The sequence below is a fragment of the Rhizobium sp. 862_C5_N1_2 genome (genome assembly GCF_051811205.1).
GTDB classification, from domain to species: domain Bacteria; phylum Pseudomonadota; class Alphaproteobacteria; order Rhizobiales; family Rhizobiaceae; genus Rhizobium; species Rhizobium leguminosarum.
Map to the genome: position 1 here is coordinate 576149 of NZ_JBPWPT010000002.1, position 54090 is coordinate 630238.

63 protein-coding genes, 3 pseudogenes and 1 riboswitch (2 of these 67 only partly in view) are annotated in these 54090 nt (G+C 58.8%); of the genes and pseudogenes, 30 read left to right on the forward strand and 36 right to left on the reverse strand.

Features of this window, described 5'->3' with window-relative positions; translation table 11 throughout:
* Nucleotides 1-608, forward strand: partial view of a calcium-binding protein gene (locus tag ACD590_RS26910; protein WP_439020992.1) — the 3' end only. 3568 nt of this gene lie to the left of the window's left edge; 608 of the gene's 4176 nt are visible here — the last part of the coding sequence; its start codon lies off the left edge, out of view; the stop codon is at nucleotides 606-608.
* 386 nt (nucleotides 609-994) lie between these two features.
* Here ACD590_RS26910 and ACD590_RS26915 read toward each other — a convergent pair whose 3' ends face one another.
* The gene (locus ACD590_RS26915) at nucleotides 995-1705 is read right to left on the reverse strand and encodes an IS6 family transposase (RefSeq protein WP_439004057.1); all 711 of its coding nucleotides are present in this window, start codon (nucleotides 1703-1705) and stop codon (nucleotides 995-997) included.
* 558 nt (nucleotides 1706-2263) lie between these two features.
* Between ACD590_RS26915 and ACD590_RS26920 the strand changes: the two genes are divergently transcribed.
* The 5 genes and pseudogenes from ACD590_RS26920 (at nucleotide 2264) to ACD590_RS26940 (ending at nucleotide 4631) form a co-directional block, all read left to right on the forward strand.
* The gene (locus tag ACD590_RS26920) at nucleotides 2264-2947 is read left to right on the forward strand and encodes an IS6 family transposase (RefSeq protein WP_439004058.1); all 684 of its coding nucleotides are present in this window, start codon (nucleotides 2264-2266) and stop codon (nucleotides 2945-2947) included.
* A gap of 577 nt (nucleotides 2948-3524) precedes the next feature.
* Entirely contained in the window at nucleotides 3525-3725 is a 201-nt protein-coding gene (locus tag ACD590_RS26925; RefSeq protein WP_018444696.1) for a hypothetical protein, read from the forward strand.
* A gap of 78 nt (nucleotides 3726-3803) precedes the next feature.
* Nucleotides 3804-3902, forward strand: a pseudogene (locus ACD590_RS26930) (IS5/IS1182 family transposase); the annotation flags it as partial.
* Nucleotides 3903-4098: 196 nt separating this feature from the next.
* Complete coding sequence (locus tag ACD590_RS26935) at nucleotides 4099-4341, forward strand: type II toxin-antitoxin system ParD family antitoxin (protein WP_439003808.1); 243 nt, start codon at nucleotides 4099-4101, stop codon at nucleotides 4339-4341.
* Nucleotides 4338-4631 carry a type II toxin-antitoxin system RelE/ParE family toxin gene (locus ACD590_RS26940; RefSeq protein ID WP_439003809.1) on the forward strand — a complete coding sequence of 98 codons (294 nt, stop codon included), beginning with the start codon at nucleotides 4338-4340 and terminating at the stop codon, nucleotides 4629-4631. The genes ACD590_RS26935 and ACD590_RS26940 overlap by 4 nt, the downstream gene beginning before the upstream one ends.
* 101 nt (nucleotides 4632-4732) lie before the next feature.
* On the opposite strand, the gene ACD590_RS26945 is transcribed toward ACD590_RS26940, so the two are convergent.
* Nucleotides 4733-5566, reverse strand: coding sequence for a helix-turn-helix domain-containing protein (locus tag ACD590_RS26945; RefSeq protein WP_439004059.1), 834 nt, complete (start codon nucleotides 5564-5566; stop codon nucleotides 4733-4735).
* A gap of 302 nt (nucleotides 5567-5868) precedes the next feature.
* On the opposite strand from ACD590_RS26945, the gene ACD590_RS26950 reads away from it, so the two are divergent.
* Nucleotides 5869-6762, forward strand: coding sequence for a helix-turn-helix transcriptional regulator (locus tag ACD590_RS26950; RefSeq protein ID WP_439004060.1), 894 nt, complete (start codon nucleotides 5869-5871; stop codon nucleotides 6760-6762).
* A 132-nt stretch (nucleotides 6763-6894) separates the two neighbouring features.
* On the opposite strand, the gene ACD590_RS26955 is transcribed toward ACD590_RS26950, so the two are convergent.
* On the reverse strand, nucleotides 6895-7731 hold the full coding sequence (locus ACD590_RS26955; RefSeq protein ID WP_439003810.1) for an alpha/beta fold hydrolase: 837 nt from the start codon (nucleotides 7729-7731) through the stop codon (nucleotides 6895-6897).
* 37 nt (nucleotides 7732-7768) lie between these two features.
* On the opposite strand from ACD590_RS26955, the gene ACD590_RS26960 reads away from it, so the two are divergent.
* Nucleotides 7769-7918, forward strand: a complete 150-nt coding sequence (locus ACD590_RS26960) for a hypothetical protein (RefSeq protein ID WP_245368968.1) — start codon at nucleotides 7769-7771, stop codon at nucleotides 7916-7918.
* Nucleotides 7919-7942: 24 nt separating this feature from the next.
* On the opposite strand, the gene ACD590_RS26965 is transcribed toward ACD590_RS26960, so the two are convergent.
* From ACD590_RS26965 to ACD590_RS26990, 6 genes are all read right to left on the reverse strand, one after another.
* Entirely contained in the window at nucleotides 7943-9541 is a 1599-nt protein-coding gene (locus tag ACD590_RS26965; RefSeq protein WP_439003812.1) for an MFS transporter, read from the reverse strand.
* On the reverse strand, nucleotides 9538-9981 hold the full coding sequence (locus ACD590_RS26970; RefSeq protein WP_439004061.1) for a DoxX family protein: 444 nt from the start codon (nucleotides 9979-9981) through the stop codon (nucleotides 9538-9540). Before ACD590_RS26970 ends, ACD590_RS26965 begins: the two co-directional genes overlap by 4 nt.
* A gap of 199 nt (nucleotides 9982-10180) precedes the next feature.
* Nucleotides 10181-12163: an amidohydrolase gene (locus ACD590_RS26975; RefSeq protein WP_439003813.1), complete on the reverse strand. Its 1983-nt coding sequence runs from the start codon at nucleotides 12161-12163 to the stop codon at nucleotides 10181-10183.
* A complete protein-coding gene (locus ACD590_RS26980) occupies nucleotides 12163-12453 on the reverse strand; it encodes a XapX domain-containing protein (protein ID WP_112908192.1) in 291 nt (96 codons plus the stop codon). The genes ACD590_RS26975 and ACD590_RS26980 overlap by 1 nt, the downstream gene beginning before the upstream one ends.
* 67 nt (nucleotides 12454-12520) lie before the next feature.
* Nucleotides 12521-13210, reverse strand: a complete 690-nt coding sequence (locus tag ACD590_RS26985; RefSeq protein WP_439003814.1) for a hydrolase — start codon at nucleotides 13208-13210, stop codon at nucleotides 12521-12523.
* A gap of 95 nt (nucleotides 13211-13305) precedes the next feature.
* A complete protein-coding gene (locus tag ACD590_RS26990; protein WP_130729850.1) occupies nucleotides 13306-14238 on the reverse strand; it encodes a VOC family protein in 933 nt (310 codons plus the stop codon).
* Nucleotides 14239-14357: 119 nt separating this feature from the next.
* Here ACD590_RS26990 and ACD590_RS26995 point away from each other — a divergent pair, with 119 nt between their 5' ends.
* The 4 genes and pseudogenes from ACD590_RS26995 to ACD590_RS27010 all read left to right on the forward strand — a co-directional run bounded on the left by ACD590_RS26995 (nucleotide 14358) and on the right by ACD590_RS27010 (nucleotide 17230).
* A complete protein-coding gene (locus ACD590_RS26995; RefSeq protein ID WP_210068915.1) occupies nucleotides 14358-15257 on the forward strand; it encodes a LysR family transcriptional regulator in 900 nt (299 codons plus the stop codon).
* Nucleotides 15258-15384: 127 nt separating this feature from the next.
* Nucleotides 15385-15747 (forward strand): annotated as a pseudogene (locus ACD590_RS27000) (IS6 family transposase); the annotation flags it as partial.
* 83 nt (nucleotides 15748-15830) lie between these two features.
* Complete coding sequence (locus ACD590_RS27005) at nucleotides 15831-16886, forward strand: Fic family protein (protein ID WP_439003815.1); 1056 nt, start codon at nucleotides 15831-15833, stop codon at nucleotides 16884-16886.
* A 113-nt stretch (nucleotides 16887-16999) separates the two neighbouring features.
* Nucleotides 17000-17230 carry a hypothetical protein gene (locus ACD590_RS27010; protein WP_439020996.1) on the forward strand — a complete coding sequence of 77 codons (231 nt, stop codon included), beginning with the start codon at nucleotides 17000-17002 and terminating at the stop codon, nucleotides 17228-17230.
* Between the two features lie 68 nt (nucleotides 17231-17298).
* Here the strand turns inward: ACD590_RS27010 and ACD590_RS27015 are convergent, their stop codons facing one another.
* Nucleotides 17299-17841 (reverse strand): IS5 family transposase, encoded by a 543-nt coding sequence (locus ACD590_RS27015; protein WP_439020998.1) that lies wholly within the window; start codon nucleotides 17839-17841, stop codon nucleotides 17299-17301.
* A 194-nt stretch (nucleotides 17842-18035) separates the two neighbouring features.
* Here ACD590_RS27015 and ACD590_RS27020 point away from each other — a divergent pair, with 194 nt between their 5' ends.
* Complete coding sequence (locus ACD590_RS27020) at nucleotides 18036-18404, forward strand: FCD domain-containing protein (RefSeq protein ID WP_439004062.1); 369 nt, start codon at nucleotides 18036-18038, stop codon at nucleotides 18402-18404.
* Nucleotides 18405-18580: 176 nt separating this feature from the next.
* Here the strand turns inward: ACD590_RS27020 and ACD590_RS27025 are convergent, their stop codons facing one another.
* On the reverse strand, nucleotides 18581-19480 hold the full coding sequence (locus ACD590_RS27025) for an AraC family transcriptional regulator (RefSeq protein WP_210068911.1): 900 nt from the start codon (nucleotides 19478-19480) through the stop codon (nucleotides 18581-18583).
* 172 nt (nucleotides 19481-19652) lie between these two features.
* Here ACD590_RS27025 and ACD590_RS27030 point away from each other — a divergent pair, with 172 nt between their 5' ends.
* From ACD590_RS27030 to ACD590_RS27045, 4 genes are all read left to right on the forward strand, one after another.
* On the forward strand, nucleotides 19653-20411 hold the full coding sequence (locus tag ACD590_RS27030; RefSeq protein WP_439003816.1) for an SDR family NAD(P)-dependent oxidoreductase: 759 nt from the start codon (nucleotides 19653-19655) through the stop codon (nucleotides 20409-20411).
* A gap of 29 nt (nucleotides 20412-20440) precedes the next feature.
* Nucleotides 20441-21115 (forward strand): glutathione S-transferase family protein, encoded by a 675-nt coding sequence (locus tag ACD590_RS27035; protein WP_439003817.1) that lies wholly within the window; start codon nucleotides 20441-20443, stop codon nucleotides 21113-21115.
* A 26-nt stretch (nucleotides 21116-21141) separates the two neighbouring features.
* On the forward strand, nucleotides 21142-21738 hold the full coding sequence (locus ACD590_RS27040; protein ID WP_439003818.1) for an isochorismatase family cysteine hydrolase: 597 nt from the start codon (nucleotides 21142-21144) through the stop codon (nucleotides 21736-21738).
* A gap of 63 nt (nucleotides 21739-21801) precedes the next feature.
* A complete protein-coding gene (locus tag ACD590_RS27045) occupies nucleotides 21802-22101 on the forward strand; it encodes a putative quinol monooxygenase (RefSeq protein WP_439003819.1) in 300 nt (99 codons plus the stop codon).
* 237 nt (nucleotides 22102-22338) lie between these two features.
* On the opposite strand, the gene ACD590_RS27050 is transcribed toward ACD590_RS27045, so the two are convergent.
* The 8 genes from ACD590_RS27050 to ACD590_RS27085 form a co-directional block, all read right to left on the reverse strand.
* Nucleotides 22339-22632: a type II toxin-antitoxin system RelE/ParE family toxin gene (locus tag ACD590_RS27050; RefSeq protein WP_027686897.1), complete on the reverse strand. Its 294-nt coding sequence runs from the start codon at nucleotides 22630-22632 to the stop codon at nucleotides 22339-22341.
* A 2-nt stretch (nucleotides 22633-22634) separates the two neighbouring features.
* The gene (locus ACD590_RS27055; RefSeq protein WP_018517194.1) at nucleotides 22635-22913 is read right to left on the reverse strand and encodes a type II toxin-antitoxin system ParD family antitoxin; all 279 of its coding nucleotides are present in this window, start codon (nucleotides 22911-22913) and stop codon (nucleotides 22635-22637) included.
* A gap of 248 nt (nucleotides 22914-23161) precedes the next feature.
* Entirely contained in the window at nucleotides 23162-23737 is a 576-nt protein-coding gene (locus tag ACD590_RS27060; RefSeq protein WP_439021000.1) for a dihydrofolate reductase family protein, read from the reverse strand.
* A 589-nt stretch (nucleotides 23738-24326) separates the two neighbouring features.
* Nucleotides 24327-24623, reverse strand: a complete 297-nt coding sequence (locus ACD590_RS27065) for a type II toxin-antitoxin system RelE/ParE family toxin (protein WP_018245370.1) — start codon at nucleotides 24621-24623, stop codon at nucleotides 24327-24329.
* A complete protein-coding gene (locus tag ACD590_RS27070; RefSeq protein ID WP_439003821.1) occupies nucleotides 24620-24886 on the reverse strand; it encodes a type II toxin-antitoxin system ParD family antitoxin in 267 nt (88 codons plus the stop codon). Before ACD590_RS27070 ends, ACD590_RS27065 begins: the two co-directional genes overlap by 4 nt.
* Before the next feature lie 201 nt (nucleotides 24887-25087).
* Nucleotides 25088-25852 (reverse strand): slipin family protein, encoded by a 765-nt coding sequence (locus tag ACD590_RS27075; RefSeq protein ID WP_018245368.1) that lies wholly within the window; start codon nucleotides 25850-25852, stop codon nucleotides 25088-25090.
* Between the two features lie 28 nt (nucleotides 25853-25880).
* Complete coding sequence (locus ACD590_RS27080) at nucleotides 25881-27230, reverse strand: NfeD family protein (RefSeq protein ID WP_439003822.1); 1350 nt, start codon at nucleotides 27228-27230, stop codon at nucleotides 25881-25883.
* Nucleotides 27231-27643: 413 nt separating this feature from the next.
* Nucleotides 27644-28558: a LysR family transcriptional regulator gene (locus tag ACD590_RS27085; RefSeq protein WP_439003823.1), complete on the reverse strand. Its 915-nt coding sequence runs from the start codon at nucleotides 28556-28558 to the stop codon at nucleotides 27644-27646.
* A gap of 112 nt (nucleotides 28559-28670) precedes the next feature.
* On the opposite strand from ACD590_RS27085, the gene ACD590_RS27090 reads away from it, so the two are divergent.
* Nucleotides 28671-29063: a limonene-1,2-epoxide hydrolase family protein gene (locus ACD590_RS27090; protein WP_018517424.1), complete on the forward strand. Its 393-nt coding sequence runs from the start codon at nucleotides 28671-28673 to the stop codon at nucleotides 29061-29063.
* 145 nt (nucleotides 29064-29208) lie between these two features.
* On the opposite strand, the gene rpsU is transcribed toward ACD590_RS27090, so the two are convergent.
* From rpsU to ACD590_RS27140, 10 genes are all read right to left on the reverse strand, one after another.
* Nucleotides 29209-29448: a 30S ribosomal protein S21 gene (gene rpsU, locus ACD590_RS27095; RefSeq protein WP_018444470.1), complete on the reverse strand. Its 240-nt coding sequence runs from the start codon at nucleotides 29446-29448 to the stop codon at nucleotides 29209-29211.
* Nucleotides 29449-29782: 334 nt separating this feature from the next.
* Nucleotides 29783-30808, reverse strand: coding sequence for a GlxA family transcriptional regulator (locus tag ACD590_RS27100; protein ID WP_439003824.1), 1026 nt, complete (start codon nucleotides 30806-30808; stop codon nucleotides 29783-29785).
* A 71-nt stretch (nucleotides 30809-30879) separates the two neighbouring features.
* Complete coding sequence (locus ACD590_RS27105) at nucleotides 30880-31143, reverse strand: hypothetical protein (protein ID WP_439003825.1); 264 nt, start codon at nucleotides 31141-31143, stop codon at nucleotides 30880-30882.
* A 1-nt stretch (nucleotide 31144) separates the two neighbouring features.
* A complete protein-coding gene (locus tag ACD590_RS27110; RefSeq protein ID WP_168320200.1) occupies nucleotides 31145-31870 on the reverse strand; it encodes a CbtA family protein in 726 nt (241 codons plus the stop codon).
* A 13-nt stretch (nucleotides 31871-31883) separates the two neighbouring features.
* Nucleotides 31884-32072, reverse strand: a complete 189-nt coding sequence (locus tag ACD590_RS27115; protein WP_027686794.1) for a CbtB domain-containing protein — start codon at nucleotides 32070-32072, stop codon at nucleotides 31884-31886.
* Between the two features lie 165 nt (nucleotides 32073-32237).
* A complete protein-coding gene (locus ACD590_RS27120) occupies nucleotides 32238-32564 on the reverse strand; it encodes a nitrile hydratase accessory protein (protein WP_018245357.1) in 327 nt (108 codons plus the stop codon).
* Between the two features lie 9 nt (nucleotides 32565-32573).
* Complete coding sequence (gene nthA, locus ACD590_RS27125) at nucleotides 32574-33191, reverse strand: nitrile hydratase subunit alpha (protein ID WP_018245356.1); 618 nt, start codon at nucleotides 33189-33191, stop codon at nucleotides 32574-32576.
* 43 nt (nucleotides 33192-33234) lie between these two features.
* A complete protein-coding gene (gene nthB / locus ACD590_RS27130; protein ID WP_018517432.1) occupies nucleotides 33235-33978 on the reverse strand; it encodes a nitrile hydratase subunit beta in 744 nt (247 codons plus the stop codon).
* Nucleotides 33979-34015: 37 nt separating this feature from the next.
* Nucleotides 34016-34516 carry a DUF1097 domain-containing protein gene (locus ACD590_RS27135; protein ID WP_018245354.1) on the reverse strand — a complete coding sequence of 167 codons (501 nt, stop codon included), beginning with the start codon at nucleotides 34514-34516 and terminating at the stop codon, nucleotides 34016-34018.
* Nucleotides 34517-34554: 38 nt separating this feature from the next.
* Entirely contained in the window at nucleotides 34555-35529 is a 975-nt protein-coding gene (locus tag ACD590_RS27140) for a CobW family GTP-binding protein (protein WP_439003826.1), read from the reverse strand.
* A gap of 617 nt (nucleotides 35530-36146) precedes the next feature.
* Nucleotides 36147-36279, forward strand: a riboswitch (TPP riboswitch).
* A 99-nt stretch (nucleotides 36280-36378) separates the two neighbouring features.
* Between ACD590_RS27140 and thiC the strand changes: the two genes are divergently transcribed.
* Genes thiC through ACD590_RS27165 form a run of 5 tightly spaced genes read left to right on the forward strand, consistent with a single transcriptional unit; the run spans nucleotide 36379 to nucleotide 40763 of the window.
* Complete coding sequence (gene thiC, locus ACD590_RS27145) at nucleotides 36379-38202, forward strand: phosphomethylpyrimidine synthase ThiC (protein ID WP_439021003.1); 1824 nt, start codon at nucleotides 36379-36381, stop codon at nucleotides 38200-38202.
* On the forward strand, nucleotides 38202-39179 hold the full coding sequence (locus ACD590_RS27150; RefSeq protein WP_439003828.1) for an FAD-dependent oxidoreductase: 978 nt from the start codon (nucleotides 38202-38204) through the stop codon (nucleotides 39177-39179). The genes thiC and ACD590_RS27150 overlap by 1 nt, the downstream gene beginning before the upstream one ends.
* Nucleotides 39180-39183: 4 nt before the next feature.
* Nucleotides 39184-39381 (forward strand): sulfur carrier protein ThiS, encoded by a 198-nt coding sequence (gene thiS, locus ACD590_RS27155; RefSeq protein WP_439003829.1) that lies wholly within the window; start codon nucleotides 39184-39186, stop codon nucleotides 39379-39381.
* A 3-nt stretch (nucleotides 39382-39384) separates the two neighbouring features.
* Nucleotides 39385-40158 (forward strand): thiazole synthase, encoded by a 774-nt coding sequence (locus ACD590_RS27160; RefSeq protein ID WP_018517438.1) that lies wholly within the window; start codon nucleotides 39385-39387, stop codon nucleotides 40156-40158.
* Nucleotides 40155-40763, forward strand: coding sequence for a thiamine phosphate synthase (locus ACD590_RS27165; RefSeq protein ID WP_018245347.1), 609 nt, complete (start codon nucleotides 40155-40157; stop codon nucleotides 40761-40763). Before ACD590_RS27160 ends, ACD590_RS27165 begins: the two co-directional genes overlap by 4 nt.
* A gap of 227 nt (nucleotides 40764-40990) precedes the next feature.
* Here the strand turns inward: ACD590_RS27165 and ACD590_RS27170 are convergent, their stop codons facing one another.
* A complete protein-coding gene (locus ACD590_RS27170) occupies nucleotides 40991-41137 on the reverse strand; it encodes a hypothetical protein (RefSeq protein ID WP_155256962.1) in 147 nt (48 codons plus the stop codon).
* Nucleotides 41138-41531: 394 nt separating this feature from the next.
* On the opposite strand from ACD590_RS27170, the gene ACD590_RS27175 reads away from it, so the two are divergent.
* From ACD590_RS27175 to ACD590_RS27190, 4 genes are all read left to right on the forward strand, one after another.
* Nucleotides 41532-41951 (forward strand): GNAT family N-acetyltransferase, encoded by a 420-nt coding sequence (locus tag ACD590_RS27175; protein ID WP_439003830.1) that lies wholly within the window; start codon nucleotides 41532-41534, stop codon nucleotides 41949-41951.
* Nucleotides 41952-42274: 323 nt separating this feature from the next.
* The gene (locus tag ACD590_RS27180) at nucleotides 42275-43012 is read left to right on the forward strand and encodes a GGDEF domain-containing protein (RefSeq protein ID WP_131591534.1); all 738 of its coding nucleotides are present in this window, start codon (nucleotides 42275-42277) and stop codon (nucleotides 43010-43012) included.
* A gap of 270 nt (nucleotides 43013-43282) precedes the next feature.
* The gene (locus tag ACD590_RS27185; RefSeq protein WP_018517443.1) at nucleotides 43283-43558 is read left to right on the forward strand and encodes a type II toxin-antitoxin system ParD family antitoxin; all 276 of its coding nucleotides are present in this window, start codon (nucleotides 43283-43285) and stop codon (nucleotides 43556-43558) included.
* Entirely contained in the window at nucleotides 43539-43889 is a 351-nt protein-coding gene (locus tag ACD590_RS27190) for a type II toxin-antitoxin system RelE/ParE family toxin (protein ID WP_020572920.1), read from the forward strand. Before ACD590_RS27185 ends, ACD590_RS27190 begins: the two co-directional genes overlap by 20 nt.
* 93 nt (nucleotides 43890-43982) lie before the next feature.
* Here ACD590_RS27190 and ACD590_RS27195 read toward each other — a convergent pair.
* The 4 genes and pseudogenes from ACD590_RS27195 to ACD590_RS27210 all read right to left on the reverse strand — a co-directional run.
* A pseudogene (locus tag ACD590_RS27195) lies at nucleotides 43983-44136 on the reverse strand (integrase); the annotation flags it as partial.
* Nucleotides 44137-44629: 493 nt separating this feature from the next.
* Nucleotides 44630-45127, reverse strand: coding sequence for a hypothetical protein (locus tag ACD590_RS27200; protein WP_439003831.1), 498 nt, complete (start codon nucleotides 45125-45127; stop codon nucleotides 44630-44632).
* Complete coding sequence (locus tag ACD590_RS27205; RefSeq protein ID WP_439003832.1) at nucleotides 45117-46001, reverse strand: PGN_0703 family putative restriction endonuclease; 885 nt, start codon at nucleotides 45999-46001, stop codon at nucleotides 45117-45119. The genes ACD590_RS27200 and ACD590_RS27205 overlap by 11 nt, the downstream gene beginning before the upstream one ends.
* A gap of 90 nt (nucleotides 46002-46091) precedes the next feature.
* On the reverse strand, nucleotides 46092-46817 hold the full coding sequence (locus ACD590_RS27210; protein WP_439003833.1) for a DUF2726 domain-containing protein: 726 nt from the start codon (nucleotides 46815-46817) through the stop codon (nucleotides 46092-46094).
* A 506-nt stretch (nucleotides 46818-47323) separates the two neighbouring features.
* Here ACD590_RS27210 and ACD590_RS27215 point away from each other — a divergent pair.
* The gene (locus ACD590_RS27215) at nucleotides 47324-49285 is read left to right on the forward strand and encodes an elongation factor G (RefSeq protein WP_439003834.1); all 1962 of its coding nucleotides are present in this window, start codon (nucleotides 47324-47326) and stop codon (nucleotides 49283-49285) included.
* A gap of 39 nt (nucleotides 49286-49324) precedes the next feature.
* Here the strand turns inward: ACD590_RS27215 and ACD590_RS27220 are convergent, their stop codons facing one another.
* Nucleotides 49325-50818 carry a xylulokinase gene (locus ACD590_RS27220; RefSeq protein ID WP_439003835.1) on the reverse strand — a complete coding sequence of 498 codons (1494 nt, stop codon included), beginning with the start codon at nucleotides 50816-50818 and terminating at the stop codon, nucleotides 49325-49327.
* Nucleotides 50819-50934: 116 nt separating this feature from the next.
* Nucleotides 50935-51891, reverse strand: a complete 957-nt coding sequence (locus tag ACD590_RS27225) for a sugar-binding transcriptional regulator (protein WP_018444532.1) — start codon at nucleotides 51889-51891, stop codon at nucleotides 50935-50937.
* 139 nt (nucleotides 51892-52030) lie between these two features.
* Between ACD590_RS27225 and ACD590_RS27230 the strand changes: the two genes are divergently transcribed.
* Both ACD590_RS27230 and ACD590_RS27235 read left to right on the forward strand, forming a co-directional pair.
* Nucleotides 52031-53386 carry a sn-glycerol-1-phosphate dehydrogenase gene (locus ACD590_RS27230; RefSeq protein WP_018517450.1) on the forward strand — a complete coding sequence of 452 codons (1356 nt, stop codon included), beginning with the start codon at nucleotides 52031-52033 and terminating at the stop codon, nucleotides 53384-53386.
* Nucleotides 53387-53390: 4 nt separating this feature from the next.
* Nucleotides 53391-54090 carry the 5' portion of an HAD-IIB family hydrolase gene (locus ACD590_RS27235; protein WP_018245336.1) on the forward strand. 113 nt of this gene lie beyond the right edge of the window, so 700 of the gene's 813 nt are visible here — the first part of the coding sequence; its start codon is at nucleotides 53391-53393; the stop codon falls past the right edge of the window.

A 54090-nucleotide genomic window follows, 5' to 3' on the forward strand; every position in this document is an offset into this window, starting at 1 on the left:
CCGACGTCCTGGCACTCAAGGACCTCAACGCTGCCGACCTCGCCTTTATCCGATATGGCAACGACCTTGCCATCAACGTTGCAGCAACAGGTGAAACCATCACTGTCGATGACCAGTTCTATTCGGAAACCGAATATTGGGGACTCGAACGCATTGATTTTGCCGACGGAAGTTCCTGGGATCGCAGCCAAATTCAAGCGGCCGCTCAGCCTGATTATCTAGTCACTGTGGCTGGCACAGCAGCGGCAGAGACGCTGGAAGGGACTTTCGGCGATGACGTTATTCGCGGCTTTGCAGGCGACGACCTTCTGCTCGGTAGTGCCGGCAGCGATATCTATGTGTATGCGGCAGGCGATGGCAGCGACACGATCGACGACGAAGCAGGCTTCACAGATAATACCGATATCCTGGTCCTGAAGAATTTGAACGCTTCAGATTTGACATTCGCCCGATCCGGAAACGATCTGGTGATCGGTTTCAACGGTTCGGTGGATTCGATAACGATCGATGAAGAGTTCTACTCAGAAAGTGAATTCTGGGGCATCGAACAAATCAACTTCGCGGACGGATCCTCTTGGAACAGAACACAAATCTGGGACACGGTGTAGGCTGCACTGACGACCCATCAGGACGCAAATTTGCTGCGTCCTGATGCATCTTGAACGACTGGGCCATTGGCTGCAACGAAAACGTGCACACTGCAGCGCATGGGCGATGTCCATCCACGAAATACGAAGCTTATCGTGTTGCCGCTTCCGGTGGGGATCAAGTTCGATTTGCATTCGACAATCCGGGCGAGGACGGCTGATAGCTGCGCTTCAACTGGTATGATCTTATATTTCCGGACTAGGCGAACAGACCATGATACCGGCCGACCGAATAGGCAGCTTCAACGAACTTCTTCGCCATGTCGCGATCCATGATAACGGTGTCACCATTTACAGGGTATCGCCAAGTTGTTTGAAGCAAGTTGCGCGCGAGCAACTGGGCGAGCTCAGGCGGTCATTTCTGCGGTGTAATGATGCCAGAGGGCAAACGCATCCGCCCTGGCGTGACGGCAAGACGCGGCGTTAATTTTGTGGCGGCGGGGCCGGAAGATCAGATTGATCTGGTCGTGGGCAGCGAGAAACCTCTGTGCTTGCCGTGGTGACTTGAACCGGCCGAATATCTTCTCCTGCTTTCGTGTCGGCCTGTGCGAGACTTCGACCGCGTTATTGAGCCCTTTGTGCGCCCGATGCTCGGCGCCTGCCGCGAGGCTTCGGAGCGGCTTGATGTAGCTGCGGAGTTTGTCCGTAACGACAACCATTGGCATGCCGAACCGAGCAACCAGGCCGCGCAGGAAACGCCTTGCGGCCTTCGCATTTCGACGTGGCTGAACCAGAATGTCGAGCACATGGCCGTCCGCGTCGATGGCCCGCCATAGCCAATGCTTTTTGCCACGGATCGTGATTACGACCTCGTCGATGTGCCATTTATCGCGAGGCGCAGGTCGATCTCGCCGGACACAAACTGCAAAATGCCGCCCGAAGCGATTGACCCAAAGCCGGATTGCTTCCCGGCTGACAATGACACCGCGTTCGGCGAGCAGGTCTTCCACGTCGCCGGTGCTGAGCGCGAAGCGATGATAAGCCCATACCGCATAGGAGATGATTTCACGGGCAAAGCGAAAGCCTTTCAGGCGCGGCATTTGGCACGGGATATTCATCCGGCTCGAATAGCCCACGCAGACAAGTCCAACAACTTGGCAATACCAGAGCAACGCCTAATGATGAGGGCCCGGTAACCCATTTCGGATCCCTGGAGACGCCAAGGTTCGTGCCCCAACCGTGGCGTCTGTGAACACGTAGGGAAAGTCGAAGAATGGAAATCGTGTTTATCTGCGCGGCCTTCCTGGCTCTCCTTTTGCTACGCGTCGGAGATGCCGCTTTGTTGGGCCACCGACGCCGAAACTGGCACCGCGTTCAGGGGAGGGTTCTAACCATGCGATATGTTGCATACGGTGAAAACGTCTATCCGACTGCAGTCGTTTGTTGCTTGTCAGACAGCGGTCATACGGTTCAAAAGAACGTGGGGCTCCCCGGTGTCGATTTCGACGGGGTCGAAGCAGGAAGCGTTCTCAAGCTCCTTTTGAATCCTCGGGACCCCGGGTGCTGTTTTGTGGACCGGTGATGGTTCTGTCGCAAAACTTTTCACCGGGTTTGCAACCAGTATTGTAGGCGTAGATCCGGGGTTAAGATGAGCAGGCAGATTGAGTTTCCCGATCATGGTCGATTTCAAAGGCAGTCACTACCCGAAAGACGTGCTTTTATACGCGGTATTTTTCTACGTGAGATATGCGGTCTCCTATCGTGATCTGGAAGAGATTATGGCCGAGCGCGGCGTTACCGTTGACCACCTGACGCTGAACAGATGGGTCGTGAAATATTCGCCCCTGATTGCCTGCCAGGCCCAGCGGCGCAAATCCGCAACCAGCAGCTCCTGGCGGATGGACGAGACCTATATCCAGGTCAAAGGCAAGTGGACCTATTTCTATCGGGCTGTCGACAAATTCGGCAAAACCCTTGATTTCATGCTGTCTGAGCACCGCGATGAGGCCGCGGCCAGCGCGTTCTTCGCCCGCACGATTAAGAACAATGGCTGGCCCGAAAAGGTCGTCATCGACAAGAGCGGCGCGAACCTGGCAGGATTGCAAAACATCAACTGGCGGCTGCTGTTGTATGGATGGTTCTGGCTGATCGAGATCCGGCAGGTCAAATACCCCAACAACACGATTGAGCAGGACCACCGGTTTATCAAGAAGCTGACCCGCCCCATGAAGGGGTTCAAATCCTTTCAGTCTGCGTCAGCAACACTGGATGGTATCGAGGTGGCTCACATGATCCGCAAGTGCCAATTTTCAACCAGTTGCCAATCGGCATTTCAGCAATTCGCCGCACTCGCTGCATAACTGTGTCCAGCGATGGCCGCTTCTGCGGCCTTTTAAAAAGTTTGCGACAAAACCGCTACCTATCATATTCCCTGGCGAGCATAAATGGACGGACTGATAAGTTTCAGGATGCGGCGATAACGACAATTGCGTCCTGTTCATATATCTAAATGAGTAGTGGTTAATTCCGAAGGAAGTTCGAAACTTCCAAAATACGCAGCTGCCGGTGCAATGTGGTTTCGAGGCGCCGGCAACTTACAACGATACTTGTTCAAAACAAAACAAGCAAAAATAGGAGGATAGGTCGTGAACCATCGGAGGATTGTTCTTGCGCGCTTTGCGCAAGCGTTGGCTTGCAACAGGACTCATTCCGCGTGCATCCCTCAGGCGCCGGGAAGAATTCCACCACCTATTGTGCAGATTCATGCGAGACGCTCCTGATGCCGGACATCGGCAAATAATGGCGCGCGAGGGGTTGCGCGCAGCCGAGGCAATCTGTGTCGATGTGTAATGGCTCGGCTTGCATGCAACCCCTACCATATCCACCCATTGTCGAAATTGTTAACGCTGCCTTTCATATGGCAGAGCGGAGGCTACGATGACCACGGCATGTGATGAGAAACATATCGAATTGAAGCCGATTTCGAGCTGCAGACGAGAAGTCGAAGTCGCGATGGTGGAAATGCTCGTCAGTTTGCAGAAACGTGGATGGTCGGCTGCGGAATTGGCACTGGCGCTCGCAGATGCCTCCGAAGATCTCGTCATGATGATTGCGACCAAAAGGCTTCGACCGAATTAGGTCGTGGTGACGATTTAACGATTTGGGATTCCGCCGGAGGCGCAAATCAGATTCAAGGCTGACTTTTGGAGATCGGCCGTGGATTGTGATGCGCTTCGGGATGGCCAGTGGGAACGGATCAAGGATTGTTTGCCGGGCGGCACGAAGGGCAAACGCGGCCCGCGCACGAACAACCGCTGGTCGGAACAAGAGCGGTGCGAAATCGTACGATAGGGCGAACGGACCAAACGCCCATGTTGCACTTGGTGTAGATTCTCCAAGTCATTGAAGTTGATGCTATCGAGATGAACTGGTCCGCATCTCATTGGAGGCATTCGAGCTTTTGACAAACTTTGCCAAAATCGGCTAAGTTGCCTTCAAATGGAGGTTATCAATGGCCACGATGAACGTATCTCTTCCAGGCCCGATGAAGGATTGGGTGGAGGCCCAGGCCAGGACAGGGCGATATTCGAATGCTAGCGACTACGTGCGCGACCTGATCCGACGCGACCAGACGCGAAACGACAAGATCGCCGCCATGCAAAGCTTCGTCGAGGCCGGGCTCCAAAGTGGTGTCGGCATCCGATCAAAGGATGAACTCTTTGCTGAAGCGATGGCTCGTGCCAGCAAGTTATGAGTTTTAAGCTTTCTGCCGAAGCGGAAGAGGACATTATTGCGATCGCCGAGCAAGGTGTCCGTGTGTTCGGGGCAGGCCAGGCAAAGCGATACCACAATGAACTTTTCGCATTATTTGATCTGATAGCTGTCAATCCACGCATCGCGCGCGAACGGGATGAGATTGATCCGCCCGTTAGGATACATCCCTTCAAAGCGCATCTAATCGTTTGTTGGATCGAAGATGATGAGACAATTTTTGTAATACGAATTCGCCACGCGAATGAAGATTGGGCAAGTGAATCAATTTAGCGCACCTCGGATGGAGCTGCTGTGGGATTTGGTGTATCTCAGGTTCGAATCGGGTCAAGAGCTTCCGGTTCGAACGAATCTTCCAAGAGGATTCGTCTGGATCAGGTGTTGCGCCGCCAATTGCCAGGCGTGGTGCCGACGATACCTGCAAAGACGCGCGTGAAATGGCTTTGGTCGGCGAAGCCGCAGGCGATGGCCACTTCGGCGAGCGGAGTATTTGAGGTCCGCAAGAGGTCGCGGGCACGGTCTATTCGCTCACGAAGGACCCATTGATAGGGCGTCATACCGGTCGTCTCTCGAAAAGCGCGAATGAAATAGCCGCGCGACAGGTTGCACATCTGCGCGACTTCGGAAATCGACACGTTGCCGTCGAGGTTCTCAAGAAGCAGACTTTTCGCCAGATCCTCATGCGTCCGCGAGAGGCTGCCCGACCTATCGGAGGCTACCGTTGGCCGGCCGCCGTAGCGCTGGACCAGGTAGGTGCCGATGGCTGTCGTCATTTGCTCGACGAACAGCGCGTTGGCTTCGTCCGGCTTTTCGAGTGCCGGGATCAGCGCCCGAGCGAGATTAGCAAGCACAATATCTTTTGACGCGGTTTCAACTACCAGCGACGTCACGCCGGGCATCTCAGCATCATCGGCAATTTTGCCGAGGGACGCTGGCGAAATCTCAAACAACACGAAATCGAAAGGACCCCCGAGATCCGCCTTGTAGGCGTCCGAGAGATCGCGAATATAGATAGAGTTCTCGGTAAAGTCGTGGGTTGTCGCACGATGTTCGTGGAAGATGCGCCGTGTGTGGCCACCAAGCGAGGAAACCCCCACGACGAAACCTCGATCGCTTGCCGGTGTCATAACCTGATCGATTTTAGTGTTGACTGTCGCCTTCCGAAAGATATCGATGTCTGAACCAGGTAGGCTTTGGTTGATCGACAACTGCTTCAACGAGCACCCGAACCCGTCGGTCGAGTTTCCAGTGGAAGATTGGTGGCGGAGGGGGAGAACTTGGACCACGACGCACTTCTTTCATTTTTAGACACTCGAACACGGGACATGCCGGCTTGGTAGCTTTCCCACGCTAAGTTGCCACACGACAATTTGTTAAATCGGCCCCGCGAGGATCCTTTTGTTCAATATTGCCGTTTGAAACCTGTGTAGGAAACTTTGAAGCGCAGCATCTCGTCGGGACGGCTATACAGTCCCCAGCCAGGATGATCGAGACACATGTGAGTGAAGCGTTGACGGTCAGTGAGAGAATTGCGGCGTGTTTTGGGATTAGTGCTGCAAGGGCGCTGGCAATCAGGCCTCTTTACGAGGCAAAGCTCGCTGTCGTCCATCTCGAGCACTCCTATGACAATGGCGAACATACAATCATCCTGCCGGCTGATGACGCCTTTCTGGTCATGCTTTATCTCGTCGACGTTGATCATTGTGACATCCGCCCGGACGGTGGACGGACACCTCTGAAGGCCTATTCCAGAGGTTCTATGTGTCTTATCAGTCTGAGGAACGGCGCCGCAATTTCTGTTCGTGGCCGCTTCGAAGCACTCGCGTTTCATATCCCAAGCGCGCTTTTTATCGAGCTCGCTGAGGAAGCAGGCGAGCCGCGTATTGATGACCTCATAACCTGCCGCGGGATTGACGATCAGGTGGTCCGCAATATCGGCGCTGCACTGATACCGATGTTCGACATGCCGGACGAAGTCAGGGACACACTGCTTCCTCATATCGGATTAGCGCTAAGCGCCCATCTTACGCATCGTTATGGGCGGTCCCCCATCCAGCACCTTTCGGGCACCGGTCAACTGTCTCCGCTGCAGGAAAAGCGCATCAAGGCGTACATAGCTGCGAACCTATCAGGCGGCACACCGGTCGATAAGATCGCCGAAGCGTGCGGGTTTTCAGTCGATGAGCTCTGTTCCGGATTTTTGAGCACGACCGGGCAGTCAGTTTCGGAATGGATCGCGTCATATCGAATGAGCAGAGCCCAATCGCAACTGAGCAGAACCGGTGAAACTATTGCCCGGATCGCTGCAGAGTGCGGCTTTCCGGACGAAAATGAATTCGTCGCAACCTTCACGAGGGCCGAGGGAGTGCCTCCTGCGGCTTGGCGCTTGCGCAACCGACACTGACGGAAACACAATCGCGCATCACTGCTCTTGAGCTAAGCTTCAGAACAGAAAACTCACGGCGATGGCCATATTGGTCGAGCTTGTGTGGCCGGATCCGGGTGCGGCCGAAACGGCCTCACCCGGACAGTCCAATTAAGCCTGGACAAATGCCAAGAGGTCGGCGTTCAGGACATCGGCATGGGTTGTCAGCATGCCATGCGGATAACCCTGATAGACCTTCAGGGTGCCGTTCTGCACCAGCTTGACGGAAAGCTTGCCGGCGTTGTCGATCGGCACGACCTGGTCGTCGTCGCCGTGCATAACGAGCGTCGGAACAGTGATTGCCTTGAGGTCTTCCGTTTGATCCGTCTCGGAGAAGGCCTTGATGCCGTCGTAATGGGCCTTGGCACTGCCCATCATGCCCTGCCGCCACCAATTCTGGATAACGCCCGGATAGACCTTGGCGTCAGGGCGGTTGAAACCATAGAACGGACCAGTGGGAAAATCGACGAAGAGCTGCGCGCGGTTCTCAGCTACGCCCTGGCGGATGCCATCGAACACTTCCATTGGCAAGCCGCCCGGATTTGTCTCGGTCTTGAGCATCAGCGGCGGGACGGCGGAAACCAGAACGGCCTTGGCAACGCGGCCAGCGGGCTGGCCATATTTTGCAACGTAGCGGGCAACTTCTCCGCCGCCGGTCGAATGGCCGATATGAACGGCATTCTTCAGATCGAGCGCTTCGACGACAGCAAAGGCGTCGGCAGCGTAGTGGTCCATATCGTGTCCGTCGGAAACCTGTGCCGAACGACCGTGACCACGACGGTCGTGGGCGACAACGCGGTAACCCTTCGACAGAAAGAACAGCATCTGTGCGTCCCAATCGTCCGACGAGAGCGGCCAGCCATGGTGAAAGACGATCGGCTGGGCATCCTTCGGACCCCAATCCTTGTAGAAGATTTCGACGCCGTCCTTGGTGGTGATGTAGCCCATTCTATTGTCTCCTTTGATTGAGGTGGGGGTGGAAGAAATGTTGGCAGCAAACCCGAAAGATGTGGGGAATGCCATGGCGGCTGCGGTGGCAGCGCCGGAAAGCAATGCGCTGCGGCGGGTGATGGAAGGGAAATTCTCGGTCATTGTCGCGTACCGTGATCCTTTGATGGCTATGATTCGAGGGTAGTCGGGATGCCGCTCTCCCGCGTTGCTAGGCGGCCCCCGGCCGGTTGATTGTGAGGAAATGCCGGACGACCGGCTTGTCCGTTCCTGAGTGATAAGCGAGGACCTGGCCCTGTAGGTCAGCATCGGCGTTTGAGACCCGCTTGTGCTGGCGAAGATGCTCGGCCCAGGATTCGACCATGAACCATTCGACGATCTTTTGCGGATCGGCGGAGTCTTCCGTCACCCCCCATCCGTAGGCGCCGTCCCGGCGTCGCTCGTGGGACATCTCATCCAGCGCATGCAGGAAGGCTGTGCGATGATGTTTTTCGACATGGTATTCGATGAGGATCAGAACAGGTCCGCGGTCGTGGGCGACAGGCTCGGCGACCAAGGGTTCTGGCCAGTGATTGGACGGCACCATATCCGCGTCGCCGGCCGGCAGCTTTAAACGATGCATGATGAAGCCTGCAACGAGCAGTCCCACCGCGCCGATCAGCAGCGCTCCCGGCACCCCAGCAGCTTCACCAACTGCACCCCAGCCAAGGCTACCTGCCGTCATCGCACCATTGAAGACGGTGAGATAGACCGCCAGTCCGCGACCGCGGACCCAGTTCGGGAGCACGGCCTGCGCTGCGCCATTCAATGTGGTCAGGGCAGTGATCCAAGCACCTCCGAGAAAGAGCAGAACAATGATGGCGACCCATTTCGGCGGCGCGAGCGACAAAGCGCCCATGACGAGTGCTGTGATAACAGCGGCACCGAGCAGCAGGCCATCGGCATTAAAACGCTCGCGCAGTTTAGGCATGAGCAATGCGCCGCCGATCGCGCCGGCGCCAACGGCGCCAAGCAGGATACCGTAGAAGCCTGCGTCACCGCCGAGCAACTCTCGGGCGACGAGCGGCAGGAGTGCCCAGATGGCACTGGCGAAGGCAAAGAAGATCGCCGCGCGCAAAAGTACGACATGCAAGGGCTTGCTGGCGCGGGTGTAGCGCAGGCCTGCACGGAAGGCGCCGAAGAAGCCTTCCGCCAACGCATCATTCGCGTTCTTTGCCCGCGGCCACCAGACGAGCGCCGCGATGACGACGAAATAGCTCGCAACATCCGCGCCATAGGTGACGCCCGCGCCGAAGGCAGCAAGGAGCAGGCCGCCGGCAGCCGGCCCGATCGACCGGGCGATATTGATGCCGAGCGAGTTGAGCGCGACGGCGTTCTTGACGTCGTCTCTCTTCACCAGTTCGGGCACGATCGCCTGCCAGGTCGGCCCCATCAATGCGGCGCCGATGCCGCCAAGGAAGGTCAGGCCGATCAGCGCACTGACCGAAAGCATGCCGGTATTTGCCAGGATCATGAGGCTTACGCTGACCGACGCGAGCAAGATCTGCACGGCGATCAGGAATTTGCGGCGATCGAGAATATCGGTGAGCACGCCTGCAGGTATCGCCAGGAGGAAGATCGGCAGGGTTCCGGCCGCCTGCACCAGCGCGACGGCCGCCGGCGACGCCGATAGATCGGTCATGAGCCAGGAACTGGCGACATCGCGCATAAAGCTGCCGGTATTTCCGAGGACGGTTGCAGCCCAAAGAACTGCAAAGACGGGCTGGGCAAGGGGGGCAAAGCTGCTCCCGGAGGATTTGGTAGTGCTCATTTGCCAGCTCCCTTGGTCAGATCAATTGTCGCGACAATGATGAAAGCCCCAGCGAGCCCGAGATGTTCGAAGAAGGCGTTGGTTGCCATCATGCGCTCCATGCCCGGGGGCAGCTCCCAGAAACGAAGGGCGATAAGGGTGGCAAAGAGTGTGAACCCGGCGAGCGCCAGCGCACCTGCCCAGCGAAGGATCCCCGACACCACCATGGCCGAGGCCGCTAATTCGAAGGTGATAACGGCGACCGCGAAGAATGCCGCCGGATACAGACCGAAATGGTTCATTTCAGCGATTGCGCCCTGGAAATCGAAGAGCTTGGTGAGCGGCCCCTGGATATAGGCCGCGCAGAGAGCGAGGAGCGCGACGAACCGTGTCGCTGGTGCAGTGATGATCCGCGCAAGACGAGAGCCCCGGTGACGGCTGGACGAAAAATGATCAATCATGTCTGCTCCTGTCGTGTTGTCGATCAAAACAAGCGGCTTTGTTTGCCGCTGGTGGAGCGATATTGGCCAGAAAGATTACCGCCAACAATTGCATCAATTATTTCGATTTAATTGCGATTTTCGCAATAAACGATCCGATAGAGCAAATTGGGCAGCGGAGGCCGCTGCCCACTCAATTCAGGCGCGATACCGCGCGGCGTCACGCGGCCCAGCAGGCACAACCAAGCGCGCCGAAGAAGCCCTTGAGATCGGCAATCGGCAGCTTCGATGTCCAGGCGCCGGCGTGGTCGTGACCATGGACATTGCAGGAACTGGCGCAACCGCACGTCGAGATCGCGGTACGGCGCAAGGAGTTCATGCCTGCGCCCTGCGGTTCGCCCCATGCCGCGTAGCCGCCGAACGTGCGCACGGGAGACCAGTCCGGCATCGCAGGAGGCACGTCGTTCTCGTCGAGTGACTTGAAGTCGCCCGCACCGAAGACGATCTTGCCGCCGACCATGGTCAACTGCGAGGACAGAAACGAGATCTCATCCTCTGGGCAGGTGAAGAAGTCCCTATCCGGCACGACGAGATCGGCGAACTGGCCCTTCTCGATGCGGCCCTTCTTGCCTTCCTCGTTAGAGAACCAAGTGACCTTCTCGGTCCACATGCGCAGCGCCGTTTCACGGTCGAGGCAATTGGCGCGGCGATAGAGCTGCATGCCGCCGACGGTCTTGCCCGTTACCATCCAGGACAGCGAGACCCACGGATTATAGGAGGCGACGCGCGTCGCATCGGTACCGGCAGAGACGTTGATGCCCTTATCGAGCATGCGCCTGATCGGCGGTGTCGCTTCTGCAACGCCGTGGCCGTATCGCTCGACGAAATATTCTCCCTGATAGGCCATGCGATGCTGCGTGGCGATGCCGCCACCGAGCGCTGCGATACGGTCGATCGAGCGATCGGAAATCGTCTCTGCATGGTCGAAGAACCAGTTCAGGCCCTCGAGCGGGATGTCCTTGTTGACCTTCTCGAACACATCGAGCGAGCGGCTGATCGTTTCGTCATAGGTGGCGTGAAGCCGCCAGGGCCAGCGGTTTTCAGCGAGGACTCGAACGACGTCCTCCAGTTCGCCTTCCATTTCCGGCGGCATGTCCGGGCGGGGCTGGCGAAAATCTTCGAAGTCCGCGGCGGAAAACACCAGCATCTCGCCGGCGCCGTTGTGACGGAAATAATCGTTGCCCTGCTTGTATTTGACCGACTGCGTCCAGTTAAGGAAATCCTGCTTCTCTTCCTTCGGCTTCTGCGTGAAGAGATTGTAGGCCAGACGTACTGTAAGCTGGTCCTCGTCCGAGAGCTTCTGGATCACCGCATAGTCGTCCGGGTAATTCTGGAAACCGCCGCCGGCATCGATAACGCCGGTGATGCCCAGCCGGTTCAGTTCCCTCATGAAGTGGCGGGTGGAATTGACTTGATATTCGAACGGAAGCTTGGGCCCTTTCGACAAAGTCGAATAGAGAATGCCCGCATTCGGCTTGGCAAGCAAAAGGCCCGTCGGATTGCCGTTGGCGTCGCGGGTAATCTCGCCGCCTGGAGGGTTCGGCGTGTCCTTGGTATAGCCGACGGCACGAAGGGCAGCACCGTTGAGCAGTGCGCGGTCATAGAGATGCAGCAGAAAGACAGGCGTATCGGGTGCAATAGCATTGATCTCGTCGATCGTCGGCAGGCGTTTTTCCGCGAACTGGATTTCGCTGAAGCCCCCGACGACACGCACCCATTGCGGAGCAGGCGTGATCGCCACCTGTCGTTTCAGCATGTCCATCGCATCGGCGAGCGACCGCACGCCGTCCCAGCGAAGCTCCATGTTGAAGTTCAGGCCACCGCGCACGACGTGCGTGTGGTTGTCGATCAGACCAGGCAATACACGCTTGCCCTTGAGATCGACGATCTTCGTATCGGGTCCGGCAAGCACCATGACGTCACGGTCGGTGCCCACGTCCATGAATAGGCCGTCCTTGACGGCGATTGCGGTGGCGTTCGGATTCGCGCGATCAAGCGTCGTGATCAATCCATTGTGAAGAACGATGTCTGCGTACATGGAAGCGGCTCCGGTCTTGTTGGGATCGGCGGCATTGGCCGGTGAAAACAAGTTTGAAAAGGCGAGGCTCGATGCTGCGCCCAGGAATGTGCGGCGCGTCGTCATCAGCTTTTCCCCGATGTTGAATCTACATGGGGTGGGTTCACCGCCACCACGTTTTTCCCGCCCTTCGGAAGGTGACCGAACATGTGCGGCTTGACCTGATGAAGCCAGGAGACGGCGGCAGGTTCGCGAGCCCAAATGCTCTTTGCCAGCGGCACGAGCTGCTCGCCGACAAGGATGCCGAGCAGCCCGATGAGCGCGACGACAGGCGGGGCAGGCGAGCGGACATTGAGCAGGCTGTAGATCACGCCCACCAGCAGGCCGGCACCAAGTGAAAGAAGATAGAGTTTCATGGGGGTACCTCGCGTGGTGAAAGAAAATCACTCCGGCAGGACGCAGCCGGCCGGAGTGATTGACGGTTTACTTGGCAGGGTTCGGGCCGATCCGCTTGCCATGCTTGACGCGTTCGGAACCACCGTGAACATGCGTAACAGCATAATCGATGCCCATGCCGTAAGCGCCGGAATGCTCCTTCACCAGCGACGTGACCGCGTCGTAGGTTTCCTTGCGGGCCCAGTCGCGCTGCCATTCGAGCAGGACCTGCTGCCAGGTGACCGGAACGACGCCAGCCTGCACCATGCGGTCCATCGCATATTTGTGCGCATCGACGGAGGTGCCGCCGGAAGCATCCGCAACCATGTAGATTTCGTAGTCGGTATCGTTCATGCAGGAGAGCGCGAAGGTGGTGTTGCAGACCTCGGTCCAGAGGCCGGCGACGACAATCTTCTTGCGGCCATCGGCAGCCTGCTTGGCAAGTGCGTCGCGGACGTTCTGGTCGTCCCATGAATTCATCGATGTGCGCTCAAGGATGTCGTTTTCGGGAGCGACGGCGAGCAGTTCCGGGAACGTGTTGCCCGAGAAGCTGTCGGTCTCGACGGTGGTGATTGTGGTCGGGATGTTGAAAATCCTGGCGGCCTTGGCAAGACCGACGACATTGTTCTTCAAGACCTGGCGGTCGATCGACTGAACGCCGAAAGCCATCTGCGGCTGCTGGTCGATGAAGATGATCTGACTGTTCTGCGGGGTGAGGACCTGAAGCTTGCTGGACATCTCGTATCTTCCTTTGACTGAGTTGAAGGTAGGTAATGGGGCAGGGAAGGCGGCACGTCTTGAAAGTTATGCCGCCGTATTGTTGGAAAGCGACGTCAGGCGGCGAGCGGTGCCAGCCCGGCCTCGATCTGTTCACGATAAGGCTCGTACCGTGCCGGCAGCTTCAAAACCTCGCCGAGGTGCGCCGTATCTTCATCGCGGTCGAAACCGGGTTCGTTCGTGGCGATTTCGAACAGGACGCCGCCGGGTGTCCGGAAGTAGATGGCCCAGAAGTAATCACGGTCGATGACAGGTGTTACCTGGTAACCCGTGTCCATCAAAACCTTGCGGACTTCGAGCTGCTTTGCACGGTTCTCGACGGCGAAAGCGATGTGGTGCACCGAACCTGCGCCCTGCCTTGCGAAAGGTGTGTTCGGAAGGACCTCGAGGTCGATCGTATCCGCACCATTGCCGCCGGGGATGATGAAGCGGGTGACGGCACCATCCGTTTCGGCGCGCTGGTAGCCCATGAACCCAAGCAGTTCGGACGTGGCAGCGGTGTCATGCAGGCGGAACTTGGCACCGGTGAAGCCGCGGATGCCAACGCTTTCGTCGATGCCGGCACCATTCCAGGCCTTGCGGCCATCATTTTCCGTTTCGACAAGGGCAAACCCTTCGCCGTCCGGCCCTTTGAACAGGAGGCGGGCAGCGCCGAAGGCAGTGTCGGTAAGCAGGTTGACGGCTCCTTTTGCCGACAGGCGATCCTGCCAGAAGGAGAGTGAGCCCTTAGGCACTGCGAACTGTGTTTCGCTGACTTCGCCAACGCCTGGGCGGCCGCGCATTACGTCGGGAAAAGGGAAGTAGGTCATGACGGAGCCGGGGGTGCCGGCCTCATCACCGTAATAGAGGTGGTAGACGTTGGGGTCGTCGAAATTGACGGTCTTCTTGACGCGGCGCAGGCCAAGCGTGTCCGTGAAGAACGCGTTGTTCTGCCGGGCATCCGATGCCATCGACGTGATGTGATGCAGTCCCTTGATATCCTTGATCATAATGCTCGCCCTTCCGCGGCTGCGTTGTTTGTCTGGTGTGATTGAAAACGTACGCCCGTTGATCAGCGGTCGGAATTGCAATAATATTTGTCAGTGAATTGCCTCAGGTGAAATAATCAATGAACGACTACAAGCTGCTTCGAACCTTTCTGCTGGCCGCCGAGAAACGCAACTTCGCGCAGGTCGCACGCGAGCTCGAAATGACCCCGGCCGCCGTCACGCGGGCGATCGCGGCCCTTGAAGAAGACCTGGGCGTGCAACTCTTCGTGCGGACCACGCGCCAGGTGTCGCTGACGACCGACGGCGCGATCTTCGCCGCCCAGATACAGCCGGCGGTGCAGGCGTTGGACAACGCGCGCAAGGACGTGATGAATACCCACAAGGCCGATCATGGCCGCCTGCGAATCAGCGCGCCGACCTGGTTCGGCCAGCAGGTCCTGCCGCCCATCCTCTCGGCCTTCAAGGAACGCTACCCGAAGATCAGCTTCGAGATCTCGCTTGCGGATGGACTCGTTGACATCATCGATGACGACTATGATCTGGCAATCCGCATTTCCGCGGCACCCTCGGACAAGTTCACGATCTGGCGCAAGATCAGCGTCGTGCGCCGTATCCTGGTCGCAGCGCCAGGCAGCCGGTTTTCCGACATGAAACATCCGAACGAGCTCATTCCAGACGATTGCCTGGCCTATAGCGGTGACAGCAAGCGGGAGACCTGGACGCTGTCGGACGGCAGTGGTAGCGCCACGATTTCTGCGGGCCGGGCATTCAGCGCCAATAGCGGAGAGGTGTTGGCGAGGATGGCGGCCGACGGCGTCGGGGTCGCCATGCTGCCCAAGTTCCATGTGGCCGAGCATCTGCGGACCGGACGGCTCGTCCACGTCCTGCGGGACTGGGCGCCGCCAGACTTATGGTTGACCCTGTATTACCCCCCGTATCAGGTGCTGCCGCCCCGTATCGCCTCGTTCTCGAAGTTCTTTGAACAGCAGGTCCCGGCGTTTATATCGGTAATCGAATGAACTGAGTTTGTTTTTAAAAGGTTTTCGAAAGGGATATTGCTGCACCCGACGGGCTTGGCTTTTCAACTGGCTCTATTGTCGGTATTGCCACGTTGTTTGACTTGTCTGGGTGGGCTATTCGAGCCGGATGAATATTCCGTGCCAGATGCCGCGCCTGAAAGGCTTTCGCTTTGCCCGTGAAATCATCGCCTATGCGGTATGGGCTTATCATCGCTTCGCGCTCAGCACCGCCGACGTGGAAGACCTGCTTGCCGAACGCGGTGTCATTGTCAGCCGGGAAGCAATCCGGCTTTGGGTCAATCGCTTCGGGCGGCATTTTGCAGTTTGTGTCCGGCGAGATCGACCTGCGCCTCGCGATAAATGGCACATCGACGAGGTCGTGATCACGATCCGTGGCAAAAAGCATTGGCTATGGCGGGCCATCGACGCGGACGGCCATGTGCTCGACATTCTGGTTCAGCCACGTCGAAATGCGAAGGCCGCAAGCCGTTCTTCCTTATTGGATGAAAATGGATGGAAAAATGGAGCCTAGTATGTCATATCCCATTCGGATGGAAACGGATGGGATAATGGATGACGGCCCTTGATCTCGCGAAATTGCGTATCACGCCTGAGATCCTGTCGTTGATCGCCGAGATCGACGAATTCAAAGGCGCATGGCGAGCGCTCGGTCGTATCGCGCCAGATCGGCTCTCCAGCTTGCGCCGGGTCGCGACGATCGAAAGCATCGGCTCTTCGACCCGTATCGAAGGCGCAAAACTGAGCGACCGAGAAGTCGAAAGACTGCTCTCGAACCTCCGTATCGGCTCGTTCACCAGCCGAGACGAACAGGAGGTCGCAGGCTATGCCGAGGTAATGGAAACGATCTTCTCCGCCTTCGACGCGATCCCGCTTGACGAAAATCACATCCGCCAACTCCATCGCGATCTACTCGCTCACTCGACTAAGGATGAGCGACACAGGGGAAACTGGAAAACCCTTGCCAACAACGTCGAAGCCTTCGACGAAGATGGACGAAGCCTGGGCGTCGTCTTCGCGACAGCATCCCCCTTTGATACGCCAGGCCGGATGTCGGAACTGGTGTCCTGGCAACAGGCCCAGGAGAAGGATGGGACGTTCCACCCTCTGCTCATCGTCGCTGTCTTCGTGGTGGGCTTTCTGGAAATCCATCCTTTCCAGGATGGCAATGGCCGCCTGTCGCGAGCCTTGACCACTTTGCTGCTCCTTCGGGCGGGTTATACCTACGTGCCATACAGCTCTCTCGAAAGCGTTGTCGAGCAGAACAAGGAAGCCTATTACCTCGCGCTTCGCCGAACGCAGGGCACGATCCGGACAGATCAACAGGACTGGAACCCGTGGATCGAGTTTTTCCTCCGGAGCCTGCAGCGCCAGAAGCAGCGACTCGAGCGCAAGATCGAGCGTGAACGTATCCTGCTGGGCGACCTGCCGGAGTTGTCGGTCTCGATCCTCGAACTTGCGCGTGAGCGCGGGCGCGTTACGGTGATGGACGCGGCCAAGGCCACAGGCGCAAGCCGCAACACCGTCAAGGATCATCTTCGGGTGTTGACCGAGCAGGGGCATCTGACCCTTCATGGAGCGGGTCGCGGGACCTGGTACGGCCTAACTTGAAGCCGGAGTGATTGGTCCGCCGATGCGCCGGGATCGGCCGTGTTGCAGCGATCAGCTTTTTGACGTGATAGCCCTACCCTTTGGATTTTTCATGCAACGCGACTGAACTCGGGATGGCCAAGTTCAGTCATCCGGTTGAGAACTCGGACGCCGATTTTTGCTTCGGTCTTCTGATTGTCGAGGTCCCTGGCTTTGAGTTTCGGCCCAATGACCGTCTTCCATCGGCCCATTTGGGTCTCTACCCGGCTGCGCTGATTGTAGCCGGTGGATTTCTGCCAGGCCATCCGGCCCTTGGTCTCGATTTCGGCGATATGCCGGTCGCGAACCGTCGGATTGAGCGCTGATTGAAAACTGGCAACGGCGGTCTTGGGAGGCGGGATAATGACCTCGACGATCTCACCAAGGCGTGTCGTCAGAAGATCACGGGTCGCGCCGCGCCATCATAGGCGCCATCGGCGATAAACTTGCCGACCGGACCATCAATCTGGCCCAGAAGATCTGACAGGGCTGTGGGATCACCGACATCGTCTGTGGTCAGATCGGAGCAGACAATCTCTCCGCTTACAAGATCGAGACCAAGGTGCAGTTTGCGCCATCTTTTGCGTTTCACCTTGATCTTGTGCTTGTTTTCCAACCATTCGCCTTCACCAAAGACCTTCAGACCGGTGCTGTCCACCACCAGATGAACCGGCCTCCAGCAGGCCGTTCGCCGCCGCACTGGCGGCAAAGCCAGTCCCTTGCTCCGGCGCGACAGGGTGGAGAAATCCGGCACGGTAATTTCAACTCCCATCAGCGCCGCGATACTGCGCATCAGGCCTTGGGTTTGACGCAAAGGCAATTCGTAAACAACACGCACGGTCAGGCACATCGTAATCGCCAGGTCCGAGTATTTCGGCTGGCCGCCACGAGACGTCCGGCGCTGGGCCGACCATTGAGAAAGCGCCTTATCGCTCACCTAGACAGTCAAATCACCACGCTGGCGAAGGCTTTCATTATAAGCCGCCCAGTTCGTGACCTTAAACTTCTGCTTGGCTATCTTGTGCCTACGGTCTTCATTGAACTTATGCGGCATCCAAATACCCTGGGACCAAAAACGGTCGCCTGGTATCAGATCCGCGCCGATCCACGCAACACTGCCAATTAAAACAACTGTACGCGATACTGGACGAGCAGGATATCTGCGCAGAAATACGCAATACGAACCGCTACCACCAGCTTGATCTGGACTTTCATACAACGCTTGCCGAGCTGCATGGAAATTCCGAGATGGTTCGGACCCTGCAACAGATGCGCGACAAAATGTACAGGCTTTCGCGGCGCCTGCACCGAATTCATCCCGAGCGGCTGAGTTTGAACGCGCAACAGCACAGGGCAATTGTAGATGCAATTCGCGAAGGCGAGATTGATAAGTCGCGTAGGAGTATGCAGGCGCATCTGGCCTGGGGACGTGCATTCACCCTTGATCCCAACGGGCGAATGGGAGGGGACTGGCAGCGATTAACGGTCGCTGCAGGCTGATCCTAAAACTGGCGAAGGCTGTAGATTGTGTCGTCCGCGAGAGGAAAGCTTGGACTGATCGGAGGAACGTTGCGGAGGGTATTTCGCCCGACTGTTACAACCCCAGTTTGAGCTAGCCATGGCGCGAACAACGCCAAATTCGCTCGACAGCCTGTGCTCAATAATAACGAAGCCATCTAACTGATCGTATGGTCGCTGATCGACTGCCTAAGCCTGCGAACGTCGCGGACGGGCGGAGCCCCGAATCGCCGCAGATATTCGCGGCTGAACTGAGAGGGGCTCTCATAGCCGACCGCATAGGCGACGTCGGAGGCACTATGGTCGCCGGCGAGCAGCAACTGGCGCGCCTCCTGAAGGCGTATCTGCTTCTGATACTGGATCGGGCTCAATCCAGTCAGCGCGAGAAAGTGGCGATGCAGGCTCGCACGGCTCATGCCAGCAGCTTCGCACAGAGCCTCGATCCGCAGCCGCGTATTACCGTGGTCGCGGATCCATTCGACCGCGCGGCGGATGCCGCCGATCGCGCCTTCTGGGCGGGCGATGTGGCGCAACAGTCGCCCCTGCGGGCCCTGCAGGAGACGATAAAGCAATTCGCGTTCGGCCATCGGCGCGAGCGCCGGGATGTCCGCAGGCGTGTCGAGCAACGCCAGCAGTCGCAGCAGCGTGTCGCGCAGCGGCGGAGTCATCGGATTGATCGCGATGCCGCTGCCTGGCGCGTCTGCGTCGCGCACCGCCGGCATCGTCGATGCGACCTCGGCCAGAAGTGCCGGATCAAGGACTAACGAAATCGCCACATAAGGACTGCCGTCGTCAGCGTCATGGATCTGGCCGCTCAAAGGCAGATCGAGTGCGCTGACCAGATATTGAGACGCGTCGTAGCGCAGGAGGTCGTCGTGGATGGCCACCTCTTTCGATCCCTGCAGAATGAAGCAGATCATCGAGCGGTAGAGACACGGTGACGTTCCCGAGGTCGTTTGTCCTACGCCGATTTCCAGGCGCGGGATCGGCGTCAGGGTCATTCCGGTCCGCCCGTGGCGGAGCGCGATATCGCGATGCGGCTGTAGGTTGTCGGTCATGCCAAGGAGTATGACACCATTTCTCCCATCTGCAAAGCGCTTGAGACAATTAGGCAAGCAATTGAGAGCATTAGGCGGGGCGCCGGACTCACCAATCGCCTATTTGACTGGCAGCGAATGCGGCGCCCCAGCGGCGTGCCATCCGATAATCAGAATCACAAGGAATGTAGCCATGTCTCAGAAGATCGCACTCATTACAGGAGCCAGCCGCGGCCTCGGTCGCAACATGGCGCTGCATCTCGCCAGGCGTGGTGTGGGCGTCATCGGTACCTACCGAAACAGCGCCGCAGAAGCCCAGACGCTGGTCGACGAGATCGAAGCCCTGGGCGGAAAGGCAGCGATGCTGCCGGTCGACGTCACCGACACGGCAAGCCTTTCCGGCTTCGCGCAGGCGGTCACCCACACGCTGGGGACCACGTTTGGCGTCGACCGGTTCGACTATCTGGTGAACAACGGTGGCGAAGGCCTCTATGCAATGGTCGCCGAGGCGAGCGAGGACCAGTTCGACCAGATGGTCGACATGCACCTGCGCGGGCCGCTGTTCCTGACCCAGAAGCTGCTGCCGCTGATCGTCGACGGCGGGCGGATCCTCAACGTCTCCTCGGGCTTTGTTCGCACGACCATGGCGGGCTACGGCCTCTATGCCGCCGCCAAGGCGGCGATGCAGACGCTGACCAAGTTCATGGCGGTCGAACTGGGCGCTCGTCAGATCCGCGTCAACGCGATCGCGCCGGGCGCCATCGCCACCGACTTCGCCGGCGGCCGCGTGCGCGACGACAAGCATATCAACGACTTTGTTGCCGGTAATATCGCGCTCGGCCGCGTCGGCCAGCCCGACGACATCGGTGGCGCGGTCGCCGCAATCCTGTCCGATGATCTCGGTTGGGCCAACGGCACGACGTTTGACGTGTCGGGCGGCCAGTCGCTCTGATCTCTGTTCCAGCACATCGAGACACCGTCATGACCGAGCAAAACCTCACTCTCGTCAGCCACCCGCTGTGCCCATTCGTCCAGCGTGCCGCGATCGTCCTCCTCGAAAAGGGGGTGGCGTTCGACCGGGTCAACGTCGATCTATCGGCCAAGCCTGACTGGTTTCTGGCCCTGTCGCCGACCGGCAAGGTGCCGGTACTGAAGGTGCGCCAGCTTAACGGTGAGGAGGCGATCCTCTTCGAAAGCGTGGTCATCTGCGAATATCTGAACGAGACGCAGGATGGCGCGGCGATGTACCCCGACGATGCATTGCTGCGTGCACGGCATCGCGCCTGGATCGAATTCGCCACCCAGACCTTTACGGAGGGCTGGCAGTTCCTCCACGCCAAGGACATGGCGACCGCCGACGCCAAGCGGGCCGCCTTCCGTGATCGGCTGAGCAAGATCGAAGCGGAACTGGGCGACGGCCCGTATTTCGCCGGGCCGGACTTTGGTCTGGTCGATGCGGTCTACGCACCGCTGTTCCGCTATTTCGGGATCATTGATCCGGAAGTGGCGGACCCGATCTTTGCTGGCCTGCCACGTGTGACGGCGTGGCGCGCGGCACTTGCCGAGCGATCCAGCGTCAAGAACGCCGTGATCGACACCTATCCCGACCTGTTTCGCGACCACCTGCGCCAGCAAGGCGCAATGATCGCGGCTTAACAACCAGAATTCCACGGAGTGATATCATGACCGACCCATCCAATAGCGCGCTGATCCTGATCGAATATGTCAACGACTGGCTCTCCCCGACCGGCGGCATTTATCCGGTGTTTCAGGACCGGGAGCAGGTCGACACCGCGATCGCCAATTCGAAGATCATCCTCGAAGAGGCCCGCCGTCGTGGCCTGCACGTGATCCACGCAGCGCTGAGGTTCGAGCCGACCTTCAAGGTGCTGGGCGAGGCCAAGTACGGCCTGCGTAAGATGACGCGCGACCATGGCGCGTTCCTGGGCGAGCAGGCCGATTTCTTCCCCGGCTTCGAGCCGGCGGAAGGCGAGCATGTCGTTCGCGAGCGCGCCGGCGGCAGCAGTGTCTTCGTCGGAACCACGCTCGACGGCTACTTGCGCAACAACCGCATCAATGAGATCTACCTGTCGGGCTTTTCGCTGCGCCAGTGCGTCGAGTCTTCGATGCGCAATGCCCACGACCTCGGCTACCACACCAACGTTATCTACGACGCGTCGGCCGGCTATACCCGCAAGCAAAAGGACGACTTCGTGGCGGAGATCGCACCCTTCTACGCCAACGCTATCACCACGCAGGAATTCGTGTCGCACGAGTGAACTACCACCGCCCGGCCCTTTCAGGGTCGGTCCTTGGTTTATCAAAGCTTCGGAGGCACTACGATGATTGGATTGATGGTCGAACTCGCAGTCACGCCTGACAGCGGTGCAGCATTCGAACGTGCCTTCGCCGTTCAGGCGGCTGCGGTACAGGCCAACGAACCGGGCAACCGCCTGTACGAACTGTTCAAGTCGACCACTCTGTCTGACAGCTACACGCTCGTTGAAATCTACGAGGATGATGCCGCGCTTCAGGCGCACCGCGCATCGCCGCACATGGCGGCCAATCGACCGCTGACCGCGCCCTTTCTGGCCGGGCCGCCCGCCATGCAGGTGTTCGAGGTCATCGCGCACCGCCTCTGACCGGTGCGTTGGCCGGGCCTCTTTTACCGAGGCGAGCCCATAGCTGACTTACCCGAAAGTCGCATCGGTTGAGCTTGCCGAACCGTCGCTTACATCTGGGCGTGGTTGCCCAATACTTGGACGACTATTTCTCGCATAGAACGAAGGTAACCTTAACTTAAGAGTTCCATAAATATGCTTACGCCTGAAAACGCATGCAATCCGAGATCTTATATGAGGGGTACCGCGAGCCCGCCGTTATATAATCACTTTGGAGGAAATCTTTCTGCGCCCGTGCAGGACGCGGACGATTTCAATGGCACTGCCACTGAGCCGATAAAGAGTCAGATACTCACCTGAAACGAGATGCCGAATGCCTGGCGCGATATCGTCGCGCGCAACCCCCGAGTAGGGGTGTCGGGCGAGATTGTCCCAGCGTGCTTCAATCGCGTCAAGAACACGGTCAGCCGCAGATATGTTGTCAATGGCTATGTAGGACCATATCTCGATCAGGTCCTCGTCCGCACGATTGGTTCGGATAATTGGAAGCATGCTTAGCGTTCGGGTCGTGCAGATTTTAATCGCTCGAGCGCTGCAGCTTTTACCTCTGCCATTGTCGTGCGGGAGCTTGGGCCGCTTTCGATGCCATCTTGTACGAGCGCTCGCAGATCCTCGACGGTGTAGCCGAGCAAATCTCGTCGCTCCTTCCATTCGCGGACGGCATCACGGATGGCTTCACTCGTCGATGCATATTCGCCAGCATCGACCGCGCTTCGCACAAAGCCCGCCATTTCGGATGTCAGTGCAATCGTAATTTTCTCGACCGTCGCCATAGTTTCCAGCCTCCGATTTTACTGCTGAATGGTATGCGATTAGCGTACCGTACGCAAGTCATGACCATTTCATTCGAAGCAGCACACAACGCCGGGAGCCGATTGATTATCCATTCCGTCCCAGTCGCCAACCAGTGGTCGTAGGTTCGAATCTATTCAAGGCGTGGGATTTGAACCGACGACCTTGCTGTTACAAGACCTATCTGTTTCAAATGCTTTAGTAATCAGACATGGCTGGTTGCGTTCGCTTACTTCACAATGCGAAAGGCGATATGCCGAGCGAGCGGCGTGTCGAGCATGCTGGTGGGCTCAAGCATGATCAGGTTGGGCATCGTGTCGAACAGCCGAGTCCCAGCACCAAAGAGCACCGGCACGATATGCAACTCGATTTCGTCGACAAGCCCGCCGGCCAGTGCTTGGCGAAAGACGTCGGCTCCACCCATGAGGCTCACATCCTTGCCTCCGGCCGCCGACTTCGCCTGCTTCACCGCGTCGGGAATTGAACCAGCCGCGTGATAGATTCCAGTGCTGTGCGAGGCGAGTAAAGGCCGGTGGGTGACGACGAAAAGCGGCAGCTTTAACGGCCCCGTCGGCCCGTTCTCGTCCCAGTATGGGATCGAGTCGTCATAGCATTTGCGCCCGCAGATCACGGCGCCAACATTGCTGGTGAGGCGCTGCACATATGCATCGCCCTCTGCACCGCCGTTGAAGAACCATCCGTGAAGAAATTCGCCGTTCTTGCCGAGTGGTTCCTCCCTGGTCTGGTTTCCTGCGGTAATGAAGCCGTCGAGCGATATGCTGATATTGAAAGCGACCTTGGTCATTTGCGTTCTCCGTGACCGGTTGAGGTTACGCCTTCAAGACGTATGAGTGGCGGTCAAATCTACATCTGGAGCAACGAATAACTCGTCGCGGCCTTTTGATGCGTCCGAACTCCTCGGCCATTTCGGGCTTACGGCGTTGATCCGGATGCTGCGGGTCGAGGCTAAGAGCGGCGGAGCGGACGAGGCCATCGACTTCGCCGTTTGCGACCGGGAAGCCGGTCGCTGCTAGGGTCGGATCGTCGAGGAGGTAATCCGACATAGGGCGCATCTTCGTCCGAGACCAGCGGACGGTCCTGCGAGGTGATCCGAACAGTTAAAAGAACCGCAGCGGTGTCCCCCCACGCCTTTGGCCCATCGCAAGTACCGGCTGTAGAGCGTCTTCTTCGGTCCATAATCGGCCGGCGCGTCGATTAGCCAGCGATATGCGTCGGCGTCGTACCCACGAAACCTTCAAAACTGCAGGTGGGCCGGTTCCTATCTCATCAACTGCATGACTGTGGAATGGCTGATCCGCGCGATGACACTGAGACGAGGGTAGCCGCTTAGCTCGGCTTTAGGGCGCGAGGTCGCCCCGGATCTACCCATTAAATTATTCGCCGAACAGGATTGCGCCATAGTCCGTGGCGCCGTGCAGGATATGGACGATGATCACCTTCGCGTTCTCGACGCGGTAGAAGATCAGATAGTTGCCATGAACGCGTCGGCGGATACCATGGTGCTCGTAGCGGGGAACGAGGGCGAAACCGTTGGGGCTGTCGACGAGGTCTTCGCAATTGCTGCGGAGCTCCCGGACGAATGAAAGGGCGCGGCGCGGATTGTCCCATGCGATGTAATCGGCAATCTGCTCAAGATCGTTCTCCGCCTCGTCGGAAAATTCAAGGATCATGCCGATTTTTCGGCCTGATCAGCCATCACACTGTACTTTGCCTCGAGCCGGTCCAAGACATCGCTCGCTGGCTTAGTCCGGCCCGCCTCGGCATCGGCAATGCCGCGCATGATGGAAGCATCCAGTGCGGCAAGCCGGGTCTCCCGGTCCTGAACCAGTCGGACACCTTCGCGGAGGACTTCGCTTTTCGAGCCATAGCGACCTGTGTCGACAAGTTGCTGGATATAGGTTTCGAGCTGCTTTCCCAGATCGGCACTAATCATTCTGCTCTCCATCGGTTTCGATGGAGACAAGATATGTCGTTTATCAACTATTATCAAGCGTGATCGTTCTCTCTCTCTCTCTCTCTCTCTCTCTCTCTCTCTCCTGCTGTCCGCGCCGGCCATTGCTACCCTCAGCAATCTGGCTGAAGACACCTTGACCGCAGGACCATCGCTCCATCGGCAAAAACAACGCAGGCGTCGTCATCGGTCCGGTTTGGGCGGCATCAAATTGCCGAACTCCATCGGAAAAGGAAATATGATCGTCGAGGTCTTTTCGCCGGCGATGACGTTCAATGTACTCAAATAACGAAGTTGCATGGCCTCGGGTTGCCTGGCGAGGATTTCGGCTGCTTCAAGCAGTTTGGCTGCAGCCTGCTGTTCGCCTTCGGCATTGATGATCTTGGCGCGCCGCTCGCGCTCGGCTTCCGCCTGCCGGGCAATTGCGCGGATCATCGATTCGTTGATGTCGACATGTTTGATCTCCACATTGGCGACCTTGATGCCCCAGGCATCGGTCTGGGCGTCGAGGATTTCCTGAATGTCGATGTTGAGCTTGTCGCGTTCCGCCAGCATCTCGTCGAGGTCATGTTTGCCGAGCACCGAGCGCAGTGTCGTCTGGGCGAGCTGGCTCGTCGCCATCATGAAGTCCTCGACCTGGATCGTCGACCTCTCGGGATCGACGACCCTGAAATAGATCACCGCGCTGACGCGGACCGAAACATTGTCATGCGAAATGACATCCTGGCCGGGCACGTCGAGCACCCGCGTGCGCAGGTCGACCCGCATCATCTGTTGGACATAGGGGACGAGCAGGATCAAGCCGGGCCCCTTGACACCGGTGAAACGGCCAAGCGTGAAAACCACGCCGCGTTCGTATTCCCGCAGGATCTTGATCGCAGATGCGACGACGACGAGCAGAATAAAGATGATCACAAGATAGAAGGCGAGATCTGCAAACATGCCCATGACTTTTTCTCCTGCATTCTGAAGGCCGTTAGGCCTCCTGCGAACTGCGGACCACTTCGAGCGTCAACCCATCCCGGCCGGTCACTTTCACACGGTCGCCGGCGGCAAGCGGCTCAGTTGAAATGGCCTTCCAGCGTTCGCCATGAGCGATGACGAAGCCCGAGATGCCCGTCCAGCTGTCGACCTTGCCTGAAATTCCGATCATCTGCTCGCCGCCGGTGACGACATCGTGCCAGCGCGAGATGAAGGCGAGACGGGCAATGACAAGGCTAAGAGCGAGGCAGGCGACGGCGATTGCGCCAAGCACCGACCAGGAAACTTTAAGCCCGGGTATGTCCGTGTCGAACAAGATGGTAGCGCCGAGCACCAGTGCGATGCCGCCGCCGACGCCGAGTGCGCCGAAGGACGGCGAATGCGCCTCGGCCACCGTCAGACCCACGCCGAGAATGATCAGCCCGAGGCCCGCAAAACTCACCGGCAGCAAGGCCAGAGCATAGAGACCAAGCAGCAGGCAGATGCCGCCGATCGTTCCCGGCACCAGCGTCCCGGGCGTCAGAAATTCAAAGATCAGGCCGTAGATACCGACCATCATCAAGATCAGCGCGATGTTCGGATCGGTGATCACCGAAAGCAGGCGGGTTCGCCAGTCCGGTTCAAGTTCCTGGACGATTAGACCCGATGTTTCGAGCCGGACATCCGTTTGACCGACCCGCACGACCCGGCCCTGCGCCTGTGCGAGGAGATCGTTTATATCGGCCGCCGAGAAATCTATGACCTTCTCACGCAGAGCTGCGGCGGAGGAAAGGCTCGCGGCCTCGCGCACGGCGCGCTCCGCCCAGTCGGCGTTGCGATTACGCAGTTCCGCAAGACCGCGGATATAGGCCACCGCATCGTTGATCGCCTTTGCCTCGCCGGCATCGCGCGGCACTTGCCGCTGCTTGCCGGTCGTATCAGGGCTGTCGTTTCGGTCACCATCGGATGGTCGGCCGCCAAGTGCGATTGGCGTCGCCGCACCCAGATTGGTGCCTGGTGCCATTGCCGCGATATGGCTTGCGTAAAGAATATAGGTGCCGGCGCTGGCGGCTCGTGCTCCGCTGGGTGCAACGAAACTCGCGACCGGTATCGAGGAGGCAAGGATCGCACGAATGATGTCGCGCATCGACGTGTCGAGACCGCCGGGCGTGTCGATCTGCAGGACAACCAGGCTGGCGCCACGTTCATTGGCCCGTTGAAGGCCGCGTCTTACATAGTCGGCCGTCGCCGGGCCAATCGCCCCGTTCATCTTCAGGACTATGGCGACACGCTCAGCTTCAGATGCGGGCGTCGCCAGGCCCAAAGCCGAGAACAACGTCAGCAGCAAAGCAAGGATTGACGGCATCCACCGCCAAAGCTCCAAACGCCACACAATCGTCCGCCGGACTCTCATATTCTGAAATATATGGCAGAACTGCGAAACGGTAAGAGACAAGTCTTTTCTCTGCGCCAGTCAAGCGCGGCTAGAAACATTGCAAGCGTCCCCCCGCAGCACAATCCCATCCGCATGTGATCAGTTAGCGCTGCGACAGAGCAGGTCTCGGACCTCCGAGGGTTCGCCGATAGCGAAAAAAAAGCCGCTCGGCGGTTAGAGCCGAGCACGATGGCGCAGGACATGATTGAACCGATGGACGCCGAAGGTGTTGAACGCTTCCATATCCTCAGCCATGACCTTGGTGGCCCGGCCTCCGTCGCGCCGGCCTATTTGGCAGGTGACAGGGCAATCTCCCATTTCGTTCTTCGGGCTTTCGCGTTTTGTCAATCAGTTATAGGTAACGCCAACTCGCTTATGAGATTGTCGATCATCCACCTCCCACCCTGCCCAGGCGGGCGTGATCGCTTAAAAGCAATTGACAGGGGTATTGGCTTCCACCCATCCGGTGAATTCTCAACTTCGGTCCGAGGTCTCCGGAGGCGTCCTGTCTTCAAATCCTCTTCGACGAGATGGACTGGCATCAACCCCCACCCGAGGCCAGCACGCAGGAATTCCTGTTTCGAGCCCAGGTCGGCCACCCGCCAGACCTTCTGCGAAAACACCCCGAAAGATCGCCCAGTTGATCGAGAAGTCTTGTCTGATATTATAAGCTGGTTGTGCTGAGTTAACGCCGAATGCGTGATTGGCTCTCGTTCCATTGAGAGAGGATGGCTACTTCCGACGACGAGACACATGGGTATGTCGCAAAGCGGTGTCGTCACGAATTCGGAGGGCGCGTCGGGCAAGGTGCCAATGACCGCAAACGAAGCCTGGCTGTCCCAGACGGTTTGCAATGTCGATCCGAGCGACTCCGAATATACCGAGAGAGCGGTACGGGGAAATTCCCGCCTGAACCTGTCTATGACGGCTGTCAGTCTCGATGTTGGCAGCATCACATCCACCGCGAACGCAAGTTCCGCTTCAATGTGACCCTGAAAGTTCGCCGCCTTGGCTCTGAACGCATCGGCTGCATCGAGCGCAGCCTTAGCGTCCGGCAACAATGCCCTGCCATGTTCAGTCAGTTCGGTGCGCCTACCATTCTTCCGGAATAGGGCATAACCAAGTTGCGACTCCGTGGCTATGACGGCCTCGCTGACCGCCGACTGCGCCTTGCCGAGGAAGCGTCCGGCCGCTGAAAGGCCTCCCTGCTCCGCTACGGCGACAAATGCCCTTAGGCGCTCAAGCGAAACGTCTTTCATACCAGCCCCATCGGAAAGTCCGATAAAACATATCGAGTTTCATCGGCTTCTCAAGCGACCTCTTGATGCTTATTCGAAATGAACTGCAGCGCCGAAAGCAATGGAGACATCAATGCCAGACTCTACACCAATTGAGATCGCCAAGACGTTTTTCGGCCACTGGAATGCCAATCGCGTCGACGAGGCCTTGGCAATGCTCGCTTCCGACGTTGTCTACGACAACGTCCCGCTCCCTAATATCGTCGGCGCTGACGCCGTCGCGAAGTTCCACAAGGAGTTCGGCATCGGTACCGCATTCACCTTGGATTGGCAGGTGAAAGCGATCGCGGCAGACGGCAACGTCGTCCTGAACGAACGTGTTGACATCTTTCGTCACCAGAGTGGTGGTACCATTACGCTCCCCGTCATGGGGACCATCACGGTGGTTGACGGGAAGATTACCGTGTGGCGCGATTATTTCGACGCAGGTGATTTCGACCGGCAGCTGTCGCAGATCAAACTCTAAGCAGCAGAGCCAAGTCCATAAACACATCACCCTCCGCCGGGCCTTTCCAGCCCCGGGGCGCAGCCGTGCGCCCTCGCGCAAAGGACATCTCGGGCACGAGAAAGTCCTATCGTCGACAGACGAAACATTCGTCGCCCGATCCCTGCTAGCGAGCGGAAGCTCTCGCCTTTTTGGGGACCGAGATACCGCTTTCCCGCTCAAGTTTTTTGCGAGCCAGCTTGCGGACACGCCTGATACCCTCGGCTTTTTCACGAGCACGTTTTTCGGAGGGTTTTTCAAAACGCTCCCGAAGTCTGGCCTCCCGGAAAACGCCCTCGCGCTGCAACTTCTTTTTCAAAAAACGGAGCGCTTGCTCAACGTTATTGTCACGTACCATAACTTGCATTCTAAACTCCCAAGGTCACTGACGCGCGCCTCATTAGATCTATGCACATTGATGATCAAGACTTGGAAGACAGTTTGTCTAGATTCTCTGTCGCAACCGCTTTCAAAAGCACGGTCGCAAATGGCTAGAGTAAGCTCTGCCCGCGATTGGCGGGTCAGAAGTTCCTATCCTCTCAAGAGCTAGGTTTTGTCAGGCCGCTGCGCATGAGAAACGCCAACGGTGATTGGTCTCGTTGCGTAAGTTTCGGATGCAAGATCACAACCGAATCCGCAGGGATTTTCCTCTGACCTGAGAGTCCCCCTTCAGTTTTCGGGGATCAGGGCATGAACGTCCATTACAATCGCAGCTCCTGTCGGCGCGGCTGGCGGGTCTCATAAACCATATACTTGGATCGTTCGATACCGGCAGGCGCGGAACGTTGAAAGCGGCCACGATAGTGGTTAGGGCTCACTCCGATCGTTCGCGCAAAGGCGCGGCGCATCGCATTGACGTCGCTAAAGCCGCACATGGCGGCGATCTTCTGCAGCGGCTGGGCGGTATCCTCCAGCAGACGGCGGGCAGCGTCGGTTCGCGCCGCCGTGACGAAATCCGCTGGCGTCATGCCGAGCTCGCGGCGGAACACCCGGGCGAAATTGCGTTTGCTCATGCCGATTTTCTGCGCCAGATCATCTACAGCGAGCGGAGCGCCGAGGTTTGCCAGCACATATTCCTGCGCCTTTTGGATCAGCGTCGTTTCCGACATCTGGCCGACGAGATGGGCGCTGAACTGCGATTGTCCGCCTGGACGCTTCATGAACATCACCATGTAGCGGGCAACGATCATCGCGACATCGCGCCCGTGATCTTCTTCGACCAGCGAGAGCGCCAGATCGATGCCCGATGTGACGCCCGCAGCCGTTATGAGTGCACCGTCGCGAATATAGATCGCATCGGGATCGAGATCGATTGCCGGAAAGTCCCTGGCGAACTTGCCGGCACATTCCCAATGCGTCGTTACGTTCTTTCCGTCGAGCAGCCCCGCAGCCGCCAACAGGAACACGCCGGTACAGATCGACCCGAAGCGCCGGACCGTCGGCACCCGCCGCTGCAGCCACGCGATAACCTCGGGATCGATCGTCTGGAACGACGGATCGCCAGCGACAAGCAGCGTGTCGATCGGCTCGTCCGGGTCGAAGATCGTCCGGTCGGCGAGGAACCGGAGTTTGCCCGTTCCGTTGACGGACGCCGCTCCTGTCGACATGATCTGTATGTCGTATGCATCCGTGTCGCCAAGCCTTCGGGCGGCTTCCCAGAAGACTTCGGCGGGACCGACGATATCCAGAGACTGGACCCCGGGCGGGGAAAGAATAACAACGCGCATTGCCTTGACCCCTGTTGCGATGCGGATCCGGAAACGCCCGCATGTTCAATCCATGCAATTAGCCTGCCAGCTTACGAAAGGCTGCGGCGGATCTGCCGGCTGTCGAGATGAAAATTCCGCTGTGCCGGTGCCTCGCCGGGCTCGATCCTCTGCCGGGCGGCACTGAGCAACGCAGGGGCGTTACGCCTGGCGAAGGCGAGGCATTCGTCCGGCGAAGGCCTGGCGCCGAGCAATGTCCGCAGCGCAAACCGGTGGACGAAACAGTGGCCGCCGTTGCCGGCGTCAAACTGCTGCGCGTCGATATCCTCGCGCCATGTCAGGTGCAACTCTTCCACCCTATGCCTCGAAACGCCGGAAGAACGTGCCCGTCAGCGATCCGAGCAGCGCCCAGAAGACGAGGCTGGTCATGGCTGCGGCGGCGATGAACTGATGTTCGAGCGCTTCCGGAGCCAGCGCATGCCGGCCCTCTGGCGCGGCTGGCGCACCGATCACATGCGGAGCCGCGATCAGCACGATGGCGGCGACCGCCGTCCACGGCTTCCTGTGAAAGGCGATCAGGGCGAGGCCGCAAGCCGTCGCAGCCGCCGTCGCTATCCACCAGACCTGCCGGTCGGCAAGCGGCGCGGATGGCGTGCCCGGCAGTTCGGGCGGCAATCCCAGCAACGGCGCGATCATCACGCAGGCAAAACCCGCCAGCCCCCACATCAGCCCTTCGCGCCAGCCGAGCGACTTGCCGCGCATCGAGATCAGCCCGGTCAGCGCCAGCGCATAGCCGATGGCAGTGAGAATATTGGCGGCCAGCGTGAAGGCCGTCCGCTCGACGCCGTCGGCCGGCTCCCAACCTCCCTCTTCATGGTCATGAGCGGCCATCGCCGCATGATCGTGTCCGGCGGGAATAGCGGCTGCGGCGCCTGCCGCCGGCAGTGCCTCACCCGCTTTCTCGTAGACTTCAGCCTTGGCGATGAGCTGGCTCGTGCCGAAGAACTGGACGGCCGTGACAGCGGTTCCGACGATACTGCCGACGAGCACCGCGGTGAAGACGATCGAGCGAAACAGCGACATTGTCATTCTCCTCTCAGTGGCACGGAAACGCGTTGGCGTGGCGCGTGTCATGCGCAGCATTGTGGACGATTTCGATATGCGAGAAGCCGACAAAGCCGACGATCATGAGGCCAAGGCAGGCGGCAATCGCCGACTGAAGCAGCCTCGTGGCGGAAGCGGTGGCAACAGGTGCCGAGGATGAGACGATATAGGGCGTGGACATCGGAAAACCTTTCGACATGGCGCCTTTGGCGCCGATAACATGTTGACTGAAGGGCCAGCGCATAACCCCGAAAATCGGAATCGATTTCGGAAAGGATCATGCGCCAATTCAAAGTGATAGAACGTCCTTGGCGCGTCCTGCGGGACGCGCGGCGCTCTATGGTGATCAGGCCGCGAAGGCGGCCTTGATCTCGTCTGCGTCGATGACGCCGGATTTCGCCACGGCCTTTTCGAGGGCGGCCAGGAACTGGTCATAATAATTCCAGGAGGATCGATCGACTGGATGGGCCGCTTCCCAGGCGCTGATCGTGCTGATCAGCTCGTCGCGGAAGTCGTCCCATTCGAAGAAGCCGTCCTTGGCGAGCGCAAGCGCCATGCCGAAGGCCTTTCGCTCCCACTCGCTGCCGAAGCAGAGCGAGCCGTTCGCCCGCGGCGGGTTGTCGGTGCTGCCCATCATCTCGGTGACGGCGAAATGCTCGAATTGCGTCAGCATGTCCCCTCCTCACGCTGCCCTGGCGACGGCGACACCCATCATCGCTTCGGGCGTGACCAGGGCCTCGAGTTCCGCTTCGGAAAGCCCGTCCGTGCCGGCCGGGCGTTCCGGCACGACGAACCAGCGGATCTGGGCGCTGGAATCCCAGACCTTGATCTCGACCGCATCGGGAACCGCCAGCCCGAACTCCGTCAGTACGGCGCGCGGCTCGCGGGCGGCACGGCTGCGGAAGGTCGGGTCCTTGTACCAGTAGGGTGGCAGGCCGAGCACCGGCCACGGATAGCAGGAGCAAAGCGTGCAGATGATGAGGTTATGGACATGGGGGGCGTTGGCCACCGCGCGCATGTGTTCGCCCTCGGCACCCGCCATGCCCTCGGGCAACTGAAGTTCGGCGATGGCCTTCGGCGTGTCGGCGACGAGCCTGTCCTTGAACGCCGGGTCGACCCAGGCGCGCGCGACGATCTTGGCGCCGTTGAACGGCCCCATCTTTGTCTCGAAGAAATCGAGGACTGTATCGACGGTTTTGTCGGTGATCACGCCCTTTTTGATCAGCAGGGCTTCCAGGGCTTTGACGCGGGCGGCGCTGTAGGCTTCCCGGTCCTGGCGATAGTGAAAACGGTCCATCATTGTTGTGGCTCCTTGACTGGAATGGCGGCGGCTGGTGTGCGTCTCAGGCGGCCTTGGAGGCTTCGCCGGCTTCCGGTGCCTCGACATAGTGGGCGTAGAGATCGGCATAGAGGCTGAAATTCTTCTCGGCATTATCGGGCCAGAGGTCACTCGGTTCGAAGCGAACGCAGTAGACCGGCATCGCCGCGCCGACGCCGTCGGGGCCGGTGTCGCAGAGATAGGTGTAAGCCCCGTCATAGACGGTCTCGATCGTTCCGAACTTGTTGCGGAGGAAACCGGGCAGCCTCGTATGCTCGACGGTCGGCACATCGCGGATCGCCACCGTATCGCCGACTTTGAATTCGAAGGTCACGCCGACGTCGCGCTTGGGGCTGTCGCCTTCGACTAGATATTGCACGACGCGCCGGTCGATCGCCTCATCGCCGGCCTCGTGCAGCGGCTTCGACGGCTCGTTGTAATATTCCTCCGTCAGCGCATCGAGCTCTTCTGCCGTGATATAGCCGTTGTCGATGAAGTATCCCGATATTCCGCCGAGCCACTTCTCGTAATAGCGAAACCTGAAATAATCGAACGGATTGAGGGACTCCGCCCCTTTCCTGAGGTCCGCCCAGGTCCAGATGGTCTTGAACGTCGATGGCGTCTCGGGAAGCGGAAGCTGCGGCGACAGCGCCATCATCGCCGTATGGATGCCGAAGATCCTGGTTTCCCAGACATCGACGAAAACGCGCGTTTCGGTGCTCACGGGCCCCAGCCCCTCAAGGCCGCCAAGATAATGCTGAAGTTTCATGGGATCGTTCCTTTATGGTGAATGGTGACGATGACGCTCAGGCGGTCGCGGATTTCTTGCCGGCCAGAAGCTGGGTTCCGATTTCCGAGAGCAGGCCGAAGACGCCGCCGAGCAGCATCGCGGCCATGGCGACGAGGGTCGGATGATTGAGACCTGAGGTGACGATCGTCGTGTCCGTCGCCGCGCTGGTGCCGACGAGAGAGGCGAAGCCGAAGACGATCGCCGGCGGAAAGTTCAAGATCGGGATGGCCGAGGCCAGGATCATTGCTGAGGTGCCGGCGCCGACCAGGATCGCCGCAAAGATCGGGTGGGCCGGGCCATACTGGATGATCAGCAGCGTGATCGAGGCGATGCCGATGCCGGTCCAGTTGGAAACGATCGATTTGACCAGCCCCTGGTTTCCGCCGCCGCAGGCGAAGAACGACGCCCAGGCGATGAAGGTGACCCACACGGGAACGGGAAATATCGTCGCGGTGATATAGGTGTCGATGGCGCCGAGCACACCGAGGCTGATCATTGCGGCAACGAGCGGGGGCATGGGTCTGTCTCCTTGTTGAGGGGTTGGGCGGATGCGCATCAGGATGCCAGCGCGCGCTGCTGGCTGAGGCAGCTCATGAAGCCGTCTCGAAGCATCGCGTCGTCGAGGTTCCTGCCGATGAAGACGATTTCGTTGAGCCGCTTTTCCGAAGGCCCCCAGGCCTTTCCGGGGCGTCCTTCAAGCGTCATGTGCACGCCGTGAAAGACATAGCGGCGCTGCTCGCCGTGGAGATTCAGCACGCCCTTCATGCGGAAGAGGTCCGTGCCGATCTCCTGAGCCAGGCGATTGAGCCAGACGTTCAGCGCCGCCGGATCGAGCGGGCCGAAGTCCTGGATCGCCACGCAACCGATGCTCTGGTCGTGCTCGTGTTCATGGTCCTTGAGAATATCGGGGTCGATAGACAGGATGTTCTTGAGGTCGAAGGCGCCGACGTCGAGCACCGCGGAGAGCTCGACCTTGCAATCCCTCGTCCGGATGATCCGGGCAAGCGGATTGATCCCGCGCAATTGCTGCTCGGTGGCGGCAAGGTTCTCGGCGCTCTCCAGGTCGATCTTGTTGAGCAGCAGCACGTCGGCAAAGCTGATCTGCTCCCTCGCCTCGTCCTGAGAGAGCTGTTGCTTCATATGGCGGGCATCGACGACGGTCACGATCGCATCAAGCTGCAGCCGCCTGGCGAGCGTTTCGTCGAGTAGGAAGGACTGGATGACCGGCGCCGGATCGGCAAGACCCGAAGTCTCGATGATGATGCGGTCGATTGGCCGTCCGGAGCGCAGCAGTTCGCCGATCGCGGCGATGAGATCGCCCCTGACAGTGCAGCAGATGCAGCCATTGTTCAGCTCGATGACCTCGTCCGCCGTCGGCACCACGAGCTTTCCATCGATGCCGACCTCCCCATATTCGTTGACGATCACCGCTACGCTCTCGTTTTCGATTGAGGTGAGCAGGTGATTGAGAAGCGTGGTCTTGCCGGTCCCGAGAAACCCGGTCAGAATTGTCGTCGCAAGCTTTGCCATGCCTCATCCCCTTGCCGTCCGAGCACGCCTCCGCCGTCTCGGCCAAATGACCGGGCTGAAAAGGCGGCTCCGCTGCTGTTTGCTGGTCTGATTACGCCGGAGCGCCGATCAGACGAGGAGAATTACACTTGCAATACCGTCACGAGGCAAGAGACCTGATGTTTCATATTCGGCCAAATAAACCGCAAATTCTGCCAAAATGATGAGCTTTTTGATTTGTGATTAAAAACTGATCATACCGTCTAATTATTGATCTTATTGCCCTTTTCCCGATCATTGACAGGATGGGCAATGAAAAACAGTCTGGTTTGCGCAGCTTTGGCGAGGGACGCCATGCGCAAGTTGGCTTTTCGAGGGCATTCTATTGTCGCCGGCGAAAGTGGTGCCGCTAGGGGTGGTCGGGTGACAGCGGATGGGCACCGAGCCGTTGGCGATTGCTTTGCGTTCCTGGAGGTTCTGGCGGGGAATTGGGGCGGCGCTGAGCATGCCACATTCGCTAAACTCCATGAAGCCAGTCAGCCCAGCGGCGCGATGAATAGAACTCAAGCGGTCGGGATATGGGTTCTGAATGGTGCCCTAAGGGCTTGACGGAGCGGCATTTCTCACAATAGCTTAGCCCTATTCACCAGGGGGGTCCCGCCAAGGGGCTGAGATACTGCTGGTCGGATCGGCTTTGGCCGCCCGAGGCGCAGTGACCCGTTGAACCTGATCCAGTTCATACTGGCGTAGGGACGGTGCGGGCGCTGCGGCAGCGAGGGCGGGTATCCGTCCTTCGGAATCCACGGCGTTTTTTCATCATTCCAACACTGGAACTGGGTCTCCAAACGTCAAAACTTGGAGCCTCGAACCATGAATATTGCAGCCACCAAACTCACTCCGTTCGTCACCACAGGTCCGCTTCCCGCCTCCGCGAAAGTCCTGAAAGCAGGCACCATTCATCCGGATATCCGCGTACCGATGCGTCAGATCGCACTGCATCCGACCTCTGGCGAACCGCCAGTCACTGTCTACGATTCTTCGGGTCCTTACACCGCAGAAGGTGCCGAAATCCGCATTGATGCAGGCCTGCCACGCCTGCGCGAAAGCTGGGTTCTTGCTCGCGGTGATGTTGAATCCTACGGGGGCCGCATCGTCAGGCCGGAGGATAACGGCTTTGTTTCAGGCGACAGGCTGACGCCGGAATTCCCCGTTCGCAGCCAGCCTTTCAAGGCGAAGGCGGGGAGGGCCGTTACCCAGCTCGCTTATGCGCGGGCCGGCATCGTCACGCCGGAAATGGAATTCATCGCCATTCGCGAAAACCTCGGCCGACAGGCGGCCAAGGAAGCTCTCATCCGCGACGGCGAAAGTTTTGGGGCCCATATCCCGGATTTCGTGACACCGGATTTTGTCCGTCGGGAAGTCGCGGAAGGCCGAGCGATCATTCCCGCCAATATCAACCATCCAGAATCCGAACCGATGATCATCGGCCGGAACTTCCTGGTAAAGATCAATGCCAATATCGGCAATTCGGCTGTTACCTCGTCCATGGCGGAAGAAGTGGAGAAGATGGTCTGGGCGATCCGCTGGGGTGCCGACACCGTCATGGACCTGTCGACCGGCCGAAACATCCACAACATCCGCGAATGGATCATCCGCAATTCGCCGGTGCCGATCGGCACCGTACCGCTCTACCAGGCACTCGAAAAGGTAAACGGCATTGCCGAGGACCTCACCTGGGAGGTCTATCGCGATACGCTGATCGAACAGGCCGAGCAGGGCGTCGACTATTTCACCATCCATGCCGGCGTGCGGCTCGCCTATATCCCGCTGACCGTCAATCGCGTCACCGGCATCGTTTCCCGCGGCGGCTCGATCATGGCCAAGTGGTGTCTGCACCACCATAGGGAGAGCTTTCTTTACGAGCATTTCGCGGAAATCTGCGACATCTGCCGCGCTTACGACGTTTCCTTCTCGCTCGGGGATGGCCTGCGCCCGGGATCGATCGCTGACGCCAACGATGCGGCGCAGTTCGCGGAACTGGAAACGCTCGGCGAGTTAACGAAAATCGCCTGGGCGAAGGATTGCCAGGTGATGATCGAAGGTCCCGGCCATGTGCCGATGCACAAGATCAAGGAAAACATGGACAAGCAGCTCGCGGTTTGCGGCGAGGCGCCTTTTTATACGCTCGGACCGCTAACCACCGATATCGCGCCGGGCTATGACCACATCACGTCCGGCATCGGGGCTGCGATGATCGGCTGGTTCGGCACCGCCATGCTCTGCTACGTGACGCCCAAGGAACATCTCGGCCTGCCGGACCGCAACGACGTCAAGGTGGGCGTCATCACCTATAAGATCGCGGCACATGCCGCCGATCTCGCCAAGGGCCATCCGGCGGCGCGGGTGCGCGACGATGCGTTGTCGCGCGCCCGTTTCGAGTTCCGATGGGAGGACCAGTTCAACCTCTCGCTCGATCCGGAAACCGCGCGTTCCTTCCACGACGAAACGCTGCCGAAGGAGGCGCATAAGGTGGCGCATTTCTGCTCCATGTGCGGCTCGAAATTCTGCTCGATGCGGATTTCGCACGATATCCGCGCCGAAGCGCAGAGGGAGGGGTTGCAAGCCATGGCCGCCAAATACCGCGATGGCGGCGATCTTTACATGCCGGTCGCAGACCTTCCGGGTAACGCATAATGTCTACCTTTCTCGTCAAAGGGGCCGGCGTTGCCGGCCTCGCGATGGCCCATGAGCTCGTCATGCGGGGCTTTTCGGTCGAGGTGATCGAAAAAGCCGGCGCGGCGGGACTTGGCGCCTCGCACTTTGCTGGAGGAATGCTCGCGCCCTATTGCGAACGGGAGGCGGCCGAAGAGATTGTCCTGACATTGGGCCTGGGCGCGGCCGGATGGTGGGAGGAGGCCGTGCCCGGCGAGGTTCGTCGCCGCGGTACTCTGGTCTTGGCGCAGCCGCGTGACCTTCCGGATCTCGTCCGGTTTGCGGCGCGCACGACCGGTCATGTCTGGATCGATCGCAAGGGTGTGACCGACCTCGAACCTGCACTTGCCGGCCGCTTCGAAAAGGCTCTTTTCTTCCAGCAGGAAGCGCATCTCGATCCACGCCGCGCACTGGCCAGACTAGCCGGCAGGCTCCGCGAGCGTGGCGTCGTCTTCAATTTCGGCGGACACGAGCCGCAAGACCGGCGATTTGCCGGCGTGCTCGACTGCACCGGGCCAGCGGCGATACCGCGACTTTCCGGCATGCGCGGCGTGCGAGGCGAAATGCTCTATCTGGAAACTGCGGATGTGACGCTTTCCAGGCCGATCAGGATGCTGCATCCACGCCATCCGATCTATATCGTGCCCCGCGACGATCACCGTTTCATGGTCGGGGCGACGATGATCGAGGCCGAAGATGACGGACCGATTACCGCGCGTTCGCTCATGGAATTCCTGAACGCGGCCTATACGCTGCATCCGGCGTTTGGCGAGGCACGTGTTGTCGAGACCGGGACCGGCATACGTCCGGCGTTTGCCAACAACATTCCGCAAGTAATCGAAACAGAGGAGGGGCTCGCCATCGCCGGCATGCATCGGCATGGCTTCCTGTTGGCCCCCGCCATGGCTGTGCGGGCCGCCGATATTCTCCTCGCGCGACATTCACGTCTGAAAGGCTAACCCCATGAAACTGATCATCAATGGCGAAACCCAGGTCTGCGAGGCCGTAACCCTGGCCGAACTTCTTCATGTTCTGGAATACGGGGGCGACTGGTTGGCAACCGCCGTCAACGGAGATCTCGTGCATCGCGAGGACCGAGCCGATCACCGGCTGGACGATGGTGACCGTATCGAAATCCTGTCCCCGATGCAGGGAGGTTGATCCATGCTTTCTCTTTATGATGCTGCACTGTCTTCGCGGCTTCTGCTCGGTACCGCGCGTTATCCTTCGCCGGCCGTCCTAGCCGAGGCGGTGAGCCGGTCCGGCGCGGAGATTGTCACGGTCTCGCTTCGCCGCGAAACGGCCGGCGGAAAGACGGGGGGAGCCTTCTTCGAACTCATCCGCCAGCTCGCGGTGCACGTCCTGCCCAACACCGCGGGATGTCACAGTGCGTCGGAGGCGATCCTGACCGCCAAGATGGCGCGCGAAGTATTTGGTACCGACTGGATCAAGCTCGAGGTGATCGGCCATCACGACAGTCTCCAGCCGGATGTGTTCGAACTGGTCGAAGCCGCACGCATTCTTTGTTCGGAAGGGTTTTGCGTATTTCCCTATACGACGGACGATCTGGTGGTCGGTGAAAAACTGGTCTCCGTCGGATGTCGGGTCTTGATGCCCTGGTGCGCGCCGATCGGTTCTGCGGCCGGTCCGCGCAACCCTTCCGCGCTCAAGGCAATGCGGAGCGCCTTTCCGGACATCCCGCTGATCGTGGATGCGGGGATCGGGAGGCCGTCGCATGCGGCAGCGGTGATGGAATTCGGCTACGACGCGGTGTTGCTGAATACCGCGGTCGCCGTCGCAGGCGATCCGCCTGCCATGGCCGAGGCGTTTGGCAAGGCGATCGAGGCCGGAAGGCTCGCTTATCTTTCCGGCATGCTGGAGCCGCGCGACATGGCGGTACCGTCCACCCCGGTTGTCGGAAAGGGCGTTTTCGCATGAGGCTCGATCCCTTCTATCTCATCGTCGACAGTTCCGAATGGATCGAACGTCTCGTGCCGCTGGGCGTCAAACTGGTGCAACTGCGCGTGAAGGATCGCCCGGACGAGATCCTGCGCCAGGAAATCCGTCGTACCAAGGCCGTTTGCGCAGCGGCGAATTGCCAGCTGGTTGTCAACGACTACTGGAAACTGGCGATCGACGAGGGATGCGATTTCATCCATCTGGGCCAGGAGGATCTGGTGGAAGCCGACCTTGATGCTATTCGCAGAGCCGGCCTCAAACTCGGTCTTTCCACACATGACGAGACGGAGCTCGAAACGGCGTTGGCTGCGAAACCTGACTATGTGGCGCTCGGCCCGATCTATCCCACCGTTCTCAAGCAGATGAAATGGGCGCCGCAAGGTCTGGAACGGATCACGGATTGGAAGAAGCGTGTCGCACCCTTGCCGCTGGTGGCCATCGGAGGCTTGAATGTGGACAGGCTACAGGGCGTATTCGACGCGAGCGCTGACACCGTGGCGGTTGTCACCGACATCACCTTGAACGCCGATCCCGAAGCGCGGACGCGCGAATGGATCGATCGCACGGCACCGTGGCGTTATTGAGGGTACCACCACGCTTCCGTCGTGCGCTCTGTAGGAAGTCCACGTTGTTTTTGGCGCAGTATCCCGATATCGACGTGGAAATTAGCGTTGATGAGGGCCTGACCGGTATCGCAGCCGCGGCCGCAGGCGTAATCCGCCTTAGTAGCGTCTGTTGAGGTGGCTTTGTCCAATGCAAGCGGCGCAACCGACGCCGCTTCGCGAATCCGCTATTCATCCAATATGGCGGCTCAGGGCCGGTGCGCCGGCGCCAGTCTGGAGGTCTTTTCCGAATGGATTTCCGGCCACTTGCTATTCGGCGCCGGTGCAGTGCCAATCGCCGAAATGGACACCACGATCGCCGTTACCGCCGAGAAAAGCACGAGTGCATAGGTCATAGCTTTTGATCCTTTGAGGTTGGTTCCCAGCCATCCCGGCCGCAAACTGCTCTGGGAGGATGAATCAAAGGCTAATCAACATGGTTAAGCGCACGGATTTTTTCCCGCTTAGGGACAGAGCTCTGGATGAAACTTCCATCGCCACGGTCTTCGGGACCTTTGGCTTGCCGCGAGTTCCATTTTAAGCGCGATTGTCGGCCGCGGTTATTGGCGAAGTGATCGCAGCCGTTTGCGGATGATCAGAGAGTGGTTCGGAGGAAACATGGCCTGGAGAGACGTTCTGTTATCTTTTTAGGGCCAGTTCATAGCGCGATAACTTGGCCCATCAATCGCCAGCACCGCGATAACGGTGGCGAGAGAGATTTTTTAGGAGACGTACAGTGAAAGGCATCACATGACCCAGCATGACGATTACCGCATCGAGCCCCGCGTCCCGGGCATCGACGATTACCTGCGCCTGCGATACCTGTCGGGCCTCAGCCCCTTTTCGAAAGAGGCGGCCGAAAGGGGGCTGCCCAACTCGATCTTTGGTGTCTGCCTGATGAGCGGCGACGCGGTAATTGGCATGGGTCGCATCATCGGCGACGGAGGCTGCTTCTTTCAAGTCACCGACGTCGCGATCATGCCCGAACACCAGGGCAGGGGGCTTGGCAAGATGATCATGGCTGCGCTGACGAACCATATCGAGAACCAGTTGCCAAAGACGGCCTATGTCAGTCTGATCGCCGACGTCCCGGCGAACCGCCTGTACCGACAGTTCGGTTTCGCTGAAACCGCGCCGCGCTCGGTCGGGATGGCGAGGAAATTTGCCTGACGACAGGCCGTCCGGCGAGCCTTCCCGTCTTCTGCCGGCAGGCTTAGACGCGCAAATCCGCCGGGCGGCAATCATGGGATAAACCTCTCGATGTTCCACGACCATTCAAGACGGCCACGATGACCGACCGCGCAGCCGCGCTTTCTCGCATAGTTAAAAACAGAACAAGGATAGCTGCGACGATCTGGCGGCCAGATGCGGGGGGTGGCCATTCGAGGCAAATCGTCGGTGAGAGAGACGCATGAATCAAGTTTTATCGATGTGTTTCAACCCATTTTAAATTGATGAGCTCATAGCAGTTTCACTTCGTCACGGTGGTATTGATGCGTCGTATTGTCGAGAAGTCTATTTTAACTGGACTGCTTTCAGTGTTCGCCTCACTGGCACTTTCATTCATCATTGTTCCACTGTTGGGCGGACAAGTGGCAGGCGCTGGCCTATTCATGACGATTTTTTGCCCGCTGGCGATATCGATCCCGGCTTCGGCGCTGCATTTTACTCAGTCGGAAAAAGTCCGACGCGCTGAAGCTGCGACAAAAGAGGCTTTGAACAAGCTCGCGGACGCTTATGACGCCCTTCGCCTCCAATCTCGCACGGATGGCCTGACGGGCACCCTCACTCGCAGCGCCTTCCTTGAAGAGCTAGACGCGACCAGTCAACACGGTGTATCCGGCGCCTTGCTGTTTCTGGACCTCGACTATTTCAAGTCGATCAACGACCGATATGGTCATGCAACGGGCGATGAAGCACTCCGCTGCACCGGTCTTATCCTCGCCCGCTACCAAGGGCAGTCAGGGTTCGCAGGACGCCTCGGGGGCGAAGAGTTCGGTCTGTTTCAACGCAATTTGACGCCTGCCGAGATGCTTATACGTAGCGAGGAAATCCGGGAAGAGATCGCGCGTATTGATCTGCGATCTCCTTCGGGTTCGAAAGTGCTAATCTCGGCGAGTATCGGTGTGTTTCATTGCCGGCCGGGGTTTCATCCACACTCTTGTTTGAAAGCCGCGGACGAAAACCTTTATCAGGCTAAAGCCTCGGGTAGAAACATGGTGATCGGGTAGCTGTCGAGCATATGTCCGAGGACCTTTCCACACAGCTAGTGCTGAGAGTCCGAGAACCGGATATTCAAGAATCGCTTGGGACACTCGGCCCCCGGCGGGGCGCTCGGCGGCGCACATCGTGACGCGGACCGCGAACCAGCAGAAAGCTATTGATCCAGCGTTGATCCTGGATTGACATTGCGCTGCCATCCTTTGCCGCCCTGACGGACATCTCGTCATATTGACAAATGTGCTACTGAGTAGCAAATTAGGTTCAAAGGAGTTAAACCTATGAGTGTCAAATCGTCGATCTCGCTGACCGACCAGCAGGATGCGTTTGCCCGTTCGTTGGTGGAGAGCGGCCGGTATGCCAGCCTGAGTTCCGTTCTTCAGCAGGGCCTAGAACTGCTTCGCCAAAAGACGGAAACCGAGACCGTCGAAACGGCAGCGCTTCGCGAATTGGTTCAGCGGCGATTGAATGGACCTATGATTACTGCGACGGAAATGGAAAGCCGCGTCTCGGCAATGATTGAGCGGAAGCGACGGGTTGTTCGTGTGGACTCTTGAATATTCAGAGGATGCCGAACGCGATTTCGAGTTGATCTTCGATCATCTGTTCGGCGCCTATGTCGAACTCGGGGACTCGCCTGACGAGGCGGTGGAGCGCACCGCTGAACGGATCCACAAACTGCGTGTCGAAATCGATCGTCTCGTCGATACGCCTTATATCGGGACTCTGCGGCCCGATATTCATCCCGGGATCCGGTTTCTTCGGCGGGACAAGGCAGCTATTTGGTTTCTACCGGTAGAAGATAGCCGCAAAATCATTGTCGCGGCAATTTTCTACAGCGCGCAGGACCACATCAGAAATATGCTCGCACGTATGCTGGCGGGATAAGGTCCCTACAGCCCTGTAGCTTTTACTCCCCGATTTCAATTGAAGCGCGAACACCCAGCCGGCAATTTTGACCGCTTGGGGAGGGCCCTTAAAGCCGAGACGCTTGGTGAGGTTGCTGCGGAAGCGGCCGCGCCGCCGCTGACGTTTGCGCGTCAACTCAGCCGAAGTGTGCCCCTGCTGTTTTTCAACATAGCGCTCCTCGACATCGCCCGAGGAGGGCAAGGCCGGCGCGCAGCAAATGGCCGGTCAAGTTGCGTTCCTATTCATGGTCCGAGGGATGGAGCCCGAAGCGTCGAGTTTTCTGAGGATTTTCGCCGGTTGTGCAGACTGGGATAGTACACTTGTCACGCTGCTCATCGCGAGCGGCCAAACACTTGATAAGCCCCAGCACCTTTCGGAGCCTGCCTCTTTGCGGTCGGATGATATTGAATTTGGACTTCAGAGATTGTCGGATCTCGATGTGCTAACGCCGCGCCCTGCCGCCACTGGCCAATGCCGCAATCACCGCAAGCGGCGCCCAAAGCGGCCGTGAATGTCGACGATGTGTTCCAGTTCATTGCCCTCGACCCCTCAAGGCACGGATGCTGTGATGCCAAGCGGACTATACGCGTGCATCTAAAATTCTGAATTAATGATTTTTGGCTGCTACGTCGTGCAACCAAAGTTTGCCGCACGAGAGGAGAGGGCGCTCGAGGGCCTGAGGGGTAGGCCGCCACTTGGCGCGATCACGCATGAAGTCGTCATTGGCCTTTGGGCAGATCGCTCCACCTTATCCTCAGGAGAGGTTTGGTCGTTTTCGGAAGCTTCGAGCGGTCAACCATCCGCGACGACACTTCAAAGTCGCCGTTGATTTTCACGACGAGCAGCTTGCTGAAATTACTCGACACCTTGACGGAAACCTCGTCCTTGGACTTGAACGGCGTGATGGTTTTGATCTCCACGTGGTCGTTGCCCAGCCGCCCGTCGGCACCCTGCGCGTAGTTCTTATTCAGCTTTATTCCGTAGGTGATTGCTCCGAACAGTTCACCAATGACGCCGTACACATCAAGATGACGACCTGTCTCACAGTGGTAGCTTTCGGCCAGTGCCAAGAGGTCCTGAAAATATGGGATCAGATGTCTAATCGCATTGGGATACTTGGCACGCCACTCTTGATATTGGAGTTGTTCTTCCACGTCGGACCAGGAAACCCACTCGCCATCGTCATAGAAGGCTCCATTCCAGATATCAGCATCCATTTTGAACCTCTTGGAAGTCCGATTTTCGCGACGCTGCCCGTGCGATCTTATGATCTATCCATGCAGAAAGCTCGTTCCAGAGCGCTCGGTCACGGCCGACTTGGCAGGCGATCGCAACGATCTGCTGGTATGAGACAGGCGTTATCGCCCCTTGGCCGGCGAGACTAGGATCCACCAGGCCTCGTTTCACTTTTCGCGCTGTTGGAAAAATTGGATGATCGGCAAAGGCTGCTAGGGCAGCCGCTTGAAGATTGCGGTGTTTGCCTAGCGCAGCCGCCAACACGGCGTTGCGCATCCACTGATAGGCGTCTCCCTTAAAGGGGCAGGGCGTATGGTCCACACCTGGATCGAGCTCGAAGATCTTTGGGATGTATTCCCAGTACCGGATGCTCTTGCCTGTCAGAGCGCATCGCGATCGCACGCCATTGCCTGGGTTGATTTGGTCTTGGTAGTTTCCGTTGCATTGGCGTTCGCCCGAGCGAGAAACGGCCGTTTGGCTACATTGTCCTGCGGGCTCGGTGAACTTGCACTCGATGACAAGTGCGGCCGCAGAGCCGACGGCAAGTGCATCCACTTGCGTCGGCCTGGGTTCTCCCAGAAGCCGATCGGTATCAGTCCACTCGAGTATTACTGCCCATGGGCCACCCCGTGCCACCCCCACGCACTCAGCGATGGCGTCGAAAATGCGATCGCGGTCTCTGCTCATCTTCAGGGTGCCGAAGACATCGATTGCGATGGCTTGCGACGAATGCGCCTTATAAGCCTGAATTTGATTGGTTCGATCACGATGCCAGGGGAACTTGCTCCAGTCCTCGATCGCTCCGTGACTCGCCGGAAACAGATTTTCGCGAACTGCCTCGAAGTCGGAGATCATCTCGGGTGCGCCTCAATTCCATTAAGGCACGGCAATCTGCTTATCCACTCAGAGAGGCACGAGCGTGCAGTCATGCGTGTTGAGATCGCTTTAAGTGACACTCGGCTTGTCCACCAGCTTCTCGACCAATCGCCTGAGTTCCGACGGCGTCGTTTGACCAGCCACCACTTCATAATAGCCGATCCCGGCGCGTCGTAGCGCCTCCTTCTTTACCGCGTCACGCGCGGCCGTGGCTCCTTGATGGTGCGCTCCGCCCTGGTATTCGATGACGTGCCGCGGTTGGCAGTTACCGTCCACGAGGAGCAGGTCGACACGTTTGGAGTTGATGCAACTGTAGGCCTCCGGATCGGCACTTCGGAGGATCTCGCCCAATGAAACCTGCGCCATCACCTGCCAGGAGGAATTGCAGCCGATCACGACGCTGTCGAGCTCCCAAAACACCCGGGCTTCGCTTTTGTTCAGCAATGGTTGAATCGTGAAATTCGAGCGCATCACGATACGCAGTTGATCCGCAGCATCGACCGGTCGCAATCGCTCCGCAACTGGCGTCTGAAGCCAGGGCCTCGGTACGATGCGCTCGTTCCGGCGCCGGTTCTCCCAGCGTGATCTGCTTCTCTGCCGCCACGCCTGTTTGTTCATCGTGGCGAGGAACTGCTCAACGGCCATTCCGATGATAATGCCGACAAACAGTGCGGCGACTAACAGTTCCGGCTTTTCGAAGTCTGCAATCGTTATACCGCTCGAAGCGCCGGCTGCGGCAGCTCCGATGATCAGCCAAGGTGCTGCGAACAGCACCGACCTTTGGCGATATTGCATGCCCCTCTCCGGATTTCCCGCCAAGATAGTATTACGCTTTTACGATGCGCGAAAAGCTATCCAAAAGAATGAGGGGGCGCACGCATGAAGCTTCCCCCGAGGAACCGATATTGGCTCTAGCGGTCAGTTAACATCCGCCTCGGCGCAGGACGTTCCTACGTCCCTGGCACAAGCAGCGGCGCGGGCGGAGATTTTCATGCAACTGCGGAGGAACTGAACCTGACGCCCTCCGCCGTCGACGGCTTCCAGCCCTTGGCCGTAATCAGCACCCGAAGCCTAGGTCGAGAAAGGCGGAAGAAGCAATTTTCCTGCCAGCCCGTCGGGTTGGCTTCAAGATCAAACGAGACTTTCTCGGATTTAGTATCGAACCGTAAGCTCAATGGATCAGCCTCAAATGCAAGTCTAAGTCAAAGCGTCGTGAAACTGAACACCTCTGGCGCCTTGCAGCGGTTCAGGGCATCCTATGATGGCTGAAAATTGTGTTTATGGCAGTTGGAGGAAGACCGATGCGCTGCTTTACCGTGCTTGGACCCTCGCAGACCGGAAAATCGACAGTCGTGGAAAAGCTCGGCTCCTTGGAGGGGGCGCCGAAAAAATCCAGCTCCCCCTACGGATTGAACCTCACGGAATTCACCTTCGGAAACGAGGCGTGGTGTGCGCTGGATGCGCCAGGACCCAACGAAGCGTTGGCGCATGCGCAGCACGCGCTTCTTGCCAGCGACGCCTGCATCCTGTGCGTTTCATCGGCACCCGAGGAGGCTGTGCTCGCCGCGCCCTATCTGCGGATAGTCGAAGCCTCGGAGACGCCGTGCATCCTCTTCGTCAACCGGATGGACGAACCGAGAGGGCGGCTGAGGGACGTGATCGCCGCGCTTCAAGACTACGCCAACCACACGCTTTTGCTTCGCCAAATCCCGATCCGCGAGGGAGACAGGATCATAGGCAGTTGCGATCTGATTTCGGAACGGGCGTGGCGCTACCGGGAAGGCCAGACTTCGGCGCTGATCGCAATCCCCGAAAGCGCCGCCGAGCGCGAGCACGAAGCGCGCACCGAGCTCCTGGAACACCTGTCCGAATTTGATGACTGGCTTCTCGAGGAACTGATCGAGGATCGCGAGCCGCCCAGCGACGCGCTCTATGCCATTTCATCACGGGTTCTCAGGGAAAATAGAATTATCCCGGTCCTGATCGGTGCTGCAAGTCACGGCAACGGCATGACGAGGCTGATGAAGGCGCTGCGCCACGAGGCGCCGCCGTTAGGGGTTCTTCGGCAGCGTCTCGCTCATACGGGAACTGTCGATGAAGGCAAGCTGGTGGCCGTGAGCTTCCATGCCTATCATCGCCAGAATGTCGGCAAGACGGTGCTCGTGCGCGCACTTGGCGAGGGACTGCGGCAAGGCGCATCACTGGGCGGCTCCAACCTCGGCGCCATACAAAATCTCGCAAACGGGCGGTCCGATTCGGCGGTTCTGCCTGCGCCGGGGGATGTCTTCGCAACGGTCAAGTCCGACCACCTGCCCGTCCCTTCGCTATTGACCTCCGGCGCGGTGGTCGCCCCGCCCGAGTGGACGGATCCACCCACGCCGATGCTTGAAAGGATCCTAATTCCAGGCAGCGAGCGCGATGAAAACAAACTTTCAGAAACGCTGGCGAAACTTTCCCAGACGGATCGTGGTCTGAAAGTCTTGCAGGAGGAAGGCACGGGCGCTCAACTCGTCCGTGCCCAGGGGCCGGTGCATCTGCGTGATCTCTGCCGAACGCTGTCCGATGTCTTTCATATCTCCGTGACCGACCGAACGCCCAGCCCAGTCTACCGCGAGACGATCACGAAACCGTCGGAGGTTCATTACCGCCATCGCAAACAGACCGGCGGTGCCGGGCAATTCGCGGATGTGAAGTTGAGCATTCACCCCAACGAGCGCGGCCAGGGCTTCACCTTTGGCGAAACCATCAAGGGCGGCGCCGTTCCGCGCAATTACATCCCCGCCGTCGAAGCGGGCGCGCGCGAAGCGATGGAGAAAGGACCGCTAGGCTTCGAAGTCATCGATGTCGGCGTAACGCTGTTAGATGGTCAGCACCATACCGTCGACAGCTCGGAACACGCCTTCCGGACTGCGTCGAAAATGGGGGTGCGACAGGCGCTTTCCGAAGGATCGACCGTCTTGATGCAGCCGGTCTTCCGCAGCGAGTTCCACATCCCATCGGTCTATTCAGGCAGCCTTGTCCAGATCGTCGCCGCTCTCAACGGTCAGGTTCTCGGCTTCGACCGTGATGAAACCGCCAAGGGATGGGACATCTTCCGGGCGCTCGTTCCGGGCGGCGCGCTTAACGATCTGGCGCGGGCGCTGCGCTCGGCGACGCAGGGCATTGGTTATTTTTCCAAGACCTTCGATCACTTCGAGGAACTATACGGCAAGGAAGCGGACGCCATTGTGAGGGCAAACGAGAAACCAGGCACCGCACACTGAAACGTTCGCGCCACTTCATGCTCGTTCACAGAGCCGGGCTCACGTCCGCCCTTGGTCGCGATTGTTGATGTAAACTTGGGCCTGTCTTTCCGAGAGGGTAAGCCAATCCTCGTAAGCGGCAGGATCAGGCGCAAGGGCTTCGGTCGTCCGCGCCATGGCATTTTTCGCTTCGTGGAAATTGCTGTACCACCCGGCACCCACCGCTGCCGCAATGCCTGCACCAAGTGCCGATGCCTCATTGGAGAGGCTGCGATGGACAGGAAGCCCTGTAGCATCTGAAACCATTTTTCTCCACAGCACACTCGAAGCTCCGCCGCCGATCACGAAAATTCGCTCGGCTACGAGCCCCGTGGCCCTCATCTCCTGCAAGCTCCTTGCAAATTCGAGCGTGATCGCTTCAAGGGATGCGCGATAGAGATGACCCATTCCGTGATCCGGCCCGAAGCCAGTAAAACTCGCCCGCGCATTTTCATCCCAGTAGGGATCCATACAGCCCATCAGATATGGGCACACCGTCAGCCCGTCAGAGCCGACAGGCAGGCGCATGGCTTCCGCCTCTAGTCGTTGAAAAACCGCCACATCCGTGCGTCCGCCAGCGAAATTATCGAGCAGCCAGTTCACGAAAAAAGCACCGCCCCGCTGTACGCTTTCCAGAACATAGCCGTCGCCAGTGGGAGATACCAGCGTGCGCCAATGTCCGCTCAATTCCGGCGTGGCCGACCAGAGGCCACCCACGACCGCTGTTCCGAGATTAAGATAGACTGTCCCCGGTTCGATCGCGCCTACGCCAAGAGCGGCGCAATGACCATCTCCGCCGGCAGCAAAGATTGGCGTGCCTGGTTTCAGGCCCGTCTGCGCAGCGGCTTCCTGGGAGATGGAGCCGATTCTGGAGGCGGGCGGATTGAGCGACGGAAGCTTGGCCTCGTCGATCATGAGGTGGCCGAGGATCGTCTTCGACCAGGTTTTACTGACGATATCGAAAATTCCGAACGGATCGGCGCTTGTCCATGTCGCCTGCGGTGTGCCGCTCAGCTGCATCGTCAAGTAGTCATGCACGGACAGAATATAAGCCGCCTTATCGAGCAACTCCGGCTGATTGGCACGCATCCAGCGCAGGCGATAGACGCAAGGAATAACATCGACCGGCTTTCCGGATATGCCGTGCAGAACATCCGCGCCCAATTCGTCAGCAAGGAGCGCGGGCATGTCCCGCGCACGCCGGTCGAGCCAAACCGTGGCGGGCGCCAGCGGACGTCGCTGGTCGTCCAGCAATGCCATTGTCTCGCGCTGATTGGAAATCGCTATGCCATCGATGCGGTCGGGATCGGTAGCTCCGGCTACAGCTTTCAAGGCAGTGATCGCTGCGCTCCACCATTCGTCGGGATCCTGTTCTGCCCGGTGGGCGTCAGGCGTTATAAGCGTGTGCGGCGCACGCCCTTCGAAACAAGGCTGACCGTCTTTCGACCAGGCAATGGCCTTCACCGATTGCGTCGATGAATCGATCCCTATGACATAACGTTCCTCCGACTGCATTAAAGCGGCTCCTCTCCGCTGAGTGATCCGCGATACCTCGGTACGAACCGATGTGATGCGGGTGGGTCCATTGAATACCTCCACAGGCAGCGGCCCTTCGCCACTGCTTGTGATTGTCAAACCCCCAACAAGGCCTCTCCCGTGGCCATGTCTGTGACGAAATGCGTCGCGTAACCGCCTTCGAGTGTTGCGGTAATGGCCTCTATCTTGCCGGCCCCACCTGCCACGCAAATCCTATTGGGCGTCTGAATAAGCTCTTCGAGTGCGATTCCGACCATTCGTTCATCGTGCTCGCCGCCTACCGCGCGACCGTGCGCATCGATAAACCGACCGATGATAACCGCGACCGCACCATGTTCGACATATGTGTCGATTTCCCTTTGGCTTGCGATCCCGGACGCTCGCACGGTGCTTTTAGGGCCGACATCGCCGACACCAAACAAAATGCGGTTTGTCGAGTGTATGAGGTCGAACTGCTTTTTCAGGACTGGTTCGTCGAGCAGCATCGCCCTGAGTTCCTTGGTCGATAGAATGGCCGGTGCCAGAAGGTTGACGCAACGCGCGCCAATACGGCTCGACAGAAGCGAGGTGCACAATTCGGGCGAGAAATCCGGTTCGCCCGTAGAACTTCCCGAGACCTGGACCACGGTGAGATTGGAGACCGGTTCAGGAAGTGAAATCTGATCGGCGACCGAAAGCACGGTGCGCCCCCAAGCCACCCCAATTACATCTCCCGTCGTCACCTGGTCGGCCAGAACACGGGCTCCGGCGTCCCCCAACCGACGCACGAGGTCTCCATTTCCGGTCGAGGGGATGACCAGCGCGCCTTCAAGGCCAAATTTTTCCTTCAATGCACGGGCGATCTTTGTCCGTCCGCTCGCATAGGTGCTGATCCGGATGGAGACAATGCCACGGCTGCGCGCCTCTTGAAGGTAATTGACGACTGTCGCGCGGGAGACGTTGAGCGTTTTGGCGATTTCGCTCTGGGTCATCTCGTCGGCGTAATAGAGCCATGCGGCCCAATTGACGGCGTCGTCGAACTCCGTGGGCAGGGTGACGCCTGCGTCCAGCATGTGTTTCCTCGGTGTTTCCTTGTTTCCACCTTATCTGATGACACCGGATGGCAAATGTCAAGGCAGTTTGATTTATGTATTGACAAGTGTCAGTGGCTGGTGTCTTTTGTTTTCATCACAATAAGACTGGACATCAGGAATGGAAACGACAGGGAACCAGGGCGGCGCCGCAAGCGCTCCCCAGGGCGGCTGGACCGCGTTGATTGATGATATCGTCGCCGGGCGCTGGGTGGATCCGGAGACCCGCAAACCAGCAACTGTGCCTTACGAATCGATCGTCATCGCAGATACCCTTGAGGGACGGGAAGCCGAACTGGTTGCCGGACTAGGGCTAGGCAACACATTCACAGTCGTGGCCGATCACGCCACCTGGGATGCGATGGGTGAACGCATCGCCCATGCACTCCAATCGCTCGGCCCCGTCAAGACCGTTCTTCTCGACCATCCGCATGCCGATATGGCGAATGTGGCTGTGTTGACCGAAAAACTGAAAGGCGCCGAAGGTGTGGTCGCAGTGGGGTCGGGCACGATCAACGATCTGGTGAAATACGTGACCGGCCTCGATGGACGGCGGTATTGTGTATTCGGCACCGCCGCCTCGATGAACGGCTATACCTCGACCACCGCGTCTATAACCCTCGACAACGGTCTCAAAGTGTCTTTGCCATCGCATGCGCCGGCGGGTTTCTTTGTCGACCTTTCTGTCGCCGCTGCGGCGCCCACCTATCTATCGGCTGCCGGCTTCGCCGATTGCCTCGTTCGGTCTGTGGCGCAGGTGGACTGGTGGCTGTCGCATCGCCTCTTCGGGACGGCCTACGATAACGCGCCTTATATCATTCAGCAGGAGGACGAGGCGGAGCTAAACCGGCGCGCCGAGGGGATCAACCGCGGCGATGTCTCCGCAAACGGCTACCTCTACCGTGTTCTGACGATGTGCGGTCTCGGTGTCTCCTTTACCGGCATGTCGAACCATGGCTCCATGGGCGAACACCAGATCTCCCACTACATCGATTGCTTCGCGGGAGACCGCCATCCGGGGACGCTTCATGGCCAGCAGGTTGGCGTCGGCGTGCTGACCATGGGCCGCTTACAGCGGCACTACCTGGAAAACGCGTCACCGCCGAAAATGAAGGCAACCAGGATCGATCTTCAGGGAATGTCGCGTCGCATGGGCGCAGATATTGCCCAACAATGCTTCAATGAGATTCAGCCCAAGATCTTCGATGAAAAAGAAATCGGCGCGCTCAATGAAAAGATCGCCGAGATCTGGCCGGTACTGCGGGAGGAACTGAAAGCCTTCGTCATTCCGGTCGAAGAAATGACGCGGCTGCTCAAGGCAGCAGGTGGTCCCACGACGGCACAGGAACTCGGCGTGCCGGTCGACTTTTACCGTGAGGCAGTGGTTCACTGCCGCGAGATGCGCAACCGGTATTCGTTTCTCGATATCGCCGCCGACGAAGGCATTCTCGAAGACTTCTCGCGCGGGGAGGTGTGATCTCATGCGCGCGATCGTCGAAATGCCGTTGGAAGATGCAGGCAGGATCCATACGCTGTTTGCCGATATAGACGACACGCTGACCACGGACGGACGTCTGCCGGCCTGCGCCTATCAGGCGTTGGAGCGACTTCTGGACGCCGGCATTGCTGTAGCTCCCATCACCGGCCGACCCGCTGGCTGGTGCGATATGATTGCGCGGATGTGGCCCGTTTCAGGCGTTGTAGGTGAAAACGGCGCATTCTATTTTTCCTATGATCAACACAGCCGGCGCATGCGCCGTGTTTTCGCGATCAGTAGCGATCAGCGCGCCGATGATCGTAAACGGTTGGAAACAGTGCGCGCTCGCATCCTGGCCGAAGTGCCCGGTACCGCCATTTCGGCCGACCAGCTTTATCGCGAGGCCGACCTCGCCATCGACTTTTCTGAGGATGTGCCATCCTTGCCGGCCAGCGCAGTGGACCGCATCAAGCGGATCTTCGAGGAGGAGGGTGCGGTTGCAAAGGTTTCGTCCATCCATGTCAACGGCTGGTATGGTGCCTATGACAAGTTGACGATGACGCGCCGTTTCGCGGCCGACGTGCTCGGGCTCGATATCGACCGGGATAAGGACAAGGTCGTGTTCGTCGGCGATAGTCCGAACGATGCGCCGATGTTCCACTTCTTTCCCAACGCCTGCGGCGTTGCCAATGTCCTGCATTTTC

Coding starts and splice junctions, on each gene's coding strand:
- ACD590_RS27085 (WP_439003823.1), bottom strand. CDS start 28,558: ATGAAAGACGTTTCGCTTGAGCGCCTAAGGGCATTTGTCGCCGTAGCG.
- rpsU (WP_018444470.1), bottom strand. CDS start 29,448: ATGCAAGTTATGGTACGTGACAATAACGTTGAGCAAGCGCTCCGTTTT.
- ACD590_RS26960 (WP_245368968.1), top strand. CDS start 7,769: ATGTTGGCAGCAAACCCGAAAGATGTGGGGAATGCCATGGCGGCTGCG.
- ACD590_RS26975 (WP_439003813.1), bottom strand. CDS start 12,163: ATGACGACGCGCCGCACATTCCTGGGCGCAGCATCGAGCCTCGCCTTT.
- ACD590_RS27205 (WP_439003832.1), bottom strand. CDS start 46,001: ATGATCTCCGACTTCGAGGCAGTTCGCGAAAATCTGTTTCCGGCGAGT.
- ACD590_RS27200 (WP_439003831.1), bottom strand. CDS start 45,127: ATGGATGCTGATATCTGGAATGGAGCCTTCTATGACGATGGCGAGTGG.
- ACD590_RS27040 (WP_439003818.1), top strand. CDS start 21,142: ATGACCGACCCATCCAATAGCGCGCTGATCCTGATCGAATATGTCAAC.
- ACD590_RS26995 (WP_210068915.1), top strand. CDS start 14,358: ATGAACGACTACAAGCTGCTTCGAACCTTTCTGCTGGCCGCCGAGAAA.
- ACD590_RS27065 (WP_018245370.1), bottom strand. CDS start 24,623: ATGATCCTTGAATTTTCCGACGAGGCGGAGAACGATCTTGAGCAGATT.
- ACD590_RS26965 (WP_439003812.1), bottom strand. CDS start 9,541: ATGAGCACTACCAAATCCTCCGGGAGCAGCTTTGCCCCCCTTGCCCAG.
- ACD590_RS26980 (WP_112908192.1), bottom strand. CDS start 12,453: ATGAAACTCTATCTTCTTTCACTTGGTGCCGGCCTGCTGGTGGGCGTG.
- ACD590_RS26970 (WP_439004061.1), bottom strand. CDS start 9,981: ATGATTGATCATTTTTCGTCCAGCCGTCACCGGGGCTCTCGTCTTGCG.
- nthA (WP_018245356.1), bottom strand. CDS start 33,191: ATGATGGACCGTTTTCACTATCGCCAGGACCGGGAAGCCTACAGCGCC.
- ACD590_RS27225 (WP_018444532.1), bottom strand. CDS start 51,891: ATGCTGGACGCAGGCGTCACCCTGCCCACGGAGTTCGACGACGCCGTC.
- ACD590_RS27035 (WP_439003817.1), top strand. CDS start 20,441: ATGACCGAGCAAAACCTCACTCTCGTCAGCCACCCGCTGTGCCCATTC.
- ACD590_RS26920 (WP_439004058.1), top strand. CDS start 2,264: ATGGTCGATTTCAAAGGCAGTCACTACCCGAAAGACGTGCTTTTATAC.
- ACD590_RS27180 (WP_131591534.1), top strand. CDS start 42,275: ATGCGTCGTATTGTCGAGAAGTCTATTTTAACTGGACTGCTTTCAGTG.
- ACD590_RS27110 (WP_168320200.1), bottom strand. CDS start 31,870: ATGTCGCTGTTTCGCTCGATCGTCTTCACCGCGGTGCTCGTCGGCAGT.
- ACD590_RS27050 (WP_027686897.1), bottom strand. CDS start 22,632: ATGCTTCCAATTATCCGAACCAATCGTGCGGACGAGGACCTGATCGAG.
- ACD590_RS27060 (WP_439021000.1), bottom strand. CDS start 23,737: ATGACCAAGGTCGCTTTCAATATCAGCATATCGCTCGACGGCTTCATT.
- ACD590_RS26955 (WP_439003810.1), bottom strand. CDS start 7,731: ATGGGCTACATCACCACCAAGGACGGCGTCGAAATCTTCTACAAGGAT.
- ACD590_RS27135 (WP_018245354.1), bottom strand. CDS start 34,516: ATGCCCCCGCTCGTTGCCGCAATGATCAGCCTCGGTGTGCTCGGCGCC.
- ACD590_RS27055 (WP_018517194.1), bottom strand. CDS start 22,913: ATGGCGACGGTCGAGAAAATTACGATTGCACTGACATCCGAAATGGCG.
- nthB (WP_018517432.1), bottom strand. CDS start 33,978: ATGAAACTTCAGCATTATCTTGGCGGCCTTGAGGGGCTGGGGCCCGTG.
- ACD590_RS27160 (WP_018517438.1), top strand. CDS start 39,385: ATGCTTTCTCTTTATGATGCTGCACTGTCTTCGCGGCTTCTGCTCGGT.
- ACD590_RS27210 (WP_439003833.1), bottom strand. CDS start 46,817: ATGCAATATCGCCAAAGGTCGGTGCTGTTCGCAGCACCTTGGCTGATC.
- thiC (WP_439021003.1), top strand. CDS start 36,379: ATGAATATTGCAGCCACCAAACTCACTCCGTTCGTCACCACAGGTCCG.
- ACD590_RS26990 (WP_130729850.1), bottom strand. CDS start 14,238: ATGATCAAGGATATCAAGGGACTGCATCACATCACGTCGATGGCATCG.
- ACD590_RS27115 (WP_027686794.1), bottom strand. CDS start 32,072: ATGTCCACGCCCTATATCGTCTCATCCTCGGCACCTGTTGCCACCGCT.
- ACD590_RS27080 (WP_439003822.1), bottom strand. CDS start 27,230: ATGCCGTCAATCCTTGCTTTGCTGCTGACGTTGTTCTCGGCTTTGGGC.
- ACD590_RS27120 (WP_018245357.1), bottom strand. CDS start 32,564: ATGCTGACGCAATTCGAGCATTTCGCCGTCACCGAGATGATGGGCAGC.
- ACD590_RS27025 (WP_210068911.1), bottom strand. CDS start 19,480: ATGACCGACAACCTACAGCCGCATCGCGATATCGCGCTCCGCCACGGG.
- ACD590_RS27010 (WP_439020996.1), top strand. CDS start 17,000: ATGGCCAAGTTCAGTCATCCGGTTGAGAACTCGGACGCCGATTTTTGC.
- ACD590_RS27220 (WP_439003835.1), bottom strand. CDS start 50,818: ATGCAGTCGGAGGAACGTTATGTCATAGGGATCGATTCATCGACGCAA.
- ACD590_RS27075 (WP_018245368.1), bottom strand. CDS start 25,852: ATGGGCATGTTTGCAGATCTCGCCTTCTATCTTGTGATCATCTTTATT.
- ACD590_RS27030 (WP_439003816.1), top strand. CDS start 19,653: ATGTCTCAGAAGATCGCACTCATTACAGGAGCCAGCCGCGGCCTCGGT.
- ACD590_RS27100 (WP_439003824.1), bottom strand. CDS start 30,808: ATGCGCGTTGTTATTCTTTCCCCGCCCGGGGTCCAGTCTCTGGATATC.
- ACD590_RS27185 (WP_018517443.1), top strand. CDS start 43,283: ATGAGTGTCAAATCGTCGATCTCGCTGACCGACCAGCAGGATGCGTTT.
- ACD590_RS27090 (WP_018517424.1), top strand. CDS start 28,671: ATGCCAGACTCTACACCAATTGAGATCGCCAAGACGTTTTTCGGCCAC.
- ACD590_RS27175 (WP_439003830.1), top strand. CDS start 41,532: ATGACCCAGCATGACGATTACCGCATCGAGCCCCGCGTCCCGGGCATC.
- ACD590_RS26915 (WP_439004057.1), bottom strand. CDS start 1,705: ATGAATATCCCGTGCCAAATGCCGCGCCTGAAAGGCTTTCGCTTTGCC.
- ACD590_RS27165 (WP_018245347.1), top strand. CDS start 40,155: ATGAGGCTCGATCCCTTCTATCTCATCGTCGACAGTTCCGAATGGATC.
- ACD590_RS27045 (WP_439003819.1), top strand. CDS start 21,802: ATGATTGGATTGATGGTCGAACTCGCAGTCACGCCTGACAGCGGTGCA.
- ACD590_RS27150 (WP_439003828.1), top strand. CDS start 38,202: ATGTCTACCTTTCTCGTCAAAGGGGCCGGCGTTGCCGGCCTCGCGATG.
- ACD590_RS27230 (WP_018517450.1), top strand. CDS start 52,031: ATGGAAACGACAGGGAACCAGGGCGGCGCCGCAAGCGCTCCCCAGGGC.
- ACD590_RS26985 (WP_439003814.1), bottom strand. CDS start 13,210: ATGTCCAGCAAGCTTCAGGTCCTCACCCCGCAGAACAGTCAGATCATC.
- thiS (WP_439003829.1), top strand. CDS start 39,184: ATGAAACTGATCATCAATGGCGAAACCCAGGTCTGCGAGGCCGTAACC.
- ACD590_RS27140 (WP_439003826.1), bottom strand. CDS start 35,529: ATGGCAAAGCTTGCGACGACAATTCTGACCGGGTTTCTCGGGACCGGC.
- ACD590_RS26925 (WP_018444696.1), top strand. CDS start 3,525: ATGACCACGGCATGTGATGAGAAACATATCGAATTGAAGCCGATTTCG.
- ACD590_RS26935 (WP_439003808.1), top strand. CDS start 4,099: ATGGCCACGATGAACGTATCTCTTCCAGGCCCGATGAAGGATTGGGTG.
- ACD590_RS26940 (WP_439003809.1), top strand. CDS start 4,338: ATGAGTTTTAAGCTTTCTGCCGAAGCGGAAGAGGACATTATTGCGATC.
- ACD590_RS27070 (WP_439003821.1), bottom strand. CDS start 24,886: ATGATTAGTGCCGATCTGGGAAAGCAGCTCGAAACCTATATCCAGCAA.
- ACD590_RS27005 (WP_439003815.1), top strand. CDS start 15,831: ATGACGGCCCTTGATCTCGCGAAATTGCGTATCACGCCTGAGATCCTG.
- ACD590_RS27215 (WP_439003834.1), top strand. CDS start 47,324: ATGCGCTGCTTTACCGTGCTTGGACCCTCGCAGACCGGAAAATCGACA.
- ACD590_RS27170 (WP_155256962.1), bottom strand. CDS start 41,137: ATGACCTATGCACTCGTGCTTTTCTCGGCGGTAACGGCGATCGTGGTG.